This window comes from Actinomycetospora endophytica, from assembly GCF_021026375.1.
GTDB classification, from domain to species: domain Bacteria; phylum Actinomycetota; class Actinomycetes; order Mycobacteriales; family Pseudonocardiaceae; genus Actinomycetospora; species Actinomycetospora endophytica.
Genome location: NZ_JAJNDB010000003.1, coordinates 510,835 through 566,215 on the forward strand (window position 1 = coordinate 510,835; position 55,381 = coordinate 566,215).

The 55,381-nt window shown below is 72.6% G+C and carries 56 protein-coding genes (2 of these 56 running past the window's edge); 24 read left to right on the forward strand and 32 right to left on the reverse strand.

Annotation, left to right across the window (positions count from 1 at the left end; translation table 11 throughout):
- Together zwf and LQ327_RS17740 are read right to left on the reverse strand one after the other, a co-directional pair.
- Window positions 1-699, reverse strand: the 5' portion of a protein-coding gene (zwf, locus tag LQ327_RS17735; RefSeq protein WP_230736030.1) for a glucose-6-phosphate dehydrogenase. Its footprint begins 684 nt before the window's first position; the window shows 699 of its 1,383 coding nt (coding positions 1-699); it begins with the start codon at window positions 697-699; the stop codon falls past the left edge of the window.
- Window positions 700-725: 26 nt separating this feature from the next.
- The gene (locus LQ327_RS17740; RefSeq protein WP_230736032.1) at window positions 726-2,306 is read right to left on the reverse strand and encodes a GMC oxidoreductase; all 1,581 of its coding nucleotides are present in this window, start codon (window positions 2,304-2,306) and stop codon (window positions 726-728) included.
- Between the two features lie 232 nt (window positions 2,307-2,538).
- Here LQ327_RS17740 and LQ327_RS17745 point away from each other — a divergent pair, with 232 nt between their 5' ends.
- The 4 genes from LQ327_RS17745 to LQ327_RS17760 are packed head-to-tail and all read left to right on the forward strand — an operon-like array spanning window position 2,539 to window position 7,648.
- On the forward strand, window positions 2,539-4,515 hold the full coding sequence (locus LQ327_RS17745; RefSeq protein ID WP_230736034.1) for a glycoside hydrolase family 15 protein: 1,977 nt from the start codon (window positions 2,539-2,541) through the stop codon (window positions 4,513-4,515).
- Window positions 4,512-5,924: a cytochrome ubiquinol oxidase subunit I gene (locus LQ327_RS17750; protein WP_230736036.1), complete on the forward strand. Its 1,413-nt coding sequence runs from the start codon at window positions 4,512-4,514 to the stop codon at window positions 5,922-5,924. Before LQ327_RS17745 ends, LQ327_RS17750 begins: the two co-directional genes overlap by 4 nt.
- 12 nt (window positions 5,925-5,936) lie before the next feature.
- A complete protein-coding gene (gene cydB / locus LQ327_RS17755) occupies window positions 5,937-6,980 on the forward strand; it encodes a cytochrome d ubiquinol oxidase subunit II (RefSeq protein WP_230736037.1) in 1,044 nt (347 codons plus the stop codon).
- 17 nt (window positions 6,981-6,997) lie between these two features.
- Window positions 6,998-7,648 (forward strand): GAP family protein, encoded by a 651-nt coding sequence (locus LQ327_RS17760; protein ID WP_230736039.1) that lies wholly within the window; start codon window positions 6,998-7,000, stop codon window positions 7,646-7,648.
- A 154-nt stretch (window positions 7,649-7,802) separates the two neighbouring features.
- Here the strand turns inward: LQ327_RS17760 and LQ327_RS17765 are convergent, their stop codons facing one another.
- Complete coding sequence (locus LQ327_RS17765; protein WP_230736041.1) at window positions 7,803-8,192, reverse strand: hypothetical protein; 390 nt, start codon at window positions 8,190-8,192, stop codon at window positions 7,803-7,805.
- A gap of 209 nt (window positions 8,193-8,401) precedes the next feature.
- Between LQ327_RS17765 and LQ327_RS17770 the strand changes: the two genes are divergently transcribed.
- The 3 genes from LQ327_RS17770 to LQ327_RS17780 all read left to right on the forward strand — a co-directional run bounded on the left by LQ327_RS17770 (window position 8,402) and on the right by LQ327_RS17780 (window position 10,078).
- Window positions 8,402-9,064, forward strand: a complete 663-nt coding sequence (locus LQ327_RS17770; RefSeq protein ID WP_230736044.1) for a hypothetical protein — start codon at window positions 8,402-8,404, stop codon at window positions 9,062-9,064.
- Entirely contained in the window at window positions 9,058-9,294 is a 237-nt protein-coding gene (locus LQ327_RS17775; protein WP_230736046.1) for a hypothetical protein, read from the forward strand. Before LQ327_RS17770 ends, LQ327_RS17775 begins: the two co-directional genes overlap by 7 nt.
- A 70-nt stretch (window positions 9,295-9,364) precedes the next feature.
- Window positions 9,365-10,078 carry a hypothetical protein gene (locus LQ327_RS17780; protein WP_230736048.1) on the forward strand — a complete coding sequence of 238 codons (714 nt, stop codon included), beginning with the start codon at window positions 9,365-9,367 and terminating at the stop codon, window positions 10,076-10,078.
- A gap of 73 nt (window positions 10,079-10,151) precedes the next feature.
- On the opposite strand, the gene LQ327_RS17785 is transcribed toward LQ327_RS17780, so the two are convergent.
- Entirely contained in the window at window positions 10,152-10,328 is a 177-nt protein-coding gene (locus LQ327_RS17785; RefSeq protein ID WP_230736050.1) for a hypothetical protein, read from the reverse strand.
- A 217-nt stretch (window positions 10,329-10,545) separates the two neighbouring features.
- Here LQ327_RS17785 and ctaD point away from each other — a divergent pair, with 217 nt between their 5' ends.
- Window positions 10,546-12,291 (forward strand): aa3-type cytochrome oxidase subunit I, encoded by a 1,746-nt coding sequence (gene ctaD / locus LQ327_RS17790; protein WP_230736052.1) that lies wholly within the window; start codon window positions 10,546-10,548, stop codon window positions 12,289-12,291.
- Window positions 12,292-12,301: 10 nt separating this feature from the next.
- Here ctaD and LQ327_RS17795 read toward each other — a convergent pair whose 3' ends face one another.
- The 5 genes from LQ327_RS17795 to LQ327_RS17815 all read right to left on the reverse strand — a co-directional run bounded on the left by LQ327_RS17795 (window position 12,302) and on the right by LQ327_RS17815 (window position 17,438).
- Complete coding sequence (locus LQ327_RS17795; RefSeq protein ID WP_372460697.1) at window positions 12,302-13,912, reverse strand: thiamine pyrophosphate-binding protein; 1,611 nt, start codon at window positions 13,910-13,912, stop codon at window positions 12,302-12,304.
- An 8-nt stretch (window positions 13,913-13,920) separates the two neighbouring features.
- Window positions 13,921-14,694 carry a cyclase family protein gene (locus LQ327_RS17800; RefSeq protein ID WP_230736056.1) on the reverse strand — a complete coding sequence of 258 codons (774 nt, stop codon included), beginning with the start codon at window positions 14,692-14,694 and terminating at the stop codon, window positions 13,921-13,923.
- Between the two features lie 67 nt (window positions 14,695-14,761).
- Window positions 14,762-16,135: a diacylglycerol/lipid kinase family protein gene (locus LQ327_RS17805; protein WP_230736058.1), complete on the reverse strand. Its 1,374-nt coding sequence runs from the start codon at window positions 16,133-16,135 to the stop codon at window positions 14,762-14,764.
- A gap of 55 nt (window positions 16,136-16,190) precedes the next feature.
- The gene (locus LQ327_RS17810) at window positions 16,191-16,793 is read right to left on the reverse strand and encodes an HdeD family acid-resistance protein (protein WP_230736060.1); all 603 of its coding nucleotides are present in this window, start codon (window positions 16,791-16,793) and stop codon (window positions 16,191-16,193) included.
- Window positions 16,794-16,910: 117 nt separating this feature from the next.
- A complete protein-coding gene (locus LQ327_RS17815; RefSeq protein ID WP_230736062.1) occupies window positions 16,911-17,438 on the reverse strand; it encodes a hypothetical protein in 528 nt (175 codons plus the stop codon).
- Window positions 17,439-17,685: 247 nt separating this feature from the next.
- Here LQ327_RS17815 and LQ327_RS17820 point away from each other — a divergent pair, with 247 nt between their 5' ends.
- Window positions 17,686-18,162, forward strand: coding sequence for an NUDIX domain-containing protein (locus tag LQ327_RS17820; RefSeq protein ID WP_230736064.1), 477 nt, complete (start codon window positions 17,686-17,688; stop codon window positions 18,160-18,162).
- Between the two features lie 13 nt (window positions 18,163-18,175).
- On the opposite strand, the gene LQ327_RS17825 is transcribed toward LQ327_RS17820, so the two are convergent.
- Window positions 18,176-18,361, reverse strand: a complete 186-nt coding sequence (locus tag LQ327_RS17825; protein ID WP_230736066.1) for a hypothetical protein — start codon at window positions 18,359-18,361, stop codon at window positions 18,176-18,178.
- 239 nt (window positions 18,362-18,600) lie between these two features.
- Between LQ327_RS17825 and LQ327_RS17830 the strand changes: the two genes are divergently transcribed.
- Entirely contained in the window at window positions 18,601-19,419 is an 819-nt protein-coding gene (locus tag LQ327_RS17830; protein WP_230736068.1) for an LLM class flavin-dependent oxidoreductase, read from the forward strand.
- Here the strand turns inward: LQ327_RS17830 and LQ327_RS17835 are convergent.
- Window positions 19,373-20,374 carry a DUF5996 family protein gene (locus LQ327_RS17835; RefSeq protein ID WP_230736071.1) on the reverse strand — a complete coding sequence of 334 codons (1,002 nt, stop codon included), beginning with the start codon at window positions 20,372-20,374 and terminating at the stop codon, window positions 19,373-19,375. The two genes, LQ327_RS17830 and LQ327_RS17835, sit on opposite strands and share 47 nt — an antisense overlap.
- Window positions 20,375-20,860: 486 nt before the next feature.
- Window positions 20,861-21,886, reverse strand: a complete 1,026-nt coding sequence (locus LQ327_RS17840) for a 6-phosphofructokinase (protein ID WP_230736073.1) — start codon at window positions 21,884-21,886, stop codon at window positions 20,861-20,863.
- 154 nt (window positions 21,887-22,040) lie between these two features.
- Between LQ327_RS17840 and LQ327_RS17845 the strand changes: the two genes are divergently transcribed.
- Entirely contained in the window at window positions 22,041-23,582 is a 1,542-nt protein-coding gene (locus LQ327_RS17845; protein ID WP_230736074.1) for a class I adenylate-forming enzyme family protein, read from the forward strand.
- Here the strand turns inward: LQ327_RS17845 and LQ327_RS17850 are convergent.
- A complete protein-coding gene (locus LQ327_RS17850; RefSeq protein WP_269070431.1) occupies window positions 23,527-25,473 on the reverse strand; it encodes an APC family permease in 1,947 nt (648 codons plus the stop codon). The genes LQ327_RS17845 and LQ327_RS17850 overlap by 56 nt on opposite strands.
- Before the next feature lie 269 nt (window positions 25,474-25,742).
- On the opposite strand from LQ327_RS17850, the gene LQ327_RS17855 reads away from it, so the two are divergent.
- Window positions 25,743-26,153 carry a hypothetical protein gene (locus LQ327_RS17855; RefSeq protein ID WP_230736078.1) on the forward strand — a complete coding sequence of 137 codons (411 nt, stop codon included), beginning with the start codon at window positions 25,743-25,745 and terminating at the stop codon, window positions 26,151-26,153.
- 12 nt (window positions 26,154-26,165) lie between these two features.
- Here LQ327_RS17855 and LQ327_RS17860 read toward each other — a convergent pair whose 3' ends face one another.
- On the reverse strand, window positions 26,166-26,792 hold the full coding sequence (locus tag LQ327_RS17860) for a response regulator (protein ID WP_230736080.1): 627 nt from the start codon (window positions 26,790-26,792) through the stop codon (window positions 26,166-26,168).
- A 167-nt stretch (window positions 26,793-26,959) separates the two neighbouring features.
- Complete coding sequence (locus tag LQ327_RS17865) at window positions 26,960-28,717, reverse strand: GAF domain-containing sensor histidine kinase (protein ID WP_230736082.1); 1,758 nt, start codon at window positions 28,715-28,717, stop codon at window positions 26,960-26,962.
- A 297-nt stretch (window positions 28,718-29,014) separates the two neighbouring features.
- On the opposite strand from LQ327_RS17865, the gene kdpF reads away from it, so the two are divergent.
- From kdpF to LQ327_RS17885, 4 genes are read left to right on the forward strand one after another with little or no spacing between them, the layout of a single operon-like run.
- On the forward strand, window positions 29,015-29,104 hold the full coding sequence (gene kdpF, locus LQ327_RS17870) for a K(+)-transporting ATPase subunit F (protein ID WP_230736084.1): 90 nt from the start codon (window positions 29,015-29,017) through the stop codon (window positions 29,102-29,104).
- Complete coding sequence (gene kdpA / locus LQ327_RS17875) at window positions 29,104-30,768, forward strand: potassium-transporting ATPase subunit KdpA (RefSeq protein WP_230736086.1); 1,665 nt, start codon at window positions 29,104-29,106, stop codon at window positions 30,766-30,768. Before kdpF ends, kdpA begins: the two co-directional genes overlap by 1 nt.
- 20 nt (window positions 30,769-30,788) lie before the next feature.
- The gene (gene kdpB, locus LQ327_RS17880; RefSeq protein WP_230736284.1) at window positions 30,789-32,921 is read left to right on the forward strand and encodes a potassium-transporting ATPase subunit KdpB; all 2,133 of its coding nucleotides are present in this window, start codon (window positions 30,789-30,791) and stop codon (window positions 32,919-32,921) included.
- Between the two features lie 2 nt (window positions 32,922-32,923).
- Window positions 32,924-33,598: a potassium-transporting ATPase subunit C gene (locus LQ327_RS17885; protein WP_230736088.1), complete on the forward strand. Its 675-nt coding sequence runs from the start codon at window positions 32,924-32,926 to the stop codon at window positions 33,596-33,598.
- 15 nt (window positions 33,599-33,613) lie between these two features.
- On the opposite strand, the gene LQ327_RS17890 is transcribed toward LQ327_RS17885, so the two are convergent.
- Both LQ327_RS17890 and LQ327_RS17895 read right to left on the reverse strand, forming a co-directional pair.
- Window positions 33,614-34,198: an NADPH-dependent FMN reductase gene (locus LQ327_RS17890; protein ID WP_230736090.1), complete on the reverse strand. Its 585-nt coding sequence runs from the start codon at window positions 34,196-34,198 to the stop codon at window positions 33,614-33,616.
- Window positions 34,199-34,283: 85 nt separating this feature from the next.
- Window positions 34,284-35,279, reverse strand: a complete 996-nt coding sequence (locus LQ327_RS17895; RefSeq protein WP_230736092.1) for a PhnD/SsuA/transferrin family substrate-binding protein — start codon at window positions 35,277-35,279, stop codon at window positions 34,284-34,286.
- A 169-nt stretch (window positions 35,280-35,448) separates the two neighbouring features.
- On the opposite strand from LQ327_RS17895, the gene LQ327_RS17900 reads away from it, so the two are divergent.
- Window positions 35,449-36,270 carry a COG4705 family protein gene (locus LQ327_RS17900; RefSeq protein WP_230736094.1) on the forward strand — a complete coding sequence of 274 codons (822 nt, stop codon included), beginning with the start codon at window positions 35,449-35,451 and terminating at the stop codon, window positions 36,268-36,270.
- Here LQ327_RS17900 and LQ327_RS17905 read toward each other — a convergent pair.
- On the reverse strand, window positions 36,265-36,555 hold the full coding sequence (locus LQ327_RS17905; RefSeq protein ID WP_230736096.1) for a hypothetical protein: 291 nt from the start codon (window positions 36,553-36,555) through the stop codon (window positions 36,265-36,267). The two genes, LQ327_RS17900 and LQ327_RS17905, sit on opposite strands and share 6 nt — an antisense overlap.
- A 206-nt stretch (window positions 36,556-36,761) precedes the next feature.
- On the opposite strand from LQ327_RS17905, the gene LQ327_RS17910 reads away from it, so the two are divergent.
- Window positions 36,762-37,367, forward strand: coding sequence for a hypothetical protein (locus LQ327_RS17910; RefSeq protein ID WP_230736097.1), 606 nt, complete (start codon window positions 36,762-36,764; stop codon window positions 37,365-37,367).
- Here the strand turns inward: LQ327_RS17910 and LQ327_RS17915 are convergent.
- A complete protein-coding gene (locus LQ327_RS17915; protein WP_230736099.1) occupies window positions 37,300-37,998 on the reverse strand; it encodes a phosphatase PAP2 family protein in 699 nt (232 codons plus the stop codon). The two genes, LQ327_RS17910 and LQ327_RS17915, sit on opposite strands and share 68 nt — an antisense overlap.
- Window positions 37,999-38,152: 154 nt before the next feature.
- A complete protein-coding gene (locus LQ327_RS17920; protein ID WP_230736101.1) occupies window positions 38,153-38,512 on the reverse strand; it encodes a hypothetical protein in 360 nt (119 codons plus the stop codon).
- 277 nt (window positions 38,513-38,789) lie between these two features.
- On the opposite strand from LQ327_RS17920, the gene LQ327_RS17925 reads away from it, so the two are divergent.
- Both LQ327_RS17925 and LQ327_RS17930 read left to right on the forward strand, forming a co-directional pair.
- Window positions 38,790-39,224, forward strand: coding sequence for a DUF1707 SHOCT-like domain-containing protein (locus tag LQ327_RS17925; protein WP_230736103.1), 435 nt, complete (start codon window positions 38,790-38,792; stop codon window positions 39,222-39,224).
- Window positions 39,225-39,307: 83 nt separating this feature from the next.
- Window positions 39,308-39,826 carry a hypothetical protein gene (locus LQ327_RS17930; RefSeq protein WP_230736105.1) on the forward strand — a complete coding sequence of 173 codons (519 nt, stop codon included), beginning with the start codon at window positions 39,308-39,310 and terminating at the stop codon, window positions 39,824-39,826.
- Here LQ327_RS17930 and LQ327_RS17935 read toward each other — a convergent pair.
- A complete protein-coding gene (locus tag LQ327_RS17935; protein WP_230736107.1) occupies window positions 39,823-40,023 on the reverse strand; it encodes a hypothetical protein in 201 nt (66 codons plus the stop codon). The two genes, LQ327_RS17930 and LQ327_RS17935, sit on opposite strands and share 4 nt — an antisense overlap.
- A 322-nt stretch (window positions 40,024-40,345) precedes the next feature.
- On the opposite strand from LQ327_RS17935, the gene LQ327_RS17940 reads away from it, so the two are divergent.
- Entirely contained in the window at window positions 40,346-41,440 is a 1,095-nt protein-coding gene (locus LQ327_RS17940) for a DUF6777 domain-containing protein (protein WP_230736109.1), read from the forward strand.
- A gap of 21 nt (window positions 41,441-41,461) precedes the next feature.
- Here LQ327_RS17940 and LQ327_RS17945 read toward each other — a convergent pair whose 3' ends face one another.
- Both LQ327_RS17945 and LQ327_RS17950 read right to left on the reverse strand, forming a co-directional pair.
- Complete coding sequence (locus LQ327_RS17945; RefSeq protein WP_230736111.1) at window positions 41,462-42,751, reverse strand: gluzincin family metallopeptidase; 1,290 nt, start codon at window positions 42,749-42,751, stop codon at window positions 41,462-41,464.
- A gap of 78 nt (window positions 42,752-42,829) precedes the next feature.
- On the reverse strand, window positions 42,830-44,047 hold the full coding sequence (locus tag LQ327_RS17950; protein ID WP_230736113.1) for a heme-binding protein: 1,218 nt from the start codon (window positions 44,045-44,047) through the stop codon (window positions 42,830-42,832).
- Window positions 44,048-44,464: 417 nt separating this feature from the next.
- On the opposite strand from LQ327_RS17950, the gene LQ327_RS17955 reads away from it, so the two are divergent.
- Entirely contained in the window at window positions 44,465-45,298 is an 834-nt protein-coding gene (locus tag LQ327_RS17955) for an LLM class F420-dependent oxidoreductase (RefSeq protein WP_230736115.1), read from the forward strand.
- Window positions 45,299-45,327: 29 nt separating this feature from the next.
- Here LQ327_RS17955 and ptsP read toward each other — a convergent pair whose 3' ends face one another.
- The 4 genes from ptsP to LQ327_RS17975 all read right to left on the reverse strand — a co-directional run bounded on the left by ptsP (window position 45,328) and on the right by LQ327_RS17975 (window position 50,869).
- Window positions 45,328-47,781, reverse strand: a complete 2,454-nt coding sequence (ptsP, locus tag LQ327_RS17960) for a phosphoenolpyruvate--protein phosphotransferase (RefSeq protein WP_230736118.1) — start codon at window positions 47,779-47,781, stop codon at window positions 45,328-45,330.
- Window positions 47,778-48,425 carry a dihydroxyacetone kinase subunit DhaL gene (gene dhaL / locus LQ327_RS17965; RefSeq protein ID WP_230736120.1) on the reverse strand — a complete coding sequence of 216 codons (648 nt, stop codon included), beginning with the start codon at window positions 48,423-48,425 and terminating at the stop codon, window positions 47,778-47,780. Before dhaL ends, ptsP begins: the two co-directional genes overlap by 4 nt.
- A complete protein-coding gene (gene dhaK, locus LQ327_RS17970) occupies window positions 48,425-49,426 on the reverse strand; it encodes a dihydroxyacetone kinase subunit DhaK (protein WP_230736122.1) in 1,002 nt (333 codons plus the stop codon). Before dhaK ends, dhaL begins: the two co-directional genes overlap by 1 nt.
- 264 nt (window positions 49,427-49,690) lie before the next feature.
- Window positions 49,691-50,869, reverse strand: a complete 1,179-nt coding sequence (locus LQ327_RS17975) for an MFS transporter (protein ID WP_230736124.1) — start codon at window positions 50,867-50,869, stop codon at window positions 49,691-49,693.
- Window positions 50,870-51,061: 192 nt separating this feature from the next.
- On the opposite strand from LQ327_RS17975, the gene LQ327_RS17980 reads away from it, so the two are divergent.
- Window positions 51,062-51,814 carry a SpoIIAA family protein gene (locus LQ327_RS17980; RefSeq protein WP_230736126.1) on the forward strand — a complete coding sequence of 251 codons (753 nt, stop codon included), beginning with the start codon at window positions 51,062-51,064 and terminating at the stop codon, window positions 51,812-51,814.
- Between the two features lie 59 nt (window positions 51,815-51,873).
- Here LQ327_RS17980 and LQ327_RS17985 read toward each other — a convergent pair whose 3' ends face one another.
- The 4 genes from LQ327_RS17985 to LQ327_RS18000 all read right to left on the reverse strand — a co-directional run bounded on the left by LQ327_RS17985 (window position 51,874) and on the right by LQ327_RS18000 (window position 53,411).
- Window positions 51,874-52,350 (reverse strand): universal stress protein, encoded by a 477-nt coding sequence (locus LQ327_RS17985; RefSeq protein ID WP_230736128.1) that lies wholly within the window; start codon window positions 52,348-52,350, stop codon window positions 51,874-51,876.
- Between the two features lie 31 nt (window positions 52,351-52,381).
- On the reverse strand, window positions 52,382-52,879 hold the full coding sequence (locus LQ327_RS17990) for a universal stress protein (protein ID WP_230736130.1): 498 nt from the start codon (window positions 52,877-52,879) through the stop codon (window positions 52,382-52,384).
- A gap of 76 nt (window positions 52,880-52,955) precedes the next feature.
- Window positions 52,956-53,210: an amphi-Trp domain-containing protein gene (locus tag LQ327_RS17995; RefSeq protein ID WP_230736132.1), complete on the reverse strand. Its 255-nt coding sequence runs from the start codon at window positions 53,208-53,210 to the stop codon at window positions 52,956-52,958.
- 33 nt (window positions 53,211-53,243) lie between these two features.
- The gene (locus LQ327_RS18000) at window positions 53,244-53,411 is read right to left on the reverse strand and encodes a hypothetical protein (protein WP_230736134.1); all 168 of its coding nucleotides are present in this window, start codon (window positions 53,409-53,411) and stop codon (window positions 53,244-53,246) included.
- Window positions 53,412-53,708: 297 nt separating this feature from the next.
- On the opposite strand from LQ327_RS18000, the gene LQ327_RS18005 reads away from it, so the two are divergent.
- The gene (locus LQ327_RS18005) at window positions 53,709-54,161 is read left to right on the forward strand and encodes a CBS domain-containing protein (protein WP_230736136.1); all 453 of its coding nucleotides are present in this window, start codon (window positions 53,709-53,711) and stop codon (window positions 54,159-54,161) included.
- Window positions 54,162-54,187: 26 nt separating this feature from the next.
- Here the strand turns inward: LQ327_RS18005 and LQ327_RS18010 are convergent, their stop codons facing one another.
- On the reverse strand, window positions 54,188-55,381 hold the 3' portion of the coding sequence (locus tag LQ327_RS18010) for a bifunctional aminoglycoside phosphotransferase/ATP-binding protein (protein ID WP_230736138.1). The gene runs 282 nt beyond the window's last position; 1,194 of the gene's 1,476 nt are visible here — the last part of the coding sequence; its start codon lies off the right edge, out of view; its stop codon occupies window positions 54,188-54,190.

Here is a 55,381-nt window from a genome sequence, read left to right on the forward strand (position 1 = left end):
CAGCATGTGGTTCTGCACGACGTCGCGCATCGCTCCGGTCCGGTCGTAGAACCGGCCGCGGTCCGCGACGTCGAAGGCCTCGGCCATCGTGATCTGGATGCTCTGGACGTGGTCGCGGTTGAGCAGCGGCTCGAGGATCGAGTTCGCGAAGCGCGCGAAGAGCACGTTCTCGACCGGGTCGAGGCCCAGCCAGTGGTCGACCCGGTAGAGGGCCTCCTCGGGGAAGACCTCCCGCATGGTGCTGTTCAGCGACTGCGCGGTCGCCAGGTCGGTGCCGAACGGCTTCTCGACCATGATCCGCGCGCCCGTGGCCCGGCCCGCCGACGCGATCCCGCGCGCGATCCGACCGAACAGCGGCGGCGGGACCTCGAGGTAGAACAGCGCCCGGCTCCCGTCGCCCATCTCGCGGGACATCGCCGCGTACGTCGCGTCGTCGTCGAGGTCGCCGTCGACGTAGCGCAGCAGCCCGAGCATCCGCACCGCCGCCGGACTGCGCTCGTCGATGCCGTTGAGCCGCAACGAGGCGGCCGCGTACGACCGGAACTGCTCCAGGCCCCAGCCGCTGTGCGCCACGCCCACCACCGGGACGTCGAGCACGCCGCGGTCGACCAGCCCGACCAGCGCCGGGAAGGTCTCCAGCTTCGCGAGGTCCCCGGTCGCTCCGAAGATCACCAGGGCGTCGACCCGTTCGGATGCCATGTTCGTGCTCCTCTCCGCGGACCCGGTCAGCGAAGTCGATCGAGGATGTGGTCGCCGACGCGCATCGCGTTGGCCATCGCGGTGAGCGACGGGTTCACGGCACCGATGCTCGGGAAGAAGCTGGTGTCGACGACGTAGAGGTTGTCGAGCTCGTGCGCGCGGCAGTGCACGTCGAGCGCCGAGCTGGCGGGGTCGGTACCGAAGCGGACCGTGCCGGCCTGGTGGGCCGTGGCCCCGATCGGCATCCCCTTGTGCATGTAGATGCTGTGGTGCACCAGGTGGTCCTGGTGCATCCCGAGATCACCGAGCCTGCTCTGCAGCTGGTGGCGCAGCCGCTTCAGCGGCTCGACGTTGTTCTTCTCGTCGAGCGCGAGGTGGACCCGGCCGGCGCGGTCGAGGGTGACCCGGTTCTCCGGCTCGGGCAGGTCCTCGGCGCAGAGCCAGAAGTCGACCGCGTGGTGGGCGAGCTCCTCGAACGGCATCTCGGGGCTGATCACCCCGGCCCAGTGCGGTGCGTTCGCGCGGATCTGTTCGGCGTCGGACTTCCCCAGCATCTGGATCCCGCCGAGCGGGTGGTCCCAGTCCTCCGAGCCGAGGTACCAGTCGTGGAGCGCCAGCGTCTTCTGGAAGCGCGTGGGGTTGGGCTCCCGCGACACGGCCATCACGGCGACGTTGTTGTGGCGCATGTAGTGCCGCCCGACCGTGTCCGACCCGTTGGCCAGCCCGTTGGGGTGGCGGTCGTCGGCCGAGCGCAGCAGCAGCAGCGCCGAGTTCACCGCGCCGGCGGAGACGACGACGATGTCCGCGCCGAACTCGACGCGTCCGCCGTCGGCGAGTTCCGCGACGACCCCGGCGACGCTGTGCCCCGTCGGGTCGGTGACGAGCCGGTCCACCCGCGCGCCGGTGATCATCTCGACGGTGTCGTGGCGCAGCGCCGGATCCACGGCGATGACCTGGGCGTCGGACTTCGCGTTCACCAGGCAGGGGAAGCCGTCGACCCGGTCGCACCGGATGCACGCGCTGCCGTGCGCCGCCCCGCCGTGCGCGTCCGCGGTGAGGTTCACGCCGATCGGCAGGTGGAACGGGTGCAGTCCCTGCTTCTCCAGGTCGTCGGACAGCTGCTGGATGCGGGGTTCGTGGGCTACCGGCGGGCGGGCGTACTGCGCGCTCGCGTGCCCCTCCCCCGGGTCCTCGCCGTGGGCGCCGTGCACGAGGTAGAGGTGCTCGGCCTCGGTGTAGTACGGCTCGAGGTCGTCGTAGCCGATCGGCCAGGCCGGCGAGACCCCGCCGTAGTGCCGCAGGTCGGCGAAGTCCTGCGGGCGGAGCCGGAACAGCGCGGCCCCGTAGAACTTGGTGTTGCCGCCGACGTAGTAGTTGACCTCGGGCGGGAACTCGTTGCCGTCCTTGTCGTACCAGAACTCGGGGGCGCGGTACTTGCCGCGCACGAACACCGCGGTGGAGTCCCAGTTGTCGCGTTCCCGCGGGAGGTAGTCCCCCCGCTCCAGGATGAGGACCCGTTTCCCGGACGGGGCGAGGCGGTGGGCGAGCGTCCCGCCGCCCGCTCCGCTCCCGATGACGATGACGTCGTAGTGCCTGCTCTCGACCATCGCGGCCTCCCTTCCGGGTCCCCGGTGGGACCGGTCCGGCTGCTCCTGGTCCGGCGACGGTCGCAGCGCGGCGGGCGGGCCGACATCACCTGCTCGGGATGACCGGGCTCCGCCGTCACCGGACGACGGCGAGGGCCCGGTCGTCTTCCGGGGGTGATGCGGCGACGCTCCGGACGCGGCCACCGTGATGCCCGAGGCGCCCGACACGTGGGCGCCACGGAGGCGACGAACCATGACCGAGACGGCCATTGCCGACCACGGGCTGATCGGCGACCTGCAGACCGCGGCGCTCGTCACCACCGACGGGTCGGTCGACTGGTTCTGCTGCCCGCGCTTCGACTCACCGAGCGTCTTCGGGGCGCTGCTCGACGACGAGCGGGGCGGCCACTTCCGGGTGCGACCGGTCGGCGAGCCCTACACGTCCCAGCAGATGTACCACCCCGACACCGCGATCCTGATCACGCGGTTCATGACCGCGTCCGGGGTCTGCGAGGTGCACGACTTCATGCCGGTCGCCGGTCGCGAGGCCACCGACAACCACCGCCTGGCGCGGATGCTGCGATGCGTCCGGGGCCGGATGTCGCTGGAGTTCGACATCTACCCGCGGTTCGACTACGGCCGCCGCGAGCACGACACCCACCTGTCCGACGCCGGGGTCGTGTTCACCACCGACCAGATGTCCCTGACGGTGCACGTCGTCCGCGAGCCGGGCGACGAGCGGCTGGCGACCGCGCAGATCAGCGACGGACACGCGCGCGCGACGCTGCCCCTGGTGGCCGGGCAGGTCCGCGGCGTCGTCCTCGAGTCCGCCGCCACGGGCCCGCCGCGCGAGATCCGGGTGTCCGAGTTCCAGCAGCTCTTCGACGACACCGTGGCGTTCTGGCGGTCCTGGCTGGCGCGCTCGACCTACACCGGCCGGTGGCGGGAGGTCCTCCAGCGCTCGGCGATCACCCTCAAGCTGATGACCTACGCGCCGACCGGCGGGCTGGTCGCCGCCCCGACCGCGGGCCTGCCCGAGCAGGTCGGCGGCGAACGGAACTGGGACTACCGCTACACCTGGGTGCGCGACGCCTCGTTCTCGGTCTACGCGCTGCTCGGGCTCGGCTTCATCGAGGAGGCGGCCGAGTTCTGCCTGTGGCTGCGGGACCGGGTCATCGAGCGGAGCGGCACCCCCGGCAACCCGCTCAACATCATGTACTCGGTCGACGGGACGGCCGACCTGCCCGAGGCGAACCTCGAGGGCTGGTCGGGCTACCGCGGGTCGCTGCCGATCCGGATCGGGAACGCGGCGGCCGAGCAGCTGCAGCTCGACATCTACGGCGAGGCGCTGGACAGCATCTTCTTCGCCGACGAGCGCGGCATCGGGATCGGCCACATCGGCTGGACCGCGCTGTCCGGGCTGCTCGACTGGCTCGCCGAGAACTGGGACCAGCCCGACGACGGCATCTGGGAGAGCCGAGGCGGCCGGCAGGACTTCACCTACGGCCGCCTGATGTGCTGGGTCGCGTTCGACCGGGCGATCCGCCTGGCCACCTCACGCGCCCGGCCCGCCCCGCTCGAGCGCTGGATCGCCGCCCGCGACGCCATCTACGAACAGATCATGTCGCGGGGGTGGAACACCGAGAAGCAGGCGTTCGTCCAGCACTACGCCACCGACGTGCTGGACTCCGCGCTGCTGCGGATGGGGACGGTGGGCTTCCTGAGCCCGCACGACCCCCTGTGGCAGTCGACCCTGCGCGCGATGGACCGAGAGCTGGTCACCGACGGCCTGGTCTTCCGCTACGACCCCAGCGCGTCGCCCGACGGGCTGCGGGGATCCGAGGGGACCTTCTCGCTCTGCTCGTTCACCTACGTCGACGCGCTGGCCCGGGCCGGCCGCCTCGACGACGCCCGGCTCGCCTTCGAGAAGATCCTGACCTACGCCAACCACGTCGGGCTGTTCTCCGAGGAGATCGCCCTGACCGGCGAGCAGATCGGGAACTTCCCGCAGGCGTTCACCCACCTCTCGCTCATCGACGCCGCCGTGACGCTCGACGCCGCGCTCGACCGGCGCGGGACCGGGCCCCGGTGGGACCCCACGTCCATCCCGACGCCGGCCGTGCCCGCGCCACGGGCGGGCCGTGAGGGCACCCCGTCCCCCGAGCTGGCGGGCGCCGCTGCCGCAGGCAGCCGCACGTCCGACGGTCGCCAGGACGGCAGCCCGGCGTGACCGCCGTGGAGCTGGCCCGGATCCAGTTCGCCACCACGTCGATCTACCACTTCCTCTTCGTCCCGCTCACCATCGGGCTGGCCCTGCTCACGGCCATGCTGCAGACGGCCTGGCACCGTGGCGGGCGCTCCGAGCACCTCACGCTGACCCGCTTCTTCGGCACCCTGCTGGTGATCAACATTGCCGTCGGGGTGGTCACCGGGCTGGTCCAGGAGTTCCAGTTCGGGATGAACTGGTCGCAGTACTCCCGCTTCGTCGGCGACGTGTTCGGGGCGCCGCTGGCGATGGAGGGACTGGTCGCGTTCTTCCTCGAGTCGACGTTCCTGGGGCTCTGGGTCTTCGGCTGGGGACGTCTGTCGAAGCGGGTCCACCTCGCGACGATCTGGGCGGTGGCGGTCGGGTCGGCGCTCTCGGCCGCGTTCATCATGGCCGCCAACTCCTGGATGCAGCACCCGGTCGGCTACCAGTTGGACCCGGCGACCGGGCACGCCCAGCTCACCTCGATCTGGGCCCTGCTCACCAACGGGGTCTTCCTGCGCGGCTACCTGCACGTGCTCCTGGCGTCCGCGGTGACGGCCGCCGTCGTGATGCTCGGGATCTCGGCGTGGCACCTGCGGCGGGGCTCCAGCCCGGAGGCCTTCACCCGCTCGGCCCGCCTGGCGATCGGGGTCCTCGTCCCGGCCGCGATGCTCGCGCTGCTGGTCGGGAGCGAGCTCGGGGTGACCGAGGGCGAGTACCAACCGATGAAGATCGCCGCCGCCGAGGCGCAGTGGACCACCTGTCAGCCGTGCTCCTTCTCGCTGTTCCAGGTGGGCGGCGGCAACCGCGACGAGACGCCCACGAAGGTCATCCAGGTCCCGCACCTGCTGTCGCTGCTGGCCACCAACTCCTGGAACGGGCAGGTCGTCGGGCTCAACGACGTCCAGGCGCAGTACCAGGCGCAGTACGGCCCGGGCGACTACATCCCGAACGTCTTCGTCCAGTACTGGTCGATGCGCGTCATGGCCTACCTCGGCGGGCTGCTCCTGCTGCTCGGCGTGTGGGCGTTCTGGCGCCGCCGTCGGCTCGTCGAGTCGCCGTGGCTGCTGCGCATCGCGATCTGGGCGATCCCGGTGCCGTTCGTGGTCAACACGGCCGGCTGGATGCTCACCGAGAACGGCAGGCAGCCGTGGATCGTCCAGGGGCTGCTGCTCACCCGGGACGCGGCCTCGCCCACCGTCGGGATCGGGACCATCGCCGCCAGCCTCGGGGTCTTCGTGCTGCTCTACGGCGCGCTGGCGGTCGTCGACTGGCTCCTCATGGCCCGCTTCGCCCGCAAGGAACTGGATCCGGTGGCCGACCTGGGTCCCGACGACGGGGTGCCGTCCGGACCGACCGACGACCCGGCGGCGTTCCAGCCGACCTACTGACGAGGAGCACCGATGTCGCTGGCCACGCTCTGGTTCGTCGCCGTCGCCGTCCTCTGGACCGGGTTCTTCCTGCTCGAGGGCTTCGACTTCGGCGTCGGGATGCTGCACGGCGTCCTCGGGCGCGACGAGGCGGGCCGCCGGGACGCCGTCGGCGCGATCGGTCCGCTCTGGGACGGCAACGAGGTCTGGCTGATCGTGGCCGTCGCCGGGATGTTCGCCGCGTTCCCCGGGTGGTACGCGACGGTGCTCTCGGGCTTCTACCCGCTCATGCTCGTCACGCTCGTCGGGCTGATCCTGCGCGGGGTCTCGTTCGAGTTCCGCAGCCACGTGGCCGGTCCGCGGGGCCGCCGGGTCTGGGACGCGACGCTCACCGTCGGCAGCGCGGTGATCCCGTTCGTCCTCGGCGTCTCGCTGGGCGGGCTGCTGCACGGGGTGCCGGTCGACGCCGCCGGGGAGTTCACCGGCAACATCGGCTCGCTGCTCAGCCCGTACGCGCTGCTCGTCGGGATCACCATGACCGCGCTCTGTCTGCTCCACGGTGCGGTGTTCCTCGACCTGCGCGCCCACGGCGAGGTGCGCGAGCGGGCCGTGCTCGCCGCCCGGGTGCTGGCGCCGGTCACCGGGGTGATCGTCCTGGGCTTCGCCGTCGCGACGCAGATCGTCTCCGGGCGCGGCGTCCTGATCTCGGTCCCGGAGCTGCTCGCGGTGCTCGCGGTCATCACCGCGGCCGTGCTGGTCCGGGAGCGACGCCTCGGCCTCGCCTTCGGGGCGACCTCCCTGACGATCGCCGCGGTCGTCGCGTCGATCTTCGGGGAGCTCTACCCGCGGGTCCTGGTGTCCACGACGTCGCCGGCGAACGACCTCACCGTCGCCGGCACGGCCTCGTCGCCCTACGCGCTCGGGGTGATGACCGTCGTCGCCGGGGTGATGCTGCCGGTCGTCCTGGCCTACCAGGGGTGGACCTACCACGTCTTCCGGCGCCGCCTCGGCGTCGGGAACGGCGCGGAGCGCGACGGCACGACCGTGGCGGGCGCCGCCGGCGCCCCCGGCACCTGAGAGCGGCAGGAGATCCGATGCTGGGCGAAGCGGTACCCGCGGCGTTCGGAGCCGCGCTCTACCCGCCGGGGCTGCTGTTCGTGGCCTTCCTGCTGGTCAGTCCGCAGCCGCGCCGACGGGCCCTGATCTTCATCGCGGGCGCGGTCATCGCCTCCCTCGGCGTCGGTTTCGCGCTGGTGTTCATCCTCCAGGGCACCGGCGTCGAGCGCGGCCCGCACCGCACGGTGCCCGCGTGGGTCGACCTCGCCCTGGGCATCGTGCTGCTGGGTTCCGCGCTCTACGTCTGGTTCCGGCCGCCCCGCGGGCCGAAGGCGGCGAAGGAGCGCCGCGAGCTCGGGCTGCTCGGGCTGCTGGCCATCGGCCTGCTGATGTACTCGCCGTCGCCGCTGTACCTGGCGTCGCTGCACGCGATCGCCAAGGCCCACGAGAGCGTGCTGCTCACGATCCTCAGCGTGCTGCTCGTGGCGGCGATCTACATGCTCGTCATCGAGATCCCGGTCATCGCCCACGCGATCTGGCCGGAGCAGACGATCCGCGTGGTCACGGCGGTCAACACCTGGCTCGGCCGGTACGGGCGCACGATCGTCGTGATCGCCGCCGGGGCATTCGGCATCTACCTGATCATCTCGGCGTCGGTGCACCTCATCGAGGGCCCGCCGCCGACCTGATCCCGGATCTCCTCTCCGGGTGGGCTCACCGTCGGTCAGGGTCTCCGGAGCACGAACCGTTCTCGTCCGACCGAGTCACCGTGACTCGGTTGCCGCACCGGCAACCGCATCGCCCGCTCCGGGGGCACCGGACCTGGCACCGCCGCCGCTGCGGTCAGACCGAGGCGCGTCGCGACGCGACGGCGCGGAGGAGACGCTCGACGACCACCCCGATGACCAGCCACAGGATCGCCGGGACCCCGAAGCCGACGAGGTTCTGCAGCGACTCGGTCGAGAAGTTGACGAGCTTGTCGATCCCGAGTGCGAGATAGCCCGCGACACCCGCGAGGAAGTCGAGGAAGCCGCCCTGCGCGTCCTCGGTGAAGACCGCGATCACCAGGTGGACGACGAGGGCCAGCGCGAAGAGGACCGTCACGAGCTTGACGACCAGTCCGACGGCCACGAGCGGGCCACCGACCTCCGGCTCACGCTCCGCGGCGGCCTCCGGCTCGGTCGCGGTCTCGTCGTTCTCGGTCTCGTCCGCGACGTCGGTGCCCTCGGCCATGCGGCGATCCTGACACACGGCGATCGCGGTGTTTCAGCGCGCCCGCACCGGGGCCCGACTCCTCAGCATCCACGCGCCGACGGGTCACCCTGTGCCTTCCTACCGCCTCCGAAAGCGTCGTCCTTAGACCGTTCGAGCTACGCATTCCGGCGCCCATAGCGCCTTGTGACTACAGTCGGCAGCAATCGGGACTCCGCATCCTATCGGGCATGGGAGTACTCGGGGAGCAGTTCACCGTCGCGATCGGCACGGTGAGGATTCTGGGGAAGTCGCCGGACGGCGACTCCATCCGGTTCGTACCGGACGACATCGACACGCTGCGCGGACTGCCGAACGGCGACCGCATCGAACCGTCGGCGACGGACGGCAGCGTGCAGTTGCGCCTCGACGCCATCGACGCGCCGGAGACGCACTACGCCGGGCAGCACCAGCCGTTCGCGGCCGCCGCCCGCGACGAGCTGGTCGCCTTCGCCGGGTTCACCGGCGTCACCTACGGGCCCTCCGGCACGGTCACCGCCGCGGAACCGCTCGACCGCACGGCGCTCATCGCGGCCAAGCTCGTCGAGACCCACGGCCGCCCGGTCTGCTACCTGTTCACGAACCTGCGCGCGCTCGACCCGCCGCTGCCCTGGTCCGAGGGTCAGGTCGTCGACCTCGAGGACGCCCACGTCGCACAGACCGTCAACGCCCACATGGTCCCCACCGGCCGCGCCTACACGACGGTCTACACCTCGACCCAGCCCGCGCTGCGTGACTGGTTCACCGACCTGGCCCGGACGTCGAACACCACCGCCCGGAACGTCTGGCCGACGACCACTCGCGCGGCTTCGACCTCGTCGACCGCGCCTCGATCGGCGAGCAGGGCGTGCTGATCCTGCCCAAGCTCTTCCGCCGCGCCACCGACCACCTCACCGCCCGCGGCCACGGCTTTGCCGGCAGCTTCCGGGAATGGCTCGAGACCGCCACCTCCGGCGAATTCAGCGAGAACGACGAGGTCGAGGTGAAGGGCCGGCGGGTCACGCTCGCCGACCTGATCCACGTGCAGGGCCCCCGGGTCGCCCTCGACGCGGATCTGCTCGACCTGGTCTTCGTCGAGAAGTGAGAACACCGCCATTCCCGCCGCCCCGTTCCCGGGGCTCGGCATCCATCGCACCGAATCCGGAGGAACGACCATGGCGAACAAGCGACTCAACGGCGTGTGGCGATCGGGCAGCGGGGAGGAGACCTGGTACACCGGGCTCTCGCTGGCCGACTTCGAGGTCAAGGGCAAGGACCTGTTCGAGCGCGACATGCGCATGGTCAGCCTCGACACCAACGGCGGCATCTCCGCGGTCTGGCATCCCGGCAACGACGGCCAGGTCTGCTACATCGGCCTGAGCCGCGACGACTTCGTCCGCCACGACACCGAGTGCCTGAACGAGGGCATGCGACTGGTCAGTCTGCGCGTGGCCGGCGGGCGGCACGACGCGGTCTGGCGCACCGGCACCGGCCGTCAGGAGATCCGCTGGACGCCGAGCATCGACGACCTCTTCGTCACCGACAAGCAGCACTTCAACGAGGGGATGCGGCTGCAGACTCTCCAGCAGGACTTCGACAAGGGCCTCTACTACGGGGTCTGGCGCTCCGACCTGGGAACCGGGGCCCAGTGGGTGCGGCGCGGCATCCCCAGCAACGCCGAGTTCAAGAACGAGGACAGCCGCCAGAGCGCTGCCGGGCTGCGACTGTGCGAGATCACCTCGCTCAAGGGCCTGACCGGGATCTGGCGCAGCGGTACCGACGCCGCCGCCTGGGCCCTCGAGGAGACCTTCGCCGACTTCTCCACCCTCGAGGGGCAGCACGTCGACGCCGGCCTGCGGATGGTCAACCTGTCCGTCGGGTTCGTCTAGGGCCCGCCGCGGTGATGACGGCGCGGGTCGCCGGGCCGTCATCGCCGCGCCGTCACCTCCGGGCCGCCGGCGACTACCGACGGCTCTGGAAGACGACCTCGCCGACGACGACCGCGATGGCCACGGTCGCCTCGAGCAGGAGCGCGACCACGTCCGGGACGACGATGCGGCCCAGCGCGACACCGGCCACGAGCGCGGCGAGCAACGCCGCGGCGACGGCCGGCGCGAGGTATCCGCTGAACCGGGACACCCTGCGAGCGTGGCCCCCGGGACCGGAGATCACGAGAATCGTGACCTCTCCGTGACCTGGCCGGGATCCTCCACCGCGGCAGTGGGGCGCGGCCGCCCCGACGCTTGTCACGGCTACCGGACCCGGTGCACTGTGGCTCACGCCACTCCCGCTGACGCCGGGCTCGATTCCGACGAGCGGCAGCGCGGAAGACATCGGTGACGAAGAAGGTGACACGGTGGCGACCATCGCGCCCGAGCCGATCGTGACCCGGCCCTATCCGGCCCGCGTCTCGAAGCGTGGCACGCGATTCGCGCACATGCTGCGCACGACCGACCCGAAGGACATCGCGATCCTCTACCTGGTCACGTCGTTCGCGTTCTTCCTCATCGGCGGGCTGATGGCGCTGCTCATGCGCGCCGAGCTCGCCCAGCCGGGCCTGCAGATCCTCTCGGTCGAGCAGTACAACCAGCTCTTCACCATGCACGGCACGATCATGCTGCTGCTGTACGCGACGCCGATCCTGTTCGGCTTCGCGAACTACATCGTGCCGCTGCAGATCGGCGCCCCCGACGTCGCGTTCCCGCGGCTCAACGCCTTCTCCTACTGGCTGTTCCTGTTCGGCGGGATCATCGTGATCTCCGGGTTCTTCACCCCGGGCGGCGCCGCCTCGGCGGGATGGTTCGCCTACACCCCGCTCTCGGACATCACCTTCTCCCCCGGCATCGGACTCGATCTCTGGGACGTCGGACTCGTCGTCTCGGGGCTCGGGACCATCCTGGGTGGCGTCAACTTCACCACCACGATCATCTGCATGCGCGCCCCGGGCATGACGATGTTCCGGATGCCGATCTTCACCTGGAACATCCTCGTGACCGCCATCCTGATCCTGCTCGCGTTCCCGATCCTGACCTCGGCGCTGCTCGCCCTGGAGGCCGACCGCCACCTCGGGGCGCACATCTTCGACCCGGCCAACGGCGGGACGATCCTCTGGCAGCACCTGTTCTGGTTCTTCGGACACCCCGAGGTCTACATCGTCGCGCTGCCCTTCTTCGGCATCGTCACCGAGATCTTCCCGGTCTTCAGCCGGAAACCGCTGTTCGGCTACCGGACCCTGATCTACGCGACGCTGTCGATCGGCGCGCTGTCGGTCGCGGTGTGGGCGCACCACATGTACGCCACCGGCGCCGTACTGCTGCCGTTCTTCTCCTTCACCACCTTCCTGATCGCCGTCCCGACCGGCATCAAGTTCTTCAACTGGATCGGCACCATGTGGAAGGGGCAGCTGACCTTCGAGACGCCGATGCTGTTCTCGGTCGGCTTCCTGGTGACGTTCCTGTTCGGTGGCCTGACCGGTGTCCTGCTGGCCGCGCCGCCGCTGGACTTCCAGGTGTCCGACTCGTACTTCGTGGTCGCCCACTTCCACTACGTCCTGTTCGGGACGATCGTGTTCGCGACCTACGCCGGCATCTACTTCTGGTTCCCGAAGATGACCGGCCGGATGATGAACGAGCGCCTAGGCAAGTACCACTTCTGGACGACGTTCATCGGGTTCCACACGACCTTCCTGGTGCAGCACTGGCTGGGCAACGAGGGCATGCCGCGCCGCTATGCGGACTACCTGCCCACCGACGGGTTCACGCTGCTCAACACGATCTCCTCGATCGGCGCGTTCATCCTCGGTGCCTCGACGCTGCCGTTCATCTGGAACGTCTTCGCCAGCTACCGCTACGGGCGCCCGGTGACCGTCGACGACCCCTGGGGGCACGGCAATTCGCTGGAATGGGCCACGTCCTGCCCACCGCCGCGGCACAACTTCACCGAGCTGCCGCGAATCCGCTCCGAGCGCCCCGCCTTCGAGCTGCACTACCCCCACATGGTCCAGCGCATCCGGCTGGAGGGGCACATCGGCGCGGGCGCCCACCCCGCCGTCGAGGCCTCGGGCGGGACGGCGACGACCGGTACCGACCTCCAGGAGCGCTGATCGCGGCGCCTCAATGACCCTTGAACGCCTCGGCCAGCCACCACGAGGGGCCGTCGCTGATCACCTTCGCGTCGAGCAGCAGCGGCGCCGACCGCGGCCCGGCCAGCCACTCCCCCACGATCGCGAGGTCCGCCGTCGACCGGACCACCGCCGCGTCGCACCCGCAGCCGCGCGCGATCGCCGCGAGGTCGGTGTCGGGGAAGCGGACGGTCGCGTGGTCGTCGCCGGCGAAGTGGTGGAACTCCGCGCCGTACCCGGCGTCGTCGTACACCACGATCACCAGGCCGAGCCCCAGCCGGACGGCCGTCTCCAGCTCGGAGATGCCCATGAGGAACCCGCCGTCCCCGCAGGCCGCGACCGGCACCCGGTCCGGCCGGGCGAGGGCGGCACCGATCCCGGTCGCCAGCCCGAGCCCGATCGACTGGAACCCCTGGGTGAAGCAGAACCCGGCCTCGTCGGGAACGCGGAGATAGCCCGCCGGGTAGCCCATGAAGTTGCCGGAGTCGGTCACCACGGTGCGTTCGGCGGGCAGCAGCTCGTCGAGGGCGGCGGAGAGCACGCGCGGGTCGATCCGCTCGCCGGGCACCTCCGTCGGAGCCGGGTGCCGGGCGTCGGTACGGATCCGCTCGCCGACCACCTCGGTGCGGTACCCCGTCGCCTTGCCCGCCACCTCGAGCACGTCCCGGGCCGTCGACGCCACGTCCCCGAGCACCCCGAGCGAGACCGGGCGGTTCGCGCCGAGCGCCTCCGGGGTGTCGTCGACCTGGACGAGGACCGCGTGCGCGACGAGATCGCCGTGGCGGGTCGTCCACGTCGTGAGCGACGCGCCCCACGCGACGACCAGGTCGGCGTCGGTGATCAGCTCCGCGGCCAGCGGGGTCGAGAACCCGCCGGAGATGCCCAGCGACCACGGCGACCCGGTGAAGAGCCCGTGCGCCACGGCACTCGTGGCGAGCAGGGCCCCGCACCGGTCGGCCAGCGCCTCGAGCTCGGTCCGGGCCCCGCGCGCGCCCCGCCCCGCGACGAACACCGGCCGTTCGGCGTCGTCGAGGAGCCTTGCCAGCTGGCCGACCGCGCCCGCGTCCGGCCGTGGCGCCGCCCAGGTGACGCGCCGCGGCGCGACGCCGGCGACGGCGGGCGCGGCCTGCACGTCGAGCGGGAGGTTGAGCACCACCGTCCGCCGCTGGTCCCGGCAGGTGCCGTAGGCCCGCACGACGTCGGCGGCGGCCGAGGCCGGCGAGTGCACCCGCTCGGCGACGGCGCCGACGGAGCGGGCCAGCGCGTCCTGGTCGACCCGGAAGTTCGAGCGGACCTGGGCACCGGGGGTGTCGGCCGCGAGCACGAGCAGCGGGGTCCGCGACTTCGCCGCCTCGCCGATCCCGGTCAGCGCGTTCGTCAGCCCGCAGCCCTGGTGGACGGTCACCACCGCGACCTCGCCGGACGTGCGCGCATACGCGTCGGCCATGGTCGCCGCGCCGGTCTCGTGGCGGGCCGCGACGTAGTCGACGCCGGCCGCCCGCAGCGCGTTCGTGACGTGGAAGTTGCCGCTCCCGACGACGCCGAACGCGCGTCCCACCCCGAGCTCCGCCAGCAGCGTGCCGACCTGCCCGACGACGGTCACGTCGCCGGTCACCGCTCCACCAACGCCAGCACGCGGGCGGGCGAGCCGGACCCCCCGACGATGGGGAGCGGGCACACCACCAGCACCGCACCCGTCGTCGGGACCCGCCCGAGGTTGCGGAGGCTGGTGAGGCCCCAGCGGTTCGCGCCCATGAGGAAGTGGTGGCAGGAGAACGGCGGGTCGAACCCGCCCGCCGCGCCCGCGTCGGTGCCGACGGTCTCCACCCCGAACCCGGTCAGCGGGGACTCCTGCGCGATCCAGCGGGCGCACTCCGTCGACACCCCCGGCGTGTGGGGGCCCGCGTCGTCGGCGTTCATGAACTCCTCCTGCGTCCCGCCGCGGGCCTCCCACCCGGTGCGGTAGAGGAGCCACCCGCCGTCGGGCAGCGGGCCGTGCTCGGACTGCCAGGACTCGAGGTCGGCCACCTCGAGCAGGAAGTCCGGGTCCTTCTCGACCTCGGCGGTCCGGTCGATCACGACGGCGGGCGCGACGAGCGTCCGCATCGGGACCTGGGACACGTCGGGACCGTTGCGGCCGGTGACCCAGTGGTTCGGGGCGTCGAGGTGGGTGCCGGTGTGCTCGCCGGTGTGGATGTCGTTCCAGTACCAGGCGGGGCCGCGGTCGTCGTAGCGCGAGAGCTCCTCGAGCCGGAAGCGGCTGGTATTCGCGAACGGTGCGGGGAGCTCGAGGATCGGGGTGGACTCCTGCAGCGGGGTCGTGAGGTCGACGACCTCGACGGCCCCGGAGCTCATCGCGTCGGTGAGCGCGGACAGCACGGACATGGTCATCTCCTCGGGCCGGTTCGCCAGCGAGCATGACCCGCGGCACGGCCCGCGCACCACCGGAGCGTCACGCGCGGGCCCGGCCGACGAGCACTCCCCACAGCGCCGGGACCGCTGTCCCGAGGCGCCCGGGAGCGCTGGCGGCGGGGGAGACACCGGGCGCGCCCAGCGGGGTGCGCACGCGCAGCGCGCCGGGCAGCGTCTGGAACCGCAGCGGCGGCGCGAGCCGCAGCGCCTCGCCGTCCACCCCGACGTCGAGCAGCGGCTCGGAGGAGTCCACGACGAACTCCGTCGTCGTCCAGGCGGCGTAGCCGTGGAAGCGCCGGATCCGCCCCGTGGCTTCGGCGGCCATCAGGGCCGACAGGTCCCGGGCCCGATCGACGGCCACGGTGACCACGCCGAGCCGGCCGGTGTCGAGCCGCGGCCGGCTGCCGAAGCCCCCGATGGTCTCGAGGGTGTACTCGCCGTTGGACACCAGGATCATGTCCGCCGACGATCGCGTCCGACCGTCCGGCCGCTCGAAGCGCAGGTCGGAGCGTGTCGCGTCGGGGCCGAGCAGATCCGGGAGCATCTGCGTGGTGGTGGCGAGCTTCCCGTCGCGATAGGCGTCCGACTGGACGATGGTCGCGTACACCCCGAGCGACGCGTTGTTGACGAAGACGCGGTCCCCGATCCGGGCGAGGTCGATGCGGCCCTCGAGCGCCTCGCCGTAGGCGTCCAGTGCGGCGACGACGTCGTTGCGGTCGAGACCCAGGTCGAGGGCGAGATGGTTCCGGGTGCCGGCCGGTACGCAGACGTGGGCCAGGCCGTGACGCCGCGCGACGTCGGCGACGAGTGCCTGCGAGCCGTCGCCGCCCGCCATGCCGAGGACGTCCGCCCCGGCCGCGACCGCCGCCTCGGCCAGCTCGCGCAGGTCGTCGCCGGGCCCCAGCACGACGGCGCGGATGCCGCGGCGGCCGGCCTCCGCCTCCAGGTCGAAGCGGCCGACCTTCCCGCCCCCGGACCGCGGGTTCATCAGGAGCACGCCGCGGCGGGCCGGACCCACCCGGCCGCCCGTCGACGGCCGGACGGCGTCGGGCCGCAGCGCCACCCGTGCGGCCGCCACCGAGATCGCCGCGAACAGCACGACGAGCACGATCCGCAGGGTCGTCGCGGCATCGAGGGAGACCACGAGCAGGATCACCGCGGCCGCGAGGGCGGCGACCGCGAGCGCCGCGGCGACGACCCGGCGAGCACCCCGGCTGACCAGCGCGATCCACCCGGCCTGGACCGCGAGCACGACGAGCACGACGTCGAGGACCAGGACCCCGACGTTGCGGAGCGTGCCGAGCACGACGCCCCCGACGGCCGCGAGCAGCGCGATCAGCGCGACCGCCGCCGCGATCCGCCGGGCCGCGGACGGACGCCGCGGATCACCCGACGACGGGCCGGCCGTCGTCATCGCCCCGGACCGACGCCGGGTCGTGCAGCGCATCGGCGGGGCGGAGCGCCGATGCTCAGGCGGGCGCGCCGGTCGTGCGTGGCGTCGACACGGCTCCGGCGGGCCCGCGCCGGGCGACGAGCACCGTCACGCCCTCGAGCAGCGTCTGGACGCCCAGCAGGATCCCGAGCAGCAGCACGCTGGCGGTCGTGAGGTTCAGCAGCACCAGCAGACCGAGCAGCACCGAGATGACACCGCTGGTCACCACGATCCAGCGTCCCTCGGGGACCGCACCCGACATCGCGATCCGGGTGACGCCGACGACGAGGAACAGCGCGCCCGCGACCAGCGTGAGGGTCACCAGGCCGGCTGCCGGATTGCGGAGCACGAAGATCCCCAGCACGAGCAGCACGGCACCGCCCACGATCATCGACCAGACACTGCCCTCCTTGCGTCGGACGACGGCCTGCACCAGCAGCACGATGCCGCCGATCACGGCCGCCCAGCCGATGAAGAAGATCGAGACGACCGTCGCCAGCGCCGCGTTGGCCAGCACGAGCAGACCCACGACCACCAGCACGATCCCCAGCACGATGTCCCAGCCCGACCTGCGGCCGGCGCCATTCATGGTCATCTGTTGCCCCCTTCGTCCCATCCCCGCGCCGGCGGCGCGGAACACTCCGTGAGGTGTAGGCGCTCCGGCGGGCGACGCCCAGTGCCGGAGGACTCCCGCTGTCCGGGCCCTGTGTCACCGGGAGCACGGCGCCCGGCGGTCCGGCCCGATCGGTGACGGCCATCAGTGGAGCCGGGCCTTGAGCGCGATGATCCCGACGCCGACGAGGACCGACACCACGACCCAGCCGGCCCGGACCGGGAGCGAGCGGTGCGAGTCGCGGGCCTCGATCGCGCTGCAGAGGACCAGGGTCAGCACTCCCAGCCACAGGGCGACGTCGATCGCGGCCTGCACGCCGAGCCCGAACAGGTCGGCGACGAGCAGGAACAGGCCGGCGGCGACGCCGGGGGCGGCGGCCGTCGAGCACGCGCTCAGTTCCTCGCGGATCTCCTCCGCGGGCAGGGAGCGGACGGTGGCCAGGGCCATCGAGAACAGACCGGCGTAGGCCTCGCCGAAGAAGATGACCACTCCGGTGCCCACGACGGTCAGCACCGCCGGACCCAGGCTCGTCTCGTGGTCGCCGAGGTAGGCCAGGACCGACATCGCGAAGATCGACCCGGTCAGGGCGGCGCGGAGCCGGGCCCGGGTGTGGGGGCTGAGGTCGCCGCGACTCGACCCGGCGATCTTCGGCTCCTCCGAAGCGGCTGCCATGCGCCCTCCCTCCCGGCCTCAGGTGACGACGTGCCGGCCGCCGGAGACCCGGGCGGACGCGGGGCGGGCAGCGGCGCTCAGATTCCTCCGGCGCGGGCCGCCGCGCTTCACCCGTCGCGGGTGAGGGGCGTGCCTCCGGCCGTCGGCGGGACCCGAATCATCCGCCGGGGGTGAGGGAACGGCCGCCGCGGCGGGTCACCGTCAGGGACCGGCCCACGCGCCACCGAGGAGGGTTCGGACAGCTGCCATGACCCGCTTCGAGTACCACCACGATCCCCACGCGCCGCAGGCGACGATCGTCGCTCCCAGCGTGTTCGCCGTCGTCCGCGACGACGCCGGCCGGGTCCTCCTCGTCCGGCGCACCGACAACGGCCTGTGGGAACTGCCGGGCGGCCGCGTCGAGGTCGGCGAGTCGGCGACCGATGCGGTCGAACGCGAGGTGGCCGAGGAGAGCGGCGTCGTCATCAAGGTGCTCCGGCTGGCCGGGATCTCCACGGACCCGAGCCACCTCATCGCGTCCCCGACCGGCACCGAGACCCGGCAGCAGTTCGCCGTGTGCGTCCACGCCTGGCCCGTGAGCGGCGACCCGCATCCCGACGGTTCAGAGACCTCCGACGCCGCCTGGGTCCCGGTCGGCGACCTCGCGGACAGGGAGATGCACCCGACGATGCGGCTGCGGCTCGCGCACGCCCTCACCCATCCCCGGGACGCCTATCTCGAGTGACGGACCGGGGTCGTCAGCTCTCCGCGGGGACGAGCAGGTCGCCGCCGGGGACGTCGGCCTCCCGGTAGGTGACTCCGTCGATGTCCACGGTGGTGGGCGACGGGGGCCGCGCCTCGCGCAGGCGGTAGCCCATGTCGATCCGCTTGTTGTGGTTCGGGTGGTCGGGGTGCAGGACCCGGTACCGGTAGGTGGTGCCCATCACCGGACCGCCCTCGGGAGATGCGCCGTCCCGATCCCGCCGGGCACGTCGACAGTGATCGCATGGCGCCGTCCGCGCGCCGCCCCCGTGTCGTTCATCGAGAGCAAGATACATCCGGCCCGCGCGCCTGCAAGTGCATCCGCATCACCCCATTCCGTGGTGATCGACGGCGGGCCGTCGTGACGCGGGCCGTACACGTCGGTGGTTGGATCGCAGGCGACGGCAGACGAGGGGATCCGATGACGGCGTTCCGGTTCGGCGTGGTGGCCGCGGCCCAGCAGGGCGGCGCGAGGTGGCGCGACACGGCCCGCCGCGCGGAGGAGCTCGGATACTCGACGCTGCTCTCCCCGGACAACCTCCACATCCCGACGCCGACCGCGGCGCTCGCGACGGCCGCCGCGGTCACCGACCGGCTGCGCGTCGGCTCGTTCGTGCTGGCCAGCCCGTTGCGCACCGCCCGCGCGGCGGCGTGGGAGGCCCACAGCCTGACCACGCTCACCGAGGGCCGCTTCGAGCTCGGCCTCGGCACCGGCCTGCCGTCGATGCGCGAGCAGGCCGAGGAGCTGGGCTTGCCCTACGGCAGCGCCGGTGAACGGCTCGACGCGATCTCCGCGACGATCGACCACGTCCGCCGGCTCGACGGCGAGGCGCACACCCACACCCCGGTGATGGTCGCCGCGGGCGGGCCCCGGGCGCGACGGCTCGCCGCGGCGAAGGCCGACATCGTGACCCTCGCCGGCGGTGTGCTGACCCCCCGCGACGAGTTCGCCGCCCACGTCGAGGAGCTCCGGTCGGCGGCGGACGGCCGCGAGCTCGAGCTCGCGATGAACATCTTCGTGGTCGGCGACGAGGTCCCGGCGTGGATGCGCGGCTTCATCCAGGCCGACGCGCAGGCCCTCATCGAGAACGACTCGCTGACGATGCTCCGGGGCGGCGTCGACGACATGGCCGCCGAGCTCGAACGCCGGCGCGCGGAGCTGGGCGTCTCCTACGTCAGCGTGAACAGCGCGTTCATCGAGGAGTTCGCTCCGCTGGTGGCGCGGCTGTCGGGGACGTGAGCGCCGGGGCGCCGGCCCGCTCGCCCTGCCGGAGGGGGTCGGTGATCCCGGCCGGGCAGGCCAGCTCGCCGACCGACCAGCCGGCGCGGACCGCTCCGGCGAGGTACGCGCTCTCGTAGAAGTCGAGCACCGTGGCGCGGGGATCGGCGCTCCCGCGGACCGCGCCGTAGCCGAGCACCGCCAGGTGCGCCCCGCCCTGCCCGACCCAGCGCGCCGCCGGTGGGCTCAGGGGTGAGTCGGCCAGCCCCGCCGGCTCGGGCGCGGTGTAGGAGTAGAACGCCGGCTCGGGCGTCGACGGATCGCCGAACCAGAACCCGGAGCTGATCACCTCGCGGGAGTAGGCCTCGCGGGTGACCGGATCGGTGCCGGGGGCGGGGGCGATGATCCGCTCGGAGAAGCGGGTGACCGCGATGTCGAAGGTGTGCCAGAAGTGGTGCACCGGGCTGGTCTTGCCGCTGTAGCCGCCGGCGAACTGCTCGAGCAGCAGGTTGACCTGGCCGAGGATGTGCCAGTAGCGGGTGACCGCGGCGGGGTCGTAGGTCGCGTGCTCGGTGTCCAGGGCGAACGGGCGCTCGTGGTCGGGCAGGTCGAACGGGCGCGGATCGGCGATCGCCACCGGCAGGTCGAGAGCCGCCAGACCGGCGGTCAGATCGGCGTAGAAGGCCGCGACGGAGCGGTCCCGCAGCGGGAACGACCACCGTCGCCCGTCGTCGGAACCCAGGTCCAGGCGGTGATCGATCAGGTCGAGCTCGATGCTGAAGATCCGGGTGCCGTCGAGGCTCATGGGCCGGGTGGTCAGGCCGCGGCCGGAGAGGTGCAGCGGCACGTTCCACCAGTGGTTGCGCCGGGGACTGGCCGCCAGCCGGATCTTGCCGACGATCTGGGCGAAGCGGTGCAACGTCTCGCGGGTGGGGGCCCAGTCCGCGTAGGGCAGGTCGGGGAACAGCTCGGTCACCGGGTCCTCCAGCGGTGCGACGGTCGGGCGCGAGAGGCCCGTCGGGGGTCCCGACGAGGATGGGCGCGGGTCGCGGTCCGGGGCATCGGTCAGCCGACCGAACCTTCCCCACCTACGCAGCGGTACCGGAGCGCAGAACGGTCGACCGACCGATACCGGCCGCCGGGAGCCGGGCGCACGCTCGATGCGCTCCGTCACCGCATCCCCTCCCGAGAGGCCTCCCGATGACCGATCAGCCGACACAACCCGCGTCCGAGCAGTGGATTCACCGCCGCGGCACGCCGAGCAGCTCATCGGAACGACGACTCATCGCGGGCCTCCTCTCGGCGAGATCCGACAGTAGGCCCGCGCTGCGGTCGCTGCATCCACCGAATGACCGCAGTCGCGGATGACGCGCGCCATTCCATTGCACGCGCCGCAACCCTTTTCGGTATCGACGGCCACCGACCGTCGTCAATTCCCGAAAATATGATGCGCGGCTATTCGTCAGCCGAAGAAGACCGCGGCCTCCGCGTAGAGCGCCGGGTCGACGAGCTTGAGCTCCCGGGTGGCCTCCTGCAGCGGCACCGTGACGATGTCGGTCCCGCGCAGCGCGGTCATCTGCCCCCACTGGCCCGCGGCGACGGCGTCGATGGCGTGCAGCCCGAACCGGGTCGCGAGCCAGCGGTCGCGCGCCGAGGGGGTGCCCCCGCGCTGCACGTGCCCGAGCACGGTGGTGCGGGCCTCCTTGCCGGTGCGCGCCTCGATCTCGCGGCCCAGCCAGTCGCCGACCCCACCGAGCCGGGCGTGGCCGAACGCGTCCTTGGCCCCGGTCAGCAACGACTCCTCGCCGTCCTTGGGCATCGCGCCCTCGGAGACGACGATGATCGGCGCGTACTCCAGCCGGAACCGACTCTCCACCCAGTCGCAGACCTGCTCGATCTCGAAGCGCACCTCCGGGATGAGGATGGCGTTCGCCCCGCCCGCCATGCCGGAGTGCAGCGCGATCCACCCGGCGTGCCGCCCCATCACCTCCACGATGAGCGTGCGGTGGTGGGACTCGGCGGTGGTGTGCAGCCGGTCGATCGCCTCGGTGGCGATCGTGACCGCGGTGTCGAAGCCGAAGGTGTAGTCGGTGCCCGAGAGGTCGTTGTCGATCGTCTTGGGCACCCCGACGACGTTGACCCCCAGCTCCTGCAGCTTGCTCGCGACCCCGAGGGTGTCCTCCCCGCCGATCGCCACGAGGGCGTCCACGCCGAGGTCGGCCAGGTTCCGCCGGATGCGTTCCACCCCGTCGTCGATCGCGAAGGGGTTGGTCCGCGACGAGCCGAGGATCGTCCCGCCCCGCGGGAGCAGCCCGCGCACGGCCGAGATGTCGAGCGGCTTCGTCAGCCCCTCCAGCGGGCCGCGCCAGCCGTCGAGGAACCCGACGAACTCGTAGCCGTACTCCGGGATACCGCGCCGCACGATCGCGCGGATGACCGCGTTCAGACCGGGGCAGTCGCCGCCGCCGGTCAAGATTCCCACCCGCATGCCGGGTACCCCCTCGCTGTCGATGCGCGGCGCCGACCACCTCGTCGTCGGGCACATCGTCGCGGAGTCCACGCCGGGCGCCGCAACCGGCCACGTCGACGACCACGCCCACTAGAGTGGCCCGGGTCACACCCGACGACGGCGGAGGTGGACGGTGGCGACCCTCGGCACGGTTCTCGAGCCCCTCCCCCGCGGCGCGGCCCCGTTCGACACCGCGGGCATCACCCGCGGCGCCGACGGCGTCGCCCGCTACGACCGCCTGGCACCCTCGATCGTGGCCATGGTGCGGGCCTCGGTGGAGCGTCGTCCCGACGTCGAGGCGGTGGTCGAGGTCGGCGGCGACCGGGTGACCTACGGCGAGCTGTGGGACCGCGCCGCGGCGGTGGCCGGCGGGCTGGTGCTCGACGGCGTCCGGCGCGGCGACCGCGTCGCCTCGCTGCTGCCGGCCGGGCTGGACTGGGTGGTCGGCTTCCTCGGGACGTTGCTCGCCGGGGCCGTGGCCGTCCCGGTCAACACGCGCTTCGCCCCGCCCGAGATCGAGCACGTCCTCGCCGACAGCGGCGCCACGGCAGTGCTGCGGGCCGGATCGCCGCTGCCGTCGGGTCATCCGGAGGCACTCGACGATCTCGTCCCCTCCGACCTCGCGGCGATCTTCTACACCAGCGGGACAACCGGGCGACCGAAGGGCGCGCGCACCACGCACGGGAACTTCCTGGCGAACGTCGAGACCGCGATCCGCGTGATCGGCTTCGACCGCGCGGAGGGGCCGTCGGTCCGGAACCTGGTGTCGGTGCCCTTGTTCCACGTCACCGGTTGCAACTCGCAGCTGCTCGTCCAGCTCGGGCTCGGCGGCACCACGGTGGTGCTGCCGACCTTCGAGCGCGGGACCTTCGTCCGCACGATCGTCGAGGAGCGCATCGACACGATCGTCAGCGTCCCCGCGATCTACGGGCTGACGCTGGTCCGCGCCGACATCGACGCCGACCTCTCGCACGTCCGGCGGGTCACCTACGGCGGCGCGCCGATCGCGCCCGCCCTGGTCCGGCGGCTGGCCGAACGGCTCCCGCGGGCGAGGCTGGGGAACGGCTTCGGCCTCACCGAGACCTCCTCGATCGCCACGTTCCTGCCCCACGAGTACGCGGCGGACCACGCCGACGCGGTCGGGTTCGCCGCGCCGGTGGTCGACCTGGCGCTCGCCGGGGCCGACGACGCCGGGGTCGGCGAGCTGCTCGTGCGCGGCCCGAACGTCGTCGACGGCTACTGGGCGGCGCCCGAGGCGACCGCGTCGACCTTCCTCGACGGCTGGCTGCACACCGGCGACCTCGCCCGCGTCGACGACGGCATCGTGCGGATCGTCGACCGCGCCAAGGACGTGATCAACCGGGGCGGGGAGAACGTGTACTCGGTGGAGGTCGAGAACGCCCTCGCCGGTGCCCCGGGGGTCGCGGACGCGGCCGTGGTCGGCGTGCCCGACGACGTCATGGGCGAGAAGGTCGGCGCCGTCCTGGTGCCCGCGGCCGGGTCGCTCGACGTGCCCGCCGTCCTGGCCCACCTCGACACGCAGCTGGCCGACTACAAGGTGCCCCAGTACGTGGTCGTCTCCGCCGAGCCGCTGCCCCGCAACCCGGGCGGGAAGCTGCTCAAGCGGACCCTGCGGGATGCGACGGCGTGGGGGCCTCCGATCCGTGGGCGCTGACCACATCTCCGGCGCCGACGGCCACGGGAGCGACGGCGGCCGAGCGCAGGTGCCAGGGCACGTCGATGACGACGACGGCGGGCTGGAAGAGCAGCCGGGCCTTGAGGCGCAGCGCGCTCTGGTTGTGCAGCAGCTGCTCCCACCAGTGCCCGACGACGTACTCCGGGATGACCACGGTGACGACGTCGCGCGGTCCCCGCCGCGGGAAGTCGCGCACGTACTTCAGGATCGGGCGGGTGATCTCCCGGTACGGCGAGTCGATGACGGTGAGCGCGACGCCGGTGTCGGCGGCGTCCCAGTCGCGCCGGAGCTGCTCGGGCTCGTCGTCGACGGGCACGGTGATCGCGGTGAGGGTGTCGGGGCGCAGGAAGCGGGCGTAGGCGAGGGCCCGCAGCGTGGGGCCGTTGATCGACGACACGAGGACGAGCACGTGGTTGCGGCTCGGGCCGAGCGGTCGGTCGGCCCCGATCGCGGTCTCGTCGGCGACGGTCGCGTAGTGCCGGGACACCCCGCGCATCATCACGAAGAGGACCGGCACGGCCAGCACCACGATCCAGGCGCCGTCCAGGAACTTGGTGACCAGGACGACGAGCAGGACCGTGCCGGTGGCGACCGCCCCCACGGCGTTGATCGTCTGGGCCCGGCGCATCCCGGCGCGGCCCTCGACGTCCGGGGCGGCCAGCCGGCGCTGCCAGTGCCGCACCATCCCGAGCTGCGAGAGCGTGAAGGCGATGAACACGCCCACCACGTAGAGCTGGATGAGGGCGTTGACGTTGGCGTCGAAGGACCAGATGAGCACGATCGCGAACAGCGCGAGCAGCACGATGCCGTTGGAGAACACCAGCCGGTCGCCGCGCGTGTAGAACTGCCGCGGCAGGTAGCGGTCGCGCGCGAGGATCGAGGCCAGGACCGGGAAGCCGTTGAACGAGGTGTTCGCGGCGAGGATCAGGATGCCCGCGGTGAGGGTCTGGACGGCGTAGAAGCCCACGGTCCCGTCCCCGAACACCGCGGCGGCGACCTGGGCGAGCACGGTGCGCGGTGCGGTGCCGGGCGGGAGGCCGAGCTGGGCGGGATCGGCCGCGGTGTGCACCCCGGAGATGACGGCCAGCGCGGTGATGCCCACGCCCATGGTCACCGCCAGCGCCGCGAGCAGGCCGAGGGTCGACGCCGCGTTCTTCGCCTTGGGCGTGCGGAACACCGGCACCCCGTTGCTGATCGCCTCGACCCCGGTGAGCGCGGTGCAGCCCTGGGCGAAGGCGCGCAGGACCAGTAGCACGGCGAGCAGCCCGGCGGCGTGCTCGGTGGGCAGCACCGGCAGGTGCGCGCTCTCGGCCACGAGGTGATGCCCGAGCAGGCCGCGGACGGCGGCCCAGCCGAACATCACGAACACCACGAGGACGAAGCCGTAGGTCGGGGCGGCGAACGCGGTGCCGGTCTCCCGCAGGCCGCGCAGGTTCACCACGGTGAGCACGACGACGAGCCCGACGGCGATGGCGACGGCGTGCGGCGCCGCCTCGGGGATCGCCGAGGTGATCGCGGCCGTCCCGGCGACCACCGAGACCGCGACCGTCATCACGTAGTCGACCAGCAGCGCGGCCGCGGCGACGAGCCCGGCCGAGGATCCGAGGTTCTCGTGGCTGACGATGTACGACCCGCCGCCCCGCGGGTACGCGCGGCAGGTCTGGCGGTAGGAGGCCACCACGATCACCAGGACGGCGGCGACCAGGACGGTGATCCACGGAGCGTCGGCGAAGAACGCCAGACCGCCGGCGGAGAGCGCCACCAGGATCGACTCGGTGGCGTAGGCGACCGACGAGAGCGCGTCACTGCAGAAGATCGGCAGGGCCAGCCAGCGGGGCAGCAGGGTCTCGCCGAGGCGCGTCGAGGCCATCGGACGGCCCACCAGCAGTCGCTTCGACAGCGTCGCACCCCACACGCTGCGTGAGCGTAGGAACGCGCTCCCGGACCCGGCGGGCCGAGCGCGATAAGAACGCGTCAAAACTTCCCGGAGGCCCTCGGAATGTGACGGGCACCCCGACCCGTGAATGCCGGGAATTCTGCCGCATTTCGGTGGATCGCACGATTCCGGCGACGTGAAGGTTGCGTAGACACCGCCGTCCCCAGGCCGCTGACCAGCGAGGATCGCCCCGGCCGAAGGAGGTGGACGAGACGTCGGAGTCGATCGCCGAGGCACCGGCCGGCCTGCTCGTACCGCCGGCCGCCGCCGTCGGATTCGTCGCGGCGGTCGCGATCGGCGCGGTCGCCCCGCCGGATTCGTGGTGGGCGCTCGTGGCGCTCGTCGCCGGGTGCGCAGTGACCTCCACCGTCGGCTCGGGCCGGGCCGCGCTGGTGATCGCCGTGCTGTGGGCGCTGTGCGCCGACGGCTTCGTGGCGCACCGCTACGGGCGGCTGGTCCCGGTCGGCCCCGGGGACCTCGCCTGGCTCGCCGCGTTCGCCGGCGCCGGGCTCCTCGGGGCATGGTGCCGGCTCCCGCCCGCGCTCGTCCGACGGCGGGTCGACCTGCTGCTGCGCATCGGCCGCGAGGCGCCCTCCCGGGCGCCGGCGACCTGAGCGGGGTCGGACTCAGCGGCCGCGCAGCCGCTCCGCGAGCACCGCGGCCTGGGTCCGGCGCCGCATCCCGAGCTTGTCGAGCAGCGAGGTGACGTGGTTCTTCACGGTCTTCTCGGCGAGGAAGAGCTCGGCGCCGATCTCGGCGTTGGTGAGCCCTTCCCCGATGAGGTCGAACACCGACCGTTCCCGGGCCGTGAGCGTCGAGCGGGGGTCGTCGGGCCTGCCCCGCAGGCGAGCCATCACGATCTCGGTGACCCGGGTGTCGAGCAGCGAGCGACCCGCGCCCACCTCGCGCACCGCCGCGGCGAGGTCGCTGCCCCCGACATCCTTGAGGACGTACCCGGCCGCTCCGGCGAGCACGGCGTCCACCACCGCGTCCTCGTCGGCATACGAGGTGAGCATCAGGCACACCAGGGACGGGCACCGGGACCGGAGCTCGCGGCACAGCTCCACCCCCGACCCGTCCGGCAACCGGACGTCGAGCACCGCCACGTCCACCGTCGTCGCCGGCACCCGGGCGAGGGCCTCGGCGACCCCGGCGGCCTCGCCGACCACCTCGATGTCGCCGCCCGCCGTCAGGAGCTCGGTGACCCCGCGGCGGACGACCTCGTGGTCGTCGACCAGGAAGACCCGCAGCACACCGTCAGCCTAGGAGGACGCGCCCGTCCGCACCCCTCCCGAGCAGGACCAAGGTCCCGCCGCGGGCACGACCTCGGCCCCTGGGTGCGCGGGCACCCGCAGGGCACGCTGGGAGACGTCGGGTCGCCGGACCCGACCACGGAACCGGTTCGGTGACCTCCCCCCGGTCACCGAGCCGGTTCGTCACGGTCCGGGGAGGGTGCCGCCGGGATCCGCCAGGCGAGACGCGTCCCGGGGCCCTCCTCGCGCCCGGCGATGGTGAGCTCGCCGCCGTAGGTGCGGGCGCGCCGGTCGAGGTTGAGCAGGCCGGACAGGACCGCCGCCTCCGGCATCCCGCGCCCGTCGTCGCTGACGTCGACCTCGACCGTCTCGCCGACCGAGATGCTCACGCGGACCGTCGAGGCCCCCGAATGACGGACCGCGTTGCTGACCGCTTCGCGCACCACCGCCTCGAGGTGGTTGCCGACCGGCTCCGGCAGTTCGTCGACCCCACCGGTCATCACGACGACGGGGCGGACGGCGGTCTCGGCGGTCAGCTCGGCGACGCTCGCCCGCAGCCGTCCGGACAGCCCAGGCCGCCCGGCGCGGTGGAGGTCGAAGATCGTCGCGCGGATCTCCCGGGCCACGTCGTCGAGCTGGGCGACGGCGTCGCCGACGCGCTCGGACACGGCGCCGTCGGTGATCCTCGGCAGCACCCCCTGCAGCCGCAGACCCACGGCGTAGAGCCGTTGCATCACGTGGTCGTGCAGGTCGGCGGCGATCCGCTCCCGGTCGACGAGCAGGTCGACGTCGCGCCGGAGTCCCTGCATGCGGGCCTGGTGCAGGACGACGGAGGCCTGTTCGGCGAACGACGCGATCGCGGGGAGCTGCCCCGGGTCGAAGGGGGCGCCGCCGCGTCGTCGGGCCGCGACGAGGACGCCGCCACCGTCGCCGGGCGCACCGCCCCGCAACGGCACGATCATCACCGGGCCGAGGTCGGCGTCCGGGCCGGTCCCGGGGTCGTCGGGTGGGCCGGTCAGCAGCAGCCGCACGGCGACCCGGGGCGTCCCGGTGCGTGCCACCTCGGCGAGCGGGCCGTCGTTCCCCCGCAGGACCCGGCCCACGGGGAGCACGTCGAGGCCGACGGACGCGACGACCTCGAGGCGCTCTTCCTCCCCGTCGAGGGCCCCGCGCGCGACGAACGCGCCGTCGGCGTCGCTGATCCCGGCCGCGTGCCGCGCGACGAGGGCGAGCGCGTCGCCGGGCGCCGAGCCCGCGAGCAGCGTGGCCGTGACCTCCCCGGTCGCGCGCAGCAGGCGCTCGGTCCGCCGCAGCTCCCCGACCAGTGAGGAGGACTCGCCGTAGAGGCGGGCGTTGTCGACCGCGACGCCGGCCGCCGTCGCGAGGGCGGTCACGACGCCCTCGTCGTCCTCGGTGAACCCGCCGGACGCGTTCTTCTCGGTGAGGTAGAGCGTCCCGAACACCTCGCCGTGGACCCAGACGGGGACGCCGAGGAAGGAGTGCATCGACGGGTGGCCATGGGGGAAGCCGACCGCGGCCGGATGGGCGACGAGATCGGTCAGCCGGAGCGGGCGGGGATCGTCGATGAGGAGCCCGAGGATGCCCTGACCGCGCGGCGGGCCACCGAGCCGGCGCCGCAGCTCGTCCTCGTCGACCCCCACGGTCACGAACTCCGCGAGGGTGGTGCGGTCGGTGGAGAGGACCCCGAGGGCGCAGTAGCGGGCGTCGACCAGCTCGGCGGCCGCCGCGACCACGCGGCGCAGCGTGCTCGGGAGGTCGAGCCCGGACGCGACGGCGACGACGGCCTCGACGAGGGCCTCAGCGCGATCACGGGTGCGGCCGATCTCGTCGGCGCGCCGGGCCACCTCGGCGATGAGCTCCGGCAGCCGGGCCGCCGCGAGCTCGGTCCGATCCGGCTCACTCATTCCTCGCCCCCCGGTCGACGCCGTCCCCCTACGGCACTCCTACCACCTGGCACGGCCGACGACGCCGTCCCGAGGGGCGCCCGGGGCGCGTGAAAGAACGCCCGCCCGACGTCAACGACCCGTCAACACGACGGTCCGCGCCCGACGGCGGGCGCACAGTCACGCCGAGCTGCCCCGGACCGGCCGGGGCGCGGCGACAGACGAAGGGACGGCGGTCGTGGCCGACCTCCTCTATGGCCTGGTGGTGATCGCGGTGTTCACGATCCTGCTGCTGGCGGTCCGCGGACTGGACCGGTTGTGATCGCGGCGAACGTGATCGGCGGGCTGGTCGCCCTGGCCCTGCTGATCTACCTCGTCGTCGCCCTCGTCCGTCCCGAGAGGTTCTGATGGGCGACACGGCCGCAGGGCTGTTGCAGCTCGTCGCGCTCCTGCTCGCGCTGGCCGCGGTCTGGCGGCCCCTGGGCGACTGGATGGCCCGCGTCTACACCTCGCCGACCCACGGGCGCGGCGAGCGCGTGATCTACCGGCTCACCGGGATCGACCCGGACTCCGACCAGCGGGCCGGTACCTACGCGGTGTCGATCCTGGCGTTCTCGCTGCTCGGGATCGTCGTGCTCTACCTGGTCCAGCGCCTGCAGGGGGTGCTCGGGTTCGACCAGGGCCACGGCGCGGTCGACCCCGGGGTCGCGTTCAACACCGCGATCTCGTTCGTCACCAACACGAACTGGCAGTCCTACGTCCCTGAGACGACCATGGGCGCGGTCACCCAGATGATCGGGCTGACCGTCCAGAACTTCGTCTCGGCCGCGGTCGGCATGGCCGTGGCGGTGGCACTGATCCGCGGGTTCGTCCGGTCGCGCTCGGGTGGTCGCATCGGCAACGCCTGGGTCGACGTGGTCCGCGGCTGCACGCGGATCCTGCTGCCGCTCGCCGCCGTCGTCGCGATCGTCCTGCTCGCGCTCGGCGTCGTGATGAGCCTGCACGCCGGCGCCGACGTCGTCGGGGTCGACGGCCGGGCGAGCACGATCGCCCTCGCGCCGGCCGCGTCCCAGGAGGCGATCAAGGAGCTGGGCACCAACGGCGGCGGCGTCTTCAACGCCAACTCGGCCCACCCCTTCGAGAACCCGGACGCCGTCACGAACTGGATCGAGATCTTCGCGCTGCTGGTGATCCCGGTGTCCCTGACCCGCACGTTCGGCCGCATGGTCGGCAACCAGCGCCAGGGCGTGGCGCTGCTGGGCGTCATGGCCACGCTGTGGGGCGCCATGCTCGCGATCATCTGGACGGCGGAGGCGCACGCCACCGGCCCGGCCGCGGTGGCCGCCGGCGCGAACCTCGAGGGCAAGGAGGTCCGCTTCGGGATCCCCTCGTCGGCGCTGTTCGCGAACTCCACGACCAGCACCTCGACCGGCGCGGTGAACTCGCTGCACGACAGCTACTCGGCGTTCGGCGGCGGCGGGACGTTGCTGAACATGCTGTTCAGCGAGATGACGCCGGGCGGCGTCGGGACGGGCCTCTACAGCATCCTCGTGGTCGCCGTCGTCGCGGTGTTCCTCGCCGGTCTGATGGTCGGGCGCACCCCCGAGTACCTCGGCAAGAAGCTCGGCCGCCGCGAGGTGACGTGCGCCGTCGTCGTCGTGCTGGCCATGCCCGCCGTCGTGCTGCTCGGCACCGGCCTGGCGATCGCGCTGCCCTCGACCGGTGGCGCCCTCGGCAACTCCGGGCCCCACGGGCTCTCCGAGGTCCTCTACGCGTTCGCCTCCGCGGCGAACAACAACGGCTCGGCGTTCGCCGGGCTGACCGTGACCGGCCCGTTCTTCCAGACCGCCCTGGGCGTGGCGATGCTGATCGGCCGCTTCCTGCCGATCGTGGCCGTCCTCGCCCTCGCCGGACTCCTCGCCCGGCAGCCCCGGGTCGAGCCCGGCGCCGGGACGCTGGCCACGGACAAGCCGCTGTTCTCGGTGCTCGTGGTCGGGACGATCGTCCTGGTCGCCGCGATCACCTTCCTCCCCGCACTCGCGCTCAGCCCCATCGCGGAGGGCCTGTCATGACCGTCCGGCACCCCGAGACCATGCGCCCCGTCGACCGGCCGCCACGGGAGGCGCAGGAGGTCCACGCCGAACGTTCCGGCCGGGTGGGCGCCGGCGCGTTCCGGCCCGCGCAGCTGCTCGAGTCCCTGCCCGAGGCGCTGCGCAAGCTCGATCCGCGCGTCCAGATCCGCAACCCGGTGATGTTCGTGGTGTGGGTCGGGTCGGTCGTGGTCACGGTGTCGGCGGTGGTGTCGCCGAGCGTGTTCGCCTGGCTGATCGCGGTGTGGCTGTGGTTCACCGTGGTGTTCGCGAACCTCGCCGAGGCCGTCGCCGAGGGCCGCGGCCGCGCACAGGCCGACGCCCTGCGGCGCACCCGGACCGACACCGTGGCGCGGCGGCTGCGTCCCGGCGGCACGGTCGAGGAGGTCCCCGCGACGGCGCTGCGCCTCGACGACCGGGTGGTCGTCGAGGCCGGGCAGACGATCCCCGGCGACGGCGAGATCGTCGACGGCATCGCGACCGTGGACGAGTCGGCGATCACCGGCGAGTCCGCCCCGGTGGTCCGCGAGTCCGGCGGCGACTTCTCGTCGGTCACCGGGGGCACGACGGTGCTCTCCGATCGCATCGTCGTGCGGATCACCACGCGGCCCGGCGAGTCCTTCGTCGACCGGATGATCGCCCTCGTCGAGGGTGCGCAGCGGCAGAAGACCCCCAACGAGATCGCGCTGACGATCCTGCTGGCGGCGCTGACGATCGTGTTCCTGCTCGCCGTGGTCACGCTCCAGCCCATGGCCGGCTACTCCGGGGCCCAGCAGTCGCTCGTGGTCCTCGTGGCCCTGCTGGTGTGCCTGATCCCGACCACCATCGGTGCGCTGCTCTCCGCGATCGGGATCGCCGGGATGGACCGGTTGGTGCAGCGCAACGTCCTGGCGACGTCGGGGCGGGCGGTCGAGGCGGCCGGCGACGTCTCGACGCTGCTGCTCGACAAGACCGGCACCATCACCTACGGCAACCGGCGGGCGACGGCGCTGCACGCGCTGCCCGGCGTCGGGGAGGCAGAGCTCGCGCGGCTGGCCCGGTTGTCCAGCCTCGCCGACAGCACGCCCGAGGGCCGCTCGATCGTCGAGCTGTGCGCGAGCGGATTCGGGCTGGCGCCGGAGGCGTCGGCGGAGGAGGCGCGGGCGGAGTTCGTGCCGTTCTCGGCGACCACCCGCATGTCCGGGGTGGACGTGACCGGTCCCGACGGCAGCGTCGAGTCGATTCGCAAGGGCGCGGTCGCGTCGGTGCTCGACTGGCTCGACGCCTGCGGTTCCGGCGACGACCGGGCCCGGGCCCACATCGAGGCGGTCGCCCAGGAGATCAGCTCCCGGGGCGGGACTCCTTTGGCCTGCGGCCATGTGAACGGATTTGGTCGCCAGGACGACCAATTCCATTCACATGGCGGAGCCATCGAGCTCTCCGACGTCGTCAAACCCGGCATCGCCGCGCGCTTCGCGGAGCTGCGCACGATGGGGATCCGCACCGTGATGATCACGGGCGACAACCCGGTGACCGCCCGGGCCATCGCCGCCGAGTCCGGCGTCGACGACGTCCTGGCCGAGGCGACCCCCGAGGACAAGCTCGCCCTGATCCGCCAGGAGCAGTCGGGCGGGCGGCTGGTGGCCATGACCGGGGACGGCACCAACGACGCGCCCGCGCTGGCCCAGGCCGACGTGGGCGTGGCCATGAACTCCGGCACCACCGCCGCCAAGGAGGCCGGCAACATGGTCGACCTCGACTCCGACCCCACCAAGCTCATCGGGGTGGTCGAGATCGGCAAGCAGATGCTGGTGACCCGCGGGGCGCTGACCACGTTCTCGGTGGCCAACGACCTGGCGAAGTACTTCGCGATCCTGCCCGCCATGTTCCTGGTGATCTTCCCGCAGCTCGCCGCGCTCAACGTCATGCACCTGGCGACGCCGGAGTCGGCGATCCTGTCCGCGGTCATCTTCAACGCGCTGATCATCGTCGCGCTCATCCCGCTGGCCCTGCGCGGAGTCCGGTTCCGGCCGATGGGCTCCGACGCCATGCTGCGACGCAACCTGCTGGTCTACGGGCTCGGCGGCGTCGTCGTCCCCTTCGTCGGCATCTATCTCATCGACCTCGTCGTCCGGTTCATCCCGGGGATCGGCTGATCATGTCCACGCTCACCGAACACACCACCGACGAGGCCACCCCCGCCCACCCGGTGACGACGTCCGCGCTGCGGCGCCAGGCCGTCGCGGCCCTGCGGCTGGTCGTCGTCCTCACCGTCCTGCTGGGCGTGATCTACCCGCTCGGGGTCTGGGGCGTCAGCCGCGTCCCGGGGCTGCACCACCAGGCCGAGGGCTCGCTCACCCCGACCGGGTCGTCGCTCATCGGGATCGACCCGGTGCCGGCGAACGCCGCGGCCGATCCGTGGTTCCACACCCGCCCCTCGGCCTCCGCGCCGCAGGACGCCACCGCGGGGCTGGGACCGGCCGACCCGGGCACCTCCGGCGGGTCGAACAAGGCGGCCGACTCCCACGACCTGGTCACGGCCGTCGGCGAGCGCCGCACCGCGATCGCCGCCCGCGAGGGTGTCGACCCGGCCGCGGTCCCGACGGACGCCGTGACGGCCTCGGGCTCGGGCCTCGACCCCGACATCAGCCCGGCCTACGCCGCCCTGCAGGTCTCCCGGGTCGCCCGGGTGACCGGCCTCGGGCCGGACCGGGTCCGGGTCCTCGTCGCCGAGGCCACCCGGGGCCGCTCGCTCGGGTTCCTCGGCGAGCCGACGGTGAACGTGTCCGAGCTCGACGCCCTCGTCCACGCCACCGCGCCGGGCGCCCGGTGAGGGGTCGCCGGGGTGTCAGGCCTCGGTCGCGGACTTGCGCGGGATGTCCGGCGCGGCGGCCCCGGCCCCGGCCGGCATCCCGCGGGCGAATCCGACGACGGCGTCGGCGAGGTCGCGCAGCCGGGCGCGCACCCCGTCGTCCACGAGCTCGCCCTCCGAGAAGTGCGTGTTGTTGGCGTACACCGCGCCGGGCACCGCCCACGCCCGGAAGAAGCCGATGAGTGGCTTCAGCTCGTGTTCCAGCGCGAGGTAGTGGTGATCGGTGCCGCCCGTCGCGACGAGCCCGACCGGCTTGCCGGCCAGCGCGTCGTTCGGCAGCACGTCGAACAGGTTCTTCAACCGGCCCGTGTACCCGCCGCGGTACATCGGCGTCCCGACCAGCAGGGCGTCCGCGGCGACCACCCGGTCGATGGCATCCCGGGTCGTGCCGGTGTAGTCGGCCGGATCGCGGCCGTCGCTGAACACGAGCTCCTGCTCGCGCAGATCGAGCAGGTCGACGTGCACGTCGTCGTGCTCGGCCGCCCGCCGCGATGCGACGTCGAGCGCGAGCACCGTCTTCGAGGGCGACGACGGGCTCCCCGAGACAGCCAGCAGATCCACACGAACCCCTTCCGGACCGTCGACACGGCCGTGCGGGGGTGATCGTCCCCCGGGACCCGACGGCACGCAGCCGGAGCTGGGCCGTTTACCCGGTCGTCCCGGGCACGAAGATGTCCTCCGACGTCAGCAGCCGTCGCGACAGGCCCTGCTCGTGGTGGTAGCGCAGGAACGTGTCCACCGCCGTGCGATTGGCGTCGACGCCGTAGGGCCACCAGTCCTCGCCCAGCAGCGCACGGTTCTCGGCGAACAGCTCACTGAACCACGGGGTGATCACGGCCATGTGCTGTTTCGCCGCATTCGCCCGGTAGTGCTCCTGGACGATGTCCTTGGCCTCGCAGAACGCCTGGTAGACCGACTCCACGAGGCCCGGCACCTCGACCAGTTCCCGGCGGATCGCGACGACATGCATCATCGGGAAGATTCCGGTGCGGCGGTAGTAGTCCCGTTCGACCGCCTCGTAGTCGACGAACAGCCGCCGGATCCTCGTGGTCGACCCGTCGAGCAGGCGCTGCGGCACGTCGACCGACAGGAGGGCGTCGATCTCACCGTTCTCGAGCAGCGCGGCCAGCGTCTGGTCGTCGTCGGCATGGCGCACGTGGACGCCGTCCGGGACGGGCTGGGGAATCCAGTCGAACGAGGGGATCGGGTGGTCGGTGCCGCCGATCACCCAGTCGATCTCCTCGGGCGCCACGCCGTACTCGTCCGCCAGCACGCCCTTCATCCAGACCCCCGGGTCGGACCCGTACAGCGCGAACTCCCCGATGGTCCGGCCGGCGAGATCCTCCGGCCGCTCGATCCCGCTGTCGACGTTCACGAACAGGGACGAATGACGGAAGTTGCGGTTCGGGAAGATCGGCAGGGCGAGGAAGGGCGAGTCGTCCCGGTCGAAGGTGCGCAGGAAGTACGTCAGCCCGAACTCGGCGATGTCCAACTCGCCCTGCGCCATCGACCGGAAGACGTCGGAGATCAGCGGCGAGGTGTGCAGGTTCGCGTCGACGCCGCCGATCGTCACCCGTCCGTCGAACAGCGGCTCGGTGTGCTCGTACCGGTAGACGCCCACCTCGAGGCTCAGATCAGCCATCACGGGACTCCTTCCCTCGCTGACGATTCCGCGAACGACCTCCCGATGATGTGCCGACGAGCATCGAGACGTCCAAGACCATGTTGCTCTCGGACCCATCGCGATCGGCGCTGGATCCGGGAGGATCGGACTCATGAGCGACACATGATCCGCTCGCGACGATGCGGCCATGAGTCTCCCCTCGCCGGGCGACCCGGCGACCGGCCACGATCGTTCCGGCAGGTCAATCCCGGGCCCGGGAATGCGGTACGCCGCGGCCAAGGTCCCCGAGGTCACCGTGTGGTTCTGGGTGGCGAAGCTGCTCACGACGGGGATGGGTGAGACCACCTGGGACTGGGCGGCGCTCGCGCTCGGTCCCGTCCCGGCGATCGGGCTGAGCGGACTCGGGTTCGTGGTGGCGATCGGGCTGCAGCTGCGGGCGCCCGCCTACCGCGCGTGGACCTACTGGTTCGCGGTCCTGATGGTCAGCGTCTTCGGGACGACCTGTGCCGACGCCGTCCACGTCGTGCTCGGGGTGCCCTACGCGGTCTCGACGGTCGTGTTCCTGATCGCGGTGCTCGCGGCGTTCGGGCTCTGGTACCGGGTGGAGGGGACGCTCTCGATGCACAGCATCGACACCCGTCGTCGGGAGCTCTTCTACTGGAGCGCGGTCATCCTGACCTTCGCGCTGGGAACCGCACTCGGCGATCTCACCGCGACCACCCTCGGGATCGGCTACGCGGGGTCGATCCTGTTGTTCGGGGTGCTGTTCGTGCTGCCGTTCGTGGCGCGGTGGGCGACCGCCGCGAATGCGGTCGCCCTGTTCTGGACCGCCTACGTGATGACCCGGCCGTTCGGTGCCTCGGTGGCCGACTGGGTCGGGGTGCCGGCAGCGCGGGGCGGGGTCGGGATCGGCACCGGCCTGGTCTCGCTGGTGGCGCTGCTGGCGATCGTCGCCGTCGTGGTCGGGCTCGAGGTCGGAGACCGACGGCGCGCCGTCGCCGTCTCATGAGAGCTGCGGGTGGCGGTGGTGCAGCACGAACAGCAGTCCCACGGCGAGCACCAGGGCCACCGACCCGACCGACCACACGATGACGCGCTCGGGTTCGCCGACGACGCTCAGGGCGCCGTCGGCGACGGCCGCCGCGCCGACCAGCAGATCGATCACCAGACCGGTGGTGCGTCTCCCCCGCGGCGTGTCGTCGTGTCGCCGACGCGACCATTCCCGAATCGCGCCGGCGAGGAACCCGACCCCCACGAGGACCAGGATCAGCGAGCCCGCGGCCGAGGCGCTCACGGTCGCCGCCGGAGGGTTCTTCGCATGCGGTGATGATGTGCCGGATTCGATGTGTCATTCGTGAACGTCCCGTCGCCGGGAGGTCGACGACCTGCTCACGTCCCTCGGCTGACGGACCCGCCGACTCTCATCGTCGGTACACGAACCATCACGACGATCCCACCCGTCAGGCGTGCGCGTCATCGGACCCGTCGGAGGTGAGCCCGGTGCCGACGACGATCCTCTGGCACCGTCCGGCGGGCGCGCCCCGCGACGACCTGGACGTCCGATCGTCCGGATGTGCGGTCCAGGCACCCGGTCATGCGGCCGAGGCACTCGTCGAGGTGCACGACCCCGGCCGGTCCTACGTCGTTCTCCTGCGGTTGGCCGCCACGGCGACCCACGCGTGGCGGCTCACTGCCGTGGAGGTCAGGAGCGCGGCACCCGGGGGGACCCTCGACGCCGACGTGCTCCGGACCGTCCCGCTCGAGGAGTGTCTGGCCCTCGCCTCGGAGGAGTTGGCGGCCGTCGGGCAGCGGAGCCCGGCGGTGCCCAGTCCGGTGAGCGCTCCCGCCCGGGAACGGCGCCCGGCGCGGACCATCGACGAGGAGACGTTGCGGACCGCGGCTCGCGTCTACCGCGAGGCGCTCGCGAGCTCCGTCCCCCGCGAGCGGCTGGCCCCGACCGCGGCCGTGGCCCGGGCACTCGGGCTCAACCGTCACGACGCCGGGCGACTGGTCTCCCGCGCCCGCCAGGCCGGGATGCTCAACCCGGCGATCCCCCGTCGGCCCGGCGAGGTGCCCTCGGAGCGTCCACCTGCCGACCAGACGTGAGCGGCTCTCCATCGGTCGTGCCGGTGTGCCCCGGACCGGACGCAACGGCTTCCAGCAGCTCCCCGACCCCGACCACGAAGACCGCCAACGCCCAGCCGGCGAGCACGTCCGACGGATAGTGCACCCCGAGCACGAGCCGGGACGCGCCCACCGCGATCACCACACAGGCGACGAGAACGCCGAGCGCGTACCCGCGGACCCCGGAGAGCACGAGGCCGTGACGACGAGCCGTCCAGACCAGCAGCAGGACCACTCCGAGCGACAACAGCGCATGGCCCGAGGGGAACGACCAGCCCGGCACCAGCACCGCGTGCCAGCCCAGCGGCGGCCGGGGCCGGGCGACGAGGGACTTCATCGTCACGTCCACGGCGATCAGCGACCCGAGGCCGGCCGCGGTCAGCGCGCATGACCGCCAGAGCCGCTTCCACCCCGACCAGACCAGCACCATCACCGCGGCGGTGACGGTGACGGCGGGCGCGCCGACGTCGCTGATCACCCGCGCCGCGGTCACCAGGCCGGCACTGCGATGAGCGACGAGCCAGCCGGTGACCGTCGGGTCGACCGCAGCCAGGCCGGTGTCGGTGACGACCCCGAACCACAGCGCCTCGAACCCGCCGACGGCGATGATCACGCCGATCAGCGACGTCAATCGGGCTGGGCCGAACCAGGCCGGTCGCGGATCGCCCGGCGAATCGAGCGTCGAGGAGGACATGTCCGGGCCCCGGCTCAGCGACCGGGCGCCGGCGGCGCGACCGGCCGGCCGTCGGGCGCGCGGGAGTCCCCGGTCATCGCGTCGCGCCGATGATGGATCGGGCCGGGAGCGGAGCGGGCCCACCCGCGGCGACGGCCCGGACCGATGGTTCGGGCTGCTTCCGCCGGAGTCGGAAGCCGAGCACCACGGCAGCGACGACGAGCACCACCCCGGCCACGTACCAGAGCGCTGCCTGGGCGGACAGCTCGGCGAATCCGACGGTGGCCTCGCCGGTCGCCGCCGCACCGACGAGCAGGTCGATGACGATCGCCGGTCGGCCGGGGCGCCGGTGGCCGCCGCCCGCGCTCCGGGACACCGCTCCCAGAACTCCGATCACCAGGAACGTGGCCCCGACCCCGACCAGCGCCAGGGCTCCTCCGAGTGAGCCGGTCACCGCGTCCGTCCCGCCGATTCGTGGTGGTTCGAGGCGGCGCGGGAGGTCGGGGTCGTCGTCATGGGGCCACGGTCGGCCTTCTCCGATGTGGCGACGATGAGAGGTGCTCCGTCGGTCGACTTTCATCAGCGATACATCGCCGGTCCCCGATTCTCGGACTCGCCGATGCGAGCAGAGGAGACGTCATGACATGCAAGGCCGCGCCGCGCCTGCACCGCCCCCGTCACCCCGGGGTGACCGAGCGGCCGACCGTCGGGCTGCGCCAGAAGGGGCTCTCGTGACCCAGCCCGAGGCCGGGGTGAGGAGCGCCGGCCTCACCTCACGGTTGCGCGCCTCCGACGCCGAGCGTGAGCGGACGGTGCGGCAGGTGCATCGGGCCGTGGGCGAGGGCCGTCTCGATCTGCCGGAGATGGAGACGCGGGTCGCGGCGGCCTACGGCGCGGTGTACCGCGACGAGTTGCCCGGCCTGCTCAACGACCTCCCGCAGCGCGACAGCACACCGGACGCCCTGTGGGGCGGGGCCGAGGCGCCCACCTGGCGGGCGTTGTGGATCGCGCTGGTCTGGCGGGTCCGCGCGAGCCTGTCGGACACCCCGGACGCATCACGACGCGGCGTCCCACCGGGTCATCGCCGGCAGATCCTGGCCGCGACGGTCGCGGCGCTCGCCGCGCTGTGGTTCCTGATTTGCGCCGTGGTCGGAGCGACGACCTGAGCCGGACCACGCCGGCTGCCTCGGAACGGCTGCCGGCGCTCGCCCTCGGCGCACACCGCCACCCCGGACAGGGCGCCTGTCTCATGGAGTACACCGCGCTGTTGACCGGGACACGGTTCAGTAACCACCCGGCCTGCACCCATCGCGCGATGGCGGAGCTCGCCCGCCAGGTCAACGACCGCGTCACCGCCGACACCCGACCTCAGCTGATCACCCGCGCGCCGGCGCTCGCCGCGATCGGACCCGACCGGGCCGGCGTCTCGGCCGCGGTGGCGGCGGCGGTCGTGCTGGCCCAGTGGCAGTACTCCCCCGAGTCGCTGCTCCTCCCGTGGAGAACCCGGCAGCAGGTCAGGCTGCGCAGCAGCGACGTGCCGGGCCAGGGGTGGTGGGGGCGCACGCGGGACCTGCTCATCACCTACGACCTGATCAACGGCGGCCTGGACCGTCTCGAACGCAGCACCCCCGATGCCTCGGTCCGAGACCGGATCCTGGTGGGGGCACTCGACCGCGCGCTGTTCCACTGCAGCGCCATGCCCCCCGGGGAGGGAACGTCGCCGTCGTCGGGACCGGGGACCGCGCCTCGGAGCCGGATTCGGGTCTAGGCGCCCGAGCTCGCCTCCCGGGCCTGCACGGTCCTGACGACGGAGAGCAGGACGGCGGCTCCGACCTCCTCCGACCAGCGCGGACGCGGACGATCGGTCTCGGCGGGCACCGCCCGCGGCGCGGGCACGGAGGCGAGCTCGCGGCGCCAGTCCTGGCGACGGACCGCAACGCCCTGCGTCCCGAGTCGTCCGCCCATCGCGACCACCCCATCCCGTTCGTCGCCAGACCTGAACCGCTCGACGCGGGTGTATCCGTCGAGCGGTCGGCAATCGTTACCGGGACTCGGCCGCGTCCTCCTGTCGAGTGGAGGTCTCGCGCAGGAACGGGCCGATCTCCTCGCCAGTGTCTCAGCAACGGCAGGTCACCAGCTCCCCATGTGGACTAGGCCAACCAGGCGATCGGGTGATGATTCAGCGTGGCATGTGTCACTATCGGTGCCTGAGTCGGGGGACTCGAGACCCGCACGGTGCGTGGTTCCGAGCGAAGCCTTGTCGGTTGGCACGGGACCGGGGGTCGCCATGACGAAGCCAGGCCCGTACGTGTGGGCTCCTCCCCCGCCGCCGAGGCGACCGCAGCGCCGCACGACGGTCACGGTGATCTCGGTGCTGGCCGCCCTCGTCGTCATCCTCGGTGGGGTCGCAGGGTTCCTGCTCTGGCAGGCGCGGACGGCCGCCGCCAGCGACACGACGCTCGAGCCCACCAACTCGGCGACCGCCGACGCGTTCATGCCGGCCCACGGCCCGGACGCGTCCGTCACCCCGCCGCCCGCCCAGTCCGGCGGTGCGGTCACGGGGAGCACGCCAGGGCTCTTCGGCGGCACGCTGGACAACTCGAGCTGTGACCAGGATCAGCTGTCCCAGTTCCTCGGCACCCATCAGGACAAGGCCGCCGCCTGGGCCGGTGCGGAAGGCATCGACGTCGGCGACATCTCCACCTACGTGCACCACCTGACCCCGGTGACGCTCCGCGCCGACACGTACATCACCAACCACGGCTTCCGCGACGGCGAGCTGACCTCCTTCCCGGCGGTGCTGGAAGCAGGGACCGCGGTACTCGTCGACGGCTACGGCACGCCCCGCGTGAAGTGCTACTGCGGCAATCCCGTCAGCGCGCCGCCGCACCATCAGCCGAGTCACTTCGAGGGCCGACCGTGGGCGCGTTTCGCTGCGGTCACGGTGATCGTCATCCAGCCCGCGCCCGTCGTCGTTCAGAACCTGACGGTCGTGAACATCCAGAACAACGTCGTCTACAACGTCGTCGTCCCGCCCTGGAGGTGGGGGCCGCCGCCGGGGTGGGACCCGTCGTCGTCGACGGGCCCCTCGTCGTCGGAGACGTCCTCGTCGTCCGACACGTCCTCGGTGCCGCCGAGCTCGAACCAGGACGGCCGGCAGCTCGTCGCGCCGGGAACCGCGTGCGGGCCGACGACCGTCAGCAGCCCGGACGTCGCGGGCGTGACGGTGACGACCTCACCCACGTGCGAGTCGGCGACGGGAACGACGACGACGGGTCCGACGACCACCACGACGACCAGTCCGACCACCACCAGCCCCACGACGACGAGCCCGACGACCACCACCACGACGACCACGACCACCACCGGCAGGTCGTCGTAGAGCCGACCCGACCCGGTCGGATCAGGTGGTGTGCCCGACGGTCGTCGCGGGCCGGAGCCCGCACTCGACCAGTGTGCGATCCAGCTGGCGGCGAAGATCGGAGTCCGGCTGGATGCCGCGCCACGAGAACGCGTCCCGGATGATCGACTGGAACTCGCCGCCGTTCAGCGACCGGTCGGCACGCAGGAGGCCCGCGAACACCTCGAAGTAGGTCAGGCGTTCGGGAGACAGGTGGCTCCAGGTCTCCGCGAGCAGACGCCCCATCTGGTCCCGCGCCTTGAGCAGGGCCTGCTTGAACTCGGCCTCGTGGCCCTGATAGGCGGCGGTGAAGTCTGCCTCGATCTCGGCGAGATCACCCGCGCCGTTCGGGGTGTTGGTCGAGCGGTCGCGCAGGTCCTCGCTGATGAGCTTGGTGTCGACCAGGTCCTGCTGAAAGATCTCGGTCATGGTGTCGAAGATCGCCCCGGTCAGCGGCAGCGACCGGTCGTGGGGCTCGTCCCCGACATCCGTCATCCGTTTGGCATTGAGCGCGACCCGGACCTGGCGACTGTTCGAGAGCTCGCCGACCCGGTCGAGCCCGTTGACGGTGAGCAGGTTGCCCTTGGTCTGAGCGAGCAGTTCGTTGACGAAGGTGTCGAAATGCAGCAGGGCCACGATGGCGGTCACATCGGCGCTCGACTCCTGGAACCCGCCGCAGTCGATCGCCGGATCGGACTGATCGCGCGGGATCCCGACCTGCGAGAAGATGATGCTGTGGCCGAGCTCGTGCGCGAGGACATCGAAGTTCTCGCAGTAGGGTCGGCTGTGATCGATCGTGCCGCTCTCGGTGCTCCCGAAGCCGAACTCCAGGAAGCCCCACCCGGAGTGGGCGTTGTTCCATTCGATCAGCGGGATCATCTCGAGACGTGAGAACTGGGCGTCGAAGGCCCAGTCGACGCGGTGGGAGAAGTAGTCCTCCCAGATGTCGAGCACCCGCCGCACCGTGGCGAACATGGTGGCCGCCGAGAACGCCCGACTGTCCTCGTCGATCTGATCGAAGTGACCGTCCGAACCGGGGCGGACCGGCGGACCGGCCTCGCCCCGGTACGGGGGCAACTCCCCTGCGGCGTAGGGGCGCTTGTTGACCGCGTCGACGACGTACATCCGGTGATCCGCCGGACCCGGGCTCATGTCGGCGGGTGGGGTGGAGACCACGACCTCCTCGGCCTTGAACACCGGCCGGCCGTTGTCCCGCGTCAGAAATCTCGGCTGGGCGAAGAGCTTGAATCGCGTACCGGTCTCCGCGAGTCGCGCGTCCAGTTCCAAGGACATGACGGTCCCCCTGACATCTCGTTCGATCCCCCGGCGGTTCCGCGCCCCCAGGGGTGAGGTCCACCGACGGACCGGCGACTACGGCGTGGAGATCGCGACCGGGTCGGCCGGGATCAGCGTCGCCACCGAGACGTGCGGCCAGGTCAGCCCGTTGAAGTTGAGGTGCACGAGCTGCGTGTACTGGACCTGGGTGTAGGTGACGTCGAGGACGGTGCCCTCAGCGACGGCCGCGGTGGCGGTCACGGTGAAACCAGGGACCAGGCCGTCGCCGGCGCTGTCGGCGCCCGCCACGGTGACGGACTCGCCGGGCAGCAGGGCGGGCACCTTGATCTGCTCGGCCACCGTCTCGATCCAGAAGATCGAGCTCATCTCCGCCGCGTCGGCGTTCGGCCCGTTCCCGGTGCCCTCCAGGAAGGCGATGTTGTCGGTGCCGCCGCCGACCAGGCCCGCGACGGCCGGAGTGCCGAGCAGCGGGTTGGCCGCGTCCGAGTCGAGGAAGATCACGAACGTGCTGGTGATGGTCTGCGGCGCGATCCGGTCCCGGAGAACGGTGGTCGGGTCGGCCAGGATCTCCTTGGTGATCGTTCCGTTCGCCTTGAACGGCGCCAGATCCTGCGGGATCCGGAACGTCGCGTTGTTGTCGGCGTCCTGACTCGAGAACACGCCCACCAGACGCCCGGTCGGGTTGCCGACCGGGAAGGGCGTGATGTCGACCGGGTCGATCTTCGGCTGCGGCGCGTTGATCGAGGTGCCCTGCGCCTCGATGGTGGTGCCGTGCGGGATCGACGCCATCCGCACGACGGTCGAGGGTTCGGTGGGGTCGTCGGTCTGCGGGACGTTCAGCAGCACGCCCGGCTCGAAGTGGATGCCGACGGTCCGGCCGGGAACGGTGACGTCGTTGATCCGCTGGACGTAGGGGACGCCGTTGAGAGCGATGTCGCCCTGGACCATCCCGCGGTTGGGGACCGAGCCGAGTGGAGAGGAGAACTCGAGGATCTCCTCGGTCAGATTGAGCTCGAGGATGTTGTCATCAGGGTTCTTGCCGCTGGTCCGGTCGGGCGCCACGGGCAACGGGGTCGGGCTCTTGGCGAAGTTCTGGGGCCGGAAGATCGTGTTGAACCCCTTGCCGCGGAACGTCGTGCCCGCAATGGGGGCGAGCGGACCGAGCGGCGGCAGGGGCTGCGCCACGGCGAAGGCCTCGACCGTGGGCTTCTCGGGTTGCGCCGGCACCTGACCCCACGTGAAGTCCCGCGTGAGGTCGGCGGTGCGTGTGGTGGTGGGAACCGGGTTCGTCACGGTCACTCCTCGGTGGTGGGCGAGAATCGGGCAGCCGTCCGACGGACGACCGCGCCCGCCTTCCGCCTCTCGTGACGAGAAACTCGGCGCGGTATGCCGTTGGCCGGATTACGTCGGATCTATCCACGAGGTGCGCGCACGTCACGACGATTCCCCCGTGACGAACAACTGAACCGCGCCGACGCATCGTTGTGAATACGCCCGCAACCGAACACCACTGACGGACCAGCGTCGGTACTCGATACGACTAATGCATCTCATCCCCGGCCTGATCTTCTCGATAGGAGGATGTTCTCCACTACGCAGTTCTGCGTATGGACTTTCGATCCGCGCTTTTTCCCGGAGCCCGCCGGCGGAATGCCGGTCGGCGTGGCCGGGTTGACCCCGTGACAGGCCGACGACGGATGGAGGGCCCTCATGACGGTGGCACCGGGTCGCTACGGGGTGTTCGCGCGGGGCACGGACCTCACGCCTGATCTCGCGGCGACGATCGAGAGTCTGGGATACGGCGCCGTCTGGATCGGGGGCAGCCCGCCGGCGGATCTGGAGCACGCCGAGTCCCTCCTCGCCGCGACCGGGAACCTCGTCGTGGCCACCGGCATCGTCAACATGTGGGCCTCGCCGGCCTCCGAGGTGGCGGCGTCCTACGCGCGGATCGCCGGGCGCTACCCGGACCGGTTCCTGCTGGGGGTCGGGATCGGCCATCCGGAAGCGGTCGGGCAGTACAAGAAGCCCTACGCCACGATCATCGAGTATCTGGACGGGCTCGACGCCGGTGGCGTGCCCGTGGACGGCCGGGCCCTGGCCGCGCTGGGGCCCAAGGTCCTCGCCGTGTCGCGGGACCGCACCGCGGGCGCGCACCCGTACCTGACCACCCCGCGACACACCCGGGAGGCGCGCGAGATCCTCGGCGAGGGTCCGCTGCTGGCCCCGGAGCAGAAGGTCGTGCTGGACACCGACGTGGAGAGGGCCCGCGCGATCGGCCGGGAGAAGGTCAGCAACCCGTACCTGAAGCTCACCAACTACCGGAACAACCTGCTCCGGACCGGCTTCACCGACCAGGACCTCGACACCGCCTCCGACGCACTCGTCGACGCGCTGGTGATCCACGGGAACCCGACCACCGTCGCCGCTGGTCTCATCGCCCACCTCGACGCCGGCGCGGACCACGTCTGTGCCCAGGTCCTCGTCGAGGACAGGGCCGACTACGTCCCGGCGCTGACCTCCCTCGCCGGGGCACTCGATCTGTGAGTGCCGGCCGCGACGGCGCGGCCTCCTGATCAGCGAAGGAGCTCACGCACGGCGTGCGCGTCCGGGCACTCCCGGGCCGCGGCGGCGAGCGCGCGGGCCTGCGTCAGGTCGACGGCCCGGACCGCTTCCTTCACGGTGGCGACAGCGGTGGGGGCGACGCTGAGCTCGCGGACTCCCAGGCCGATCAGCAGGGCCGCCGCGTCCTCGTCGCCGGCCAGTTCACCGCAGACCGCGACCAGCACGTCGTGGTCGGCCCGGCCGGCCCCGCCCGCGGTCGCGGCGATGAGCGCGAGCACCGCGGGATCGAGGCCGTCGGAGAGCGGGGCGACCGCGTCGTTGCCGCGCTCGGCGGCCAGCGCGTACTGGGTGAGGTCGTTGGTGCCGATCGAGAAGAAGTCGACCATCGGGGCGAAGGCCGGCGCCTTGAGCGCGGCCGCCGGGACCTCGACCATGATCCCGACCCGGAGACCGGCGGGCCGGCCCCGACCCACGGTCACGACGGCGTCGTCGAGCGCGCGCCGGGCGGCGACGAGCTCGTCGACGGTGGTGACCATCGGGAACATGACGTCGACCGGGTGGTCGTGGGCGACCCGTACGAACGCGTGGAGCTGGTCCGCGAGCAGGTCCGGGCGCGCGAGCGCGAGCCGGAGTCCGCGGACCCCCAGGAAGGGGTTCGCCTCCCGCGGCATCGGCAGGTAGTCGAGGGGCTTGTCCCCGCCGACGTCGAGCGTGCGCAGGGTGACGCGTCGGCCACCCATCGCCTCGGCGATCGCGCGGTAGGCCGCCTCCTGCTCGTCGACATCAGGGGCACGGTGCCGGTCGAGGAAGCAGAACTCCGTGCGGACCAGGCCCGCCAGGTCCGCCCCGACCGCGGCCTCGGCGTCGCCGGCCCCGCCGACGTTGGTGCCGACGAGCACGGTGGTCCCGTCCCGGGTGACCGCGGGCTCGTGGGCGCGTCGCAGCGCGTTCTCGCGCCGTCGGGTCAGCGCCTCGGCGCGGGCGCGGAAGTCGGACAGGGTCGGCGGGTCGGGATCGGTGACGACCTCCCCGGTCGTCCCGTCCACCGCGAGGACGGCCGCCTCCCGGGCCCGCGCCACCAGCGCGGGGCCGGCGGCGACGACCGCGGGGACCCCGCGCGCCCGCAGCAGGATCGCGGCGTGGGCGGTGGGGCTGCTGCCGGCCAGGACCACCGCCGGGGTGCGGGCCGGGTCGAGCGCGGCCGCGTCCGCGGGGGTGAGGTCGTCGGCGACGAGGATCCCGTCCCCGGCCGCGTCGTGCTGCTCGAGACCGCCGAGGTCGCGCAGGACCCGGTCGCGCACGTCGCGCACGTCGCGGACGCGAGCACGCATGTACTCGTCCGCGGCGGCCGCGAGCCTGCTCCCGACCTCGTCGAGCGCGTCCGCCCAGGCCCGCGCGGCGTCGACGGCGGCATCGATGCGGGCGCCGACGTCCGCGAGCACGTCGGGGTCCTCGAGCAGCAGCAGCTGGGCGTCGAAGATGGCGGCCTCGGCCTCACCGATCTCGCGGGCCGCCCGGTCGCGGACGGTCTGCAGGTCGTCGCGGACCCTCGCCCGGGCCTCGTCGAGGCGAGCGCGCTGCTCGGCGGGCGTCCCGGGCCTGGCCGGCGGCACGTCCACGGCCACGGCGCGCTCGACGCGGACCGGGCCGACACCGACACCGGGTGAGGCCGGGATCGGCTCGCCGGTCGTGGCCGGCGTGGCGGGCGGCCGGGGTGGGGACACAGCGGCGGCTTCGCCGAAGTCGTCGTCGGCGAGATCGAGGACGCGACGAATCGCTTCGCCCGCCTCCGGGCCGCGCGCCCGGACGGCGACGTCGTGGCCCTGGAGGGCGCCCAGGGTCGCGACCTTCGAGAGGCTGGCGCCGGACACGTCGGGACCGTCGAGGGTCAGGTTCCGCAGCCGGACCTCGGCGTCGAGGCCGCGCAGCGCCTGGACGAGCTGCGCGGCCGGCCGCGCGTGCAGTCCGTGCGCCATCCGGACCGTGAACACCCCGCGCTGCTCGGGCCCGTCCCCGTCGTCGACGGTCTGGTCGGGCTGATCCCGATCCGGTTCGCCCGGGACGAGATGGATCGCCTTGGCCTGCAGCGCATCGGCCGCCTCCGCCGCCACCTCGGCCGACGGGGCGCCGCCGGCGGCGCTGACCGCCGCGACGATCAGGCCCTCGACGAGCGGCGCGGGGCAGAGCACGACGCCGTCGCGGACGTCGTCGTCGAGCAGCTCGAGAGCGAGCTCGGCCGAGAGCACGGCGCTGCCCAGATCCATCAGCACGACGACGCCGTCGCCCTGGTCGGCGCGGGTGACCGCGTCGCCGATGGCGACGGCGTCGGTGCCGAAGCTCCCGTCGTCGAGCCCGGCCGCGACCTCGACCGGACCGCCGCCGTCGCGGAGCATCTCCCCCGCCAGGGCCACCGCCGCGTCGGCCAGGGCCCGGCTGTGGGAGACGACGACGATGCCGACGGTCACGGCGGCCCCTGCTCCGCGACGGCGGCGGCCGCGGCGGCGATGAGGAGGGCGGCCGAGGTGGCGCCCGGGTCCTGATGATCGGCGCTCCGGTCGCCGAGATAGCTCGCGCGGCCCTTGCGGGCGACCAGGGGGATCGTGGCGTCCCGGCCCTGGTCGGCGGCGGCCGACGCCGCGCGCAGCGCGTCCGCCAACGGATCGCCGGCGCCCAGCGCGGCGTCGAGCGCATCCACGGCCGGGGCGAGGGCGTCGTACATGGTCTTGTCGCCGAGCTCGGCCTTGCCGCGGGAGACCACTCCCTCGACCCCCGCCCGCAGCGCCTTGGCGAACACCTCCGGCTCGAGCGCGCTCGCACCGCCGGTCGCCGGGGCCATCCGCAGGAAGAACGTGCCGTACAGCGGTCCGCTCGCTCCGCCCACCGAGCGGACCAGGACCATGCCGGTCTGCTTCAACAGCGCCGCCGGATCGTCGGCCGGGGTGGCGGCCAGCGCGTCGACGACGGCGGTCATGCCCCGGTTCATGTTCGCGCCGTGGTCGGCGTCCCCGATCGCGGCGTCCAGCGCGGTGAGGGTGTCCTGCTGTTCGGCCACCGACGACGCGAACAGCCGCAGCCAGCGCTCCAGGCCGTCGACGTCGACTGCTGCCATCACATCCCCCACCGCAGGGCGAGGGTGGCCACCGGCGCGTCCCAGAGCCGCAGCAGGTCGTCGTCGAGGCGCGCGAGGGTCACCGAGCAGCCGGCCATGTCCAGGCTCGTGACGTACGGGCCGACGAGTGAGCGCACCGGGACGACTCCGGCCTTGTCGAGCAGGGCGGCGACCTCCGCGTACATCAGGTGCAGCTCGAGCATCGGGGTGGCCCCCATGCCGTTGACGAACAGGAGCACACCGTCGCCGCCGGTGAAGTCGCGGTCCGCCAACAAGGGCTCGACCAGCATCTCGGCGATCTCCCGGGCCGTGGCGATCGGCACCCGGCGACGCCCGGGCTCGCCGTGGATCCCGATCCCGATCTCCATCTCGTTCTCGGGCAGGTCGAAGGTCGGGCTGCCCTTCGCGGGGACGGTGCAGGAGGTCAGGGCCATCCCCATGCTCCGGGAGTTGTCGTTGACCCGACGGGCCAGGTCGGCGAGCTCGGTCAGGGACCGCCCCTGCTCGGCGGCGGCCCCGACGATCTTCTCGACGGGCACCGCGGCCCCGGTCCCGCGGCGGCCGGCGGTGAAGAGGCTGTCCTCGACGGCGACGTCGTCGTTGATGACGACCGCCTCGACCGCGGTGTCGGTCTCCGCGGCGGCGAGCTCGGCGGCCATGTCGAAGTTCATGACGTCGCCGGTGTAGTTCCAGACGAGGTGCAGGACCCCCGCGCCCCCGTCGACCTTCTTCGTCGCCTCCGCCATCTGATCGGGAACGGGGGACGTGAAGACCTCGCCCGCGCAGACCGCGTCGAGCATCCCCGGGCCGATGAACCCGGCGTGCGCCGGTTCGTGGCCGGAGCCCCCGCCGGAGAGCAGACCGACCTTGCCCGTGACCGGCGCGTCGGCGCGGTAGATGATCCGCTGGTCGTGGTCGACACGCAGCTCGGGATGGGCACGCTCCACCCCGCGCAGCGATTCGGCGACGAGGTTGGCCGGGTCGTTGAGAAGCTTCTTCATGATCCGCTCCCAGAACTGTTCGGGCAGATGGTCAGCCGACGACGATTGTCACTCCGGGGGATCGAGGCGGGTCAAGAACTCCGTGCCGAGCCGGAGCGGGCGCGATTCGCGCGCCCGCTTACCAGTGCGCCGGGCGACCATTCTTTGCCCCTTTCGCGCGAACACGGAGCACCGAACGGCGGCAGCGTTCGTGGGATCCTGAAAGGCCCGTGTTTCCGGGGGTGACGGTGAACAGTGCCGGCGCGCCGGTGCCGCCTAGACCGGTCACGACTCCGGCGTGGGTGGGCCGGGGCGGGCCCGGGTGAAGGCGATCACGCAGATCCACGTCAAGGCGCCGATGACGAGGAATCCTCGGTAGACGCCGTCGAAGCCGATCCCGGTGGCCAGTGCCGCCGCGGCGACCGGCGCGACCAGGCCGGCGAGGCCCCACCCCGTGAACACCAGTCCGTAGGTGGCGCCGAACCGCTCGGCGGGGACGACGTCGGACACGGCCGCCGGGGTCAGGGTGGACAACGCGCCGTACTGCACGCCGAGCAGCGACAGGGCGACGAGCGCCCAGGGCCCGGCAGCCCCCAGGGCGAGCGGGACGCAGGCCAGCACCAGCAGTGCGCACTGACCGTGCAGCGTCGCGGACCGGCCCAGCCGGTCGGACACCGGTCCGGCGAGCAGCCGGCCGGCGAGATTCCCGAGGTTGAGCAGCGCGACGGCGACCGCCACGGCGGCGGAGCCGGAGAGCTGACCCGCGTGGGCGAAGGCGGCCAGTGCGGCAGCGCTGCCCAGGAGGAAGACCAGCCAGAGCGCGACCACCGGGCGGCTCGGAACGTGGGCTCGCCCGGCCGGTGAGGTCCGAGGCTCGCGCCCTTTCCGACGGCCGGGGCCGCCGGGGACGAGCGCCGCGGCCAGGCTCAGCACGGCCCCGACCGCGACTGCGAGCAGCAGGAAGGTCGGGCCGCGGCCGTAGGCGGCCAGCAGCGCCGCGGAGATCGGCGCCAGGACCGCGGTGCCGACCGCATAGGCGCCGACCACCAGGCCGAGCGCGAGGCCTCGCCGGGAGCCGACGGTGGCGGCGACACGGACGGCGGTGGCGTAGCCGACCCCGGTCGAGCCCCCGAGCAGTCCGCCGAAGGTGAGCATCATCAGGCCCACCGAACCCGCGGCAGCGCTGCCGGCGAGCCCGGCCACCGCGCCCAGAGCCGTCACCGCCGCGAGCCGACGGGGCGAGATCAGGTCGGCCGCGCGGCCACCGAGGAGCACCCCGAGCATGAACGCCACCAGGCCGACCGAGAACACCCCGGCGAGCCACGCGTCGTCGGCGCCCAGCTCCCGTCGCAGCGGTCCGGTGAACACGCCCCAGGCGAACAGGGGGCTCACCGCCAGATCGAGCAGTGCGGCGCCGATCAGCGCGCGACGCCTACCCACCGGGTGCACGACCTGCTCGCCCACCCGGGCAGCCTGGCCTCGCGCCGCGGGTCTCCCCTAGGGCCGCACGGCCCTCCGACGAGGGGAGAGTTCCGGTCGGGAGGGCCCCTCGGCCGCCATGGCGCGACGTTCCGCGCCCCCGACCCGGCCGAACGACGGCCGAACCGAGGGCCTTCGGCCGTGGTCGCGTGCGGTGATCCGGCATGCACTGACTGAATGATCGAACGAGACCTCGATGTCCCGGACGGTGTGGACGCGGTCCGCGCCGTCGGCGTCGTGACCCCGCAGGACTACCACGACGTCGTCGCGCCGATGCTCGCGGCGGCGATCCGCGAACACCGTGGCCTGCGCATTCTCTGCACGGTGGACGAGGCGTTCACCGGCGTGACGCCGGCCGCGATGTGGGACGACGTCAGGCTCGGGTTCGGTGCCATGCGCCATCTCGCCGGCTACGCCACCGTGACCGACCTGCCGTGGGTCCGGGAGATGACCAGATTCTCGGGGTTCTTCCTCCCGGGCCACGTGCGGGTGTTCGGGATGGCCGAACGAGCCGAGGCGCTGCGCTGGCTGACCGAGCTACCCGGTGAACTCGCCGGGGTGCGGCTCCAGGCGGCGGACGGGGTGATCATCGTCGACATCGACCACCCGTTGCGCCGCGAGGACATCGACCTGATCGCCGCGGAGGTGGACGGGTGGCTCGGCGAGCACCGCGAGCTGCCAGGGCTCGTGCTGCACGCCCACGGTTTCCCCGGATGGGAGAACCTCTCCGGCCTGCTGCACCACGTCCGCTTCGTCGCCGGTCACCAGAGACGCGTCGAACGGCTGGCCCTGGTCGTCGACGCGCCCGGTCTGGACATCGCCGCCCGGCTCGCAGGTCTCGTGCTCCATCCGGAGGTCCGACACTTCCCGGTGGCGGCCGAGGACGAGGCGATCCGGTGGGCGACGGAGCAGCATGCACTGACGAGCTGACCGGGATCGGTCGAGGTCCGGGGCGGGCCCGCCATCGACAGCGCGCCGGACGTTGGAGATCACGCCGTGACCGGCACCGGGACGACGGTGACCGGACAGGGCGCGTGCAGGACACAACCGAGGCTCGTCGAGCCCATGACGGTGCTCGCGAAGGCCCCGCGCCCGCGATGGCCGACGACCAGCGCCTCCGCGTGCGCGGCCTCGTCGACGAGCACGTCCACCGGGCGACCGGGCTGCGCGTCGACCGACACGTCGGGCACCGTCACCATCTCGGCACGCATCCGGTCGAGCACGGGGTCGACGATCTCTCGGGCGGCCCGCACCGCGCTGTCCCGGAACGTCTCGGGCTCCGGCACGGGAACGGCCACCCCAGGCCCGTAGTTCCAGGTCGACCACGCTTCCGGCGGCTCGTACACCAACAGTGCGTGCACGCGTCCCCGCCGCCGGGCGGCGACCCGTACGGCTTCCTCGAGTGCCGCACGGGCACCCGGCGAGTCGTCGATCCCACACAGGACGACCGGGACGCCGTCACTCATGATCTTCTCCTGGGAGCGCTCGCCGAAGGTGTCACGATGCCGACGCCCGCGCTTCGACGGCGACGCTGTCGGGGTCGCCCCCGCGGACCGACGGGACGACCGTCACGGTGCAGGGGGCGTGCAGCAACGTCCCCAGGCCGACCGAGCCCAGCAGTCCACTGCGCCACGGTCCGCGGCCACGGTGCCCCACCACGAGCAGCTCCGCGTCTCGCGCCGCATCGACCAGGACGGGTACGGGCGACCCGAGACTCACGACCGGCTCCACCGGCACGTCGACGACATCCCGGCCGGCCGCGGCCCGGACCGCCTCGATCCGCTGTTCCAGCGCCGTCCGTGCCGCGGCGCGCGTCCTCTCGGGGCTCGGTGCGGTGTCCAGGTCGTAGGCGTACATCCACATCTCCGGCGGTCGGCAGGCCATGACCGCCCGCACGGACGCGCCGCGACGAGCGGCCTCCTCCAGGGCATAGCGCAGGGCGGCATCGGCGTGCGGTGAACCGTCCACCCCCACGACCACCGTGCCTGTGCTCACACCGTCCTGAGCCATGTTCGATCCTCTCCTCTGGGCCCCGCCGCGGGTGCGCCCTTGATCCTTCGTCGGCCGACGATCAGGTCGGACCCCAGGGCGCCGAACGGCGCCACGTCAGCTCGATCTCCACGTCGATCTCGTCACCGTCGGGGGCGAACTCGATCTCGAGCTCGCAGCGGAACCGTTCGGGAAGGTCCAGGCTGATGCCGGGGCCGACGAGGGCGATCTCCATGGCTCCCCCGGCCTCGATCCCCGCGGCCAGCTCGCTGAGCCACCGGGCCAGTTCCGCGCGCGACATCAGCGCCTTCTGCTCGATCTCGTCGGGCACCACCATGAACTCCTCCTCGACACACCGATCCGCGCGCGCTCACGACCCCACGGGTGTGCCGATGCGTACGCCGGCGAAATCGACGACGACGTCCTTCGTGGTGAGCGTTCCGATGCGCACTCCGGCGAAGTCGATGACCCGGCCGTCGTCGCCGACGGTCCCGATCGCCACGCCGGCGAAATCGATCACCCTGCGCCTGCTGTCCATGTGCTCGCTCCTCTCCGTCACGGTGCGGCCCGAGCGTGGTCGCCGGGTGCGGTCGGGAGCCCGGGTCCTTCGGGCTCGATCGGCGGCCGATGGTCCGTCGGCTCCGTCCCGGCCCCGCCCACGAACAGGTCGACGGGCTCGCCGTCGGGGAGATCCGCCGGTCGCGGGAGGGTCGACGGTCCGGGGCCGGAGCGGACCCGGGACCCGCCGTCGCGGGACCTCCGACCCGGGCGCGGAACCCCCGGAGCACGGTCGGGTGAGCAGCGCAGGTCGGTCGCGGGCGATCCGGAGGCACCCATGAACGTCGAGGACCCCCGCCGCGAGGTCGTGATCATGTCCAGCCGCCCCGTCCAGGTGGTCCACGAGACGACGACGGTGGCGGAGGCCTTGCGCCTCCTGCGCCACGCCGGCGTACGGCACCTCCCGGTCGTCGACCGCGGTCGCTGCGTCGGTGTGCTCGTCGATGTCGACCTCGTCGCCGCCGCGGTCGACGGCGTGGGCGGAGGAGTGGGCCCCATCGCCCGCCGCCCCGTACCCACCGTCGCTCTCGGCGCCGACGCGCCCACCACGGCGCGGGCCATCCGGGTGGGCGGGATGGACGCGGCGCTGGTCATGGACGACGACGTGGTCGCCGGGATCGTCACCGCCACCGACGTCGTCGAGGCCCTGGCAGCCCGGGAGGAGCTTCCCGCGACGGCACCGGCGGGAGTCCCGGACGACCGGGCCACCGGGGACGACGTCCGGCCCTGATCACCCCGGGGCCGGCGGGTCGGTGATCACCGGCCGAGCACGGTCCAGCCGGAACGGGTCGTGGGGTGGTGTACCTCGTCGACCGCCCGCTCGATCGCCGGTCCGGCGGGCCCCGCAGTGTCGATCACGATGGCCTCGGGCCAGGGGTCGGCGTCGAGGGACATCACCGCGGCGACCAGCGGGGTGGCGTCCGAGGCCGAGCCCCGCCGGCTGCGGATCCGGGGTTCGGTGATCTCGCGCGGAGCCCGGCACTCGAGGCAGGTGAGCTGGGCGTGGGCCGCCCGGGCCAGGTCGGTGGCCCGGTCCCGCTCCGCGGCGTCGGTCCAGGAGGCGTCCAGCACGACGGACTCGCCCCGGGCGAGCAGCACGTCGGCCCGCTCCCGCGCCGCCGCGTAGGTGGCCGCGGTGTGGTCGTCGTCGTAGAGGCCCTCGCCGTAGCCCGCGGCGGCCGAGTCGGCGGGCGAGATCCCGGCGAGCTCCTTGCGGAGCGGATCGGTGGAGACCACCACGGCGCCGAGTCGATCGGCCAGCCCGACGGCCACCGTGGTCTTTCCCGTCCCGGGCAGGCCACCGACCAGGATCAGACGGACCTGCCCCGCCTCGAGGTGCCGCCGCGCGAGGCCGAGCAGATCGCGGGCCTCGTCGGCGCCCGGCCCGCCCTGGCTGGCACGCACGGCCGCGACCGCGGACCGCGTGGCGGCCCGGTAGGCGCGGTAGTGGTGGCCGAGCGCGACCGGCCACCGGTCACCGGAGAACTCCGCGTAGAGCTCCAGGAAGCGTTCACCCAGAGCCGGTCCGCTCTGGTGCTCGAGGTCCATCGCCAGGAAGGCTGCATCGTCGAGGGTGTCGAGGTAACGCAGCCGGTCGTCGAACTCGAGGCAGTCGAGGAGGACCGGGCCCATCCGGAGGCAGAACACGTCGTCGGCGAGCAGGTCGCCGTGGCCGTCGACGATCCGCCCGGCGTCGCAACGCTCGTCGAACAGGGCGGCACGGCCCGCCAGGAAGCGGGTCGCCAGACCGGTGACGCTGTCGACGTCGTCGTCGTCGACGAGCTGCCCGGAGTGGCGGTGCAGACCGTCGAGCACCCCGCGCCACCGCCGGCGCAGCGCGTCGACCCGGCCCTCGCGGGTCACGTGTGGTCCCCGGAGAGCCGCCGAGTGGAACGTGGTGAGGCGTCTCGCGACGGCGCGGAGTTCGTCGTCGACGTGCGCCCCGGCCCG

Bases quoted from the DNA above. Each gene is read 5' to 3' on its own strand.
- kdpB (WP_230736284.1), top strand. From the start codon at position 30,789: ATGCGCCCCGTCGACCGGCCGCCACGGGAGGCGCAGGAGGTCCACGCC.
- LQ327_RS17865 (WP_230736082.1), bottom strand. From the start codon at position 28,717: ATGAGTGAGCCGGATCGGACCGAGCTCGCGGCGGCCCGGCTGCCGGAG.
- LQ327_RS18005 (WP_230736136.1), top strand. From the start codon at position 53,709: ATGAACGTCGAGGACCCCCGCCGCGAGGTCGTGATCATGTCCAGCCGC.
- LQ327_RS17885 (WP_230736088.1), top strand. From the start codon at position 32,924: ATGTCCACGCTCACCGAACACACCACCGACGAGGCCACCCCCGCCCAC.
- LQ327_RS17770 (WP_230736044.1), top strand. From the start codon at position 8,402: ATGGGAGTACTCGGGGAGCAGTTCACCGTCGCGATCGGCACGGTGAGG.
- LQ327_RS17935 (WP_230736107.1), bottom strand. From the start codon at position 40,023: ATGGGCGGACGACTCGGGACGCAGGGCGTTGCGGTCCGTCGCCAGGAC.
- LQ327_RS17955 (WP_230736115.1), top strand. From the start codon at position 44,465: ATGACGGTGGCACCGGGTCGCTACGGGGTGTTCGCGCGGGGCACGGAC.
- LQ327_RS17945 (WP_230736111.1), bottom strand. From the start codon at position 42,751: ATGTCCTTGGAACTGGACGCGCGACTCGCGGAGACCGGTACGCGATTC.
- LQ327_RS17840 (WP_230736073.1), bottom strand. From the start codon at position 21,886: ATGCGGGTGGGAATCTTGACCGGCGGCGGCGACTGCCCCGGTCTGAAC.
- LQ327_RS17760 (WP_230736039.1), top strand. From the start codon at position 6,998: ATGCTGGGCGAAGCGGTACCCGCGGCGTTCGGAGCCGCGCTCTACCCG.
- LQ327_RS17850 (WP_269070431.1), bottom strand. From the start codon at position 25,473: ATGGCCTCGACGCGCCTCGGCGAGACCCTGCTGCCCCGCTGGCTGGCC.
- LQ327_RS17980 (WP_230736126.1), top strand. From the start codon at position 51,062: ATGATCGAACGAGACCTCGATGTCCCGGACGGTGTGGACGCGGTCCGC.
- LQ327_RS17800 (WP_230736056.1), bottom strand. From the start codon at position 14,694: ATGTCCGTGCTGTCCGCGCTCACCGACGCGATGAGCTCCGGGGCCGTC.
- cydB (WP_230736037.1), top strand. From the start codon at position 5,937: ATGTCGCTGGCCACGCTCTGGTTCGTCGCCGTCGCCGTCCTCTGGACC.
- LQ327_RS17740 (WP_230736032.1), bottom strand. From the start codon at position 2,306: ATGGTCGAGAGCAGGCACTACGACGTCATCGTCATCGGGAGCGGAGCG.
- LQ327_RS17985 (WP_230736128.1), bottom strand. From the start codon at position 52,350: ATGAGTGACGGCGTCCCGGTCGTCCTGTGTGGGATCGACGACTCGCCG.
- LQ327_RS17825 (WP_230736066.1), bottom strand. From the start codon at position 18,361: ATGGGCACCACCTACCGGTACCGGGTCCTGCACCCCGACCACCCGAAC.
- LQ327_RS17780 (WP_230736048.1), top strand. From the start codon at position 9,365: ATGGCGAACAAGCGACTCAACGGCGTGTGGCGATCGGGCAGCGGGGAG.
- LQ327_RS17830 (WP_230736068.1), top strand. From the start codon at position 18,601: ATGACGGCGTTCCGGTTCGGCGTGGTGGCCGCGGCCCAGCAGGGCGGC.
- LQ327_RS17815 (WP_230736062.1), bottom strand. From the start codon at position 17,438: ATGGCAGCCGCTTCGGAGGAGCCGAAGATCGCCGGGTCGAGTCGCGGC.
- LQ327_RS17940 (WP_230736109.1), top strand. From the start codon at position 40,346: ATGACGAAGCCAGGCCCGTACGTGTGGGCTCCTCCCCCGCCGCCGAGG.
- LQ327_RS18000 (WP_230736134.1), bottom strand. From the start codon at position 53,411: ATGGACAGCAGGCGCAGGGTGATCGATTTCGCCGGCGTGGCGATCGGG.
- dhaK (WP_230736122.1), bottom strand. From the start codon at position 49,426: ATGAAGAAGCTTCTCAACGACCCGGCCAACCTCGTCGCCGAATCGCTG.
- kdpA (WP_230736086.1), top strand. From the start codon at position 29,104: ATGGGCGACACGGCCGCAGGGCTGTTGCAGCTCGTCGCGCTCCTGCTC.
- LQ327_RS17900 (WP_230736094.1), top strand. From the start codon at position 35,449: ATGAGTCTCCCCTCGCCGGGCGACCCGGCGACCGGCCACGATCGTTCC.
- dhaL (WP_230736120.1), bottom strand. From the start codon at position 48,425: ATGGCAGCAGTCGACGTCGACGGCCTGGAGCGCTGGCTGCGGCTGTTC.
- LQ327_RS17895 (WP_230736092.1), bottom strand. From the start codon at position 35,279: ATGGCTGATCTGAGCCTCGAGGTGGGCGTCTACCGGTACGAGCACACC.
- LQ327_RS17805 (WP_230736058.1), bottom strand. From the start codon at position 16,135: ATGACGACGGCCGGCCCGTCGTCGGGTGATCCGCGGCGTCCGTCCGCG.
- LQ327_RS17930 (WP_230736105.1), top strand. From the start codon at position 39,308: ATGGAGTACACCGCGCTGTTGACCGGGACACGGTTCAGTAACCACCCG.
- LQ327_RS17995 (WP_230736132.1), bottom strand. From the start codon at position 53,210: ATGGTGGTGCCCGACGAGATCGAGCAGAAGGCGCTGATGTCGCGCGCG.
- LQ327_RS17745 (WP_230736034.1), top strand. From the start codon at position 2,539: ATGACCGAGACGGCCATTGCCGACCACGGGCTGATCGGCGACCTGCAG.
- LQ327_RS17820 (WP_230736064.1), top strand. From the start codon at position 17,686: ATGACCCGCTTCGAGTACCACCACGATCCCCACGCGCCGCAGGCGACG.
- LQ327_RS17765 (WP_230736041.1), bottom strand. From the start codon at position 8,192: ATGGCCGAGGGCACCGACGTCGCGGACGAGACCGAGAACGACGAGACC.